48 protein-coding genes, 1 tRNA gene, 1 pseudogene and 2 riboswitches (1 of these 52 running past the window's edge) are annotated in these 57,671 nt (G+C 31.5%); of the genes and pseudogenes, 20 read left to right on the top strand and 30 right to left on the bottom strand.

Annotated features, from left to right (window positions below; genetic code table 11):
• Both KPL50_RS11535 and KPL50_RS11530 read right to left on the bottom strand, forming a co-directional pair.
• Nucleotides 1-966, bottom strand: the beginning of a protein-coding gene (locus tag KPL50_RS11535) for a heavy metal translocating P-type ATPase (protein WP_216298617.1). Its footprint begins 1,179 nt before the window's first position; only the first 966 of its 2,145 coding nucleotides appear in the window; its start codon is at nucleotides 964-966; its stop codon lies beyond the left edge, outside the window.
• Nucleotides 967-1,035: 69 nt separating this feature from the next.
• Nucleotides 1,036-1,398 carry a metalloregulator ArsR/SmtB family transcription factor gene (locus tag KPL50_RS11530; RefSeq protein ID WP_216298616.1) on the bottom strand — a complete coding sequence of 121 codons (363 nt, stop codon included), beginning with the start codon at nucleotides 1,396-1,398 and terminating at the stop codon, nucleotides 1,036-1,038.
• Between the two features lie 259 nt (nucleotides 1,399-1,657).
• Here KPL50_RS11530 and KPL50_RS11525 point away from each other — a divergent pair, with 259 nt between their 5' ends.
• Complete coding sequence (locus KPL50_RS11525) at nucleotides 1,658-2,569, top strand: transposase (RefSeq protein ID WP_216298615.1); 912 nt, start codon at nucleotides 1,658-1,660, stop codon at nucleotides 2,567-2,569.
• 233 nt (nucleotides 2,570-2,802) lie between these two features.
• Here the strand turns inward: KPL50_RS11525 and surE are convergent, their stop codons facing one another.
• From surE to gcvT, 6 genes are all read right to left on the bottom strand, one after another.
• A complete protein-coding gene (gene surE / locus KPL50_RS11520) occupies nucleotides 2,803-3,555 on the bottom strand; it encodes a 5'/3'-nucleotidase SurE (RefSeq protein ID WP_216298614.1) in 753 nt (250 codons plus the stop codon).
• Between the two features lie 338 nt (nucleotides 3,556-3,893).
• Nucleotides 3,894-5,312 carry a dihydrolipoyl dehydrogenase gene (lpdA, locus tag KPL50_RS11515; RefSeq protein WP_253200579.1) on the bottom strand — a complete coding sequence of 473 codons (1,419 nt, stop codon included), beginning with the start codon at nucleotides 5,310-5,312 and terminating at the stop codon, nucleotides 3,894-3,896.
• A 101-nt stretch (nucleotides 5,313-5,413) separates the two neighbouring features.
• On the bottom strand, nucleotides 5,414-6,874 hold the full coding sequence (gene gcvPB, locus KPL50_RS11510) for an aminomethyl-transferring glycine dehydrogenase subunit GcvPB (protein ID WP_216298613.1): 1,461 nt from the start codon (nucleotides 6,872-6,874) through the stop codon (nucleotides 5,414-5,416).
• A complete protein-coding gene (gene gcvPA / locus KPL50_RS11505) occupies nucleotides 6,871-8,214 on the bottom strand; it encodes an aminomethyl-transferring glycine dehydrogenase subunit GcvPA (protein ID WP_216298612.1) in 1,344 nt (447 codons plus the stop codon). The genes gcvPB and gcvPA overlap by 4 nt, the downstream gene beginning before the upstream one ends.
• Before the next feature lies 1 nt (nucleotide 8,215).
• Entirely contained in the window at nucleotides 8,216-8,599 is a 384-nt protein-coding gene (gene gcvH, locus KPL50_RS11500; RefSeq protein ID WP_216298611.1) for a glycine cleavage system protein GcvH, read from the bottom strand.
• Between the two features lie 10 nt (nucleotides 8,600-8,609).
• Nucleotides 8,610-9,722, bottom strand: a complete 1,113-nt coding sequence (gcvT, locus tag KPL50_RS11495; protein ID WP_216298610.1) for a glycine cleavage system aminomethyltransferase GcvT — start codon at nucleotides 9,720-9,722, stop codon at nucleotides 8,610-8,612.
• 82 nt (nucleotides 9,723-9,804) lie between these two features.
• Nucleotides 9,805-9,894: riboswitch (glycine riboswitch) on the bottom strand.
• 803 nt (nucleotides 9,895-10,697) lie between these two features.
• A riboswitch (glycine riboswitch) is annotated at nucleotides 10,698-10,795 on the top strand.
• A gap of 188 nt (nucleotides 10,796-10,983) precedes the next feature.
• Between gcvT and KPL50_RS11490 the strand changes: the two genes are divergently transcribed.
• On the top strand, nucleotides 10,984-12,294 hold the full coding sequence (locus KPL50_RS11490; RefSeq protein WP_216298680.1) for an amino acid permease: 1,311 nt from the start codon (nucleotides 10,984-10,986) through the stop codon (nucleotides 12,292-12,294).
• Between the two features lie 416 nt (nucleotides 12,295-12,710).
• On the opposite strand, the gene pepF is transcribed toward KPL50_RS11490, so the two are convergent.
• The 3 genes from pepF to KPL50_RS11475 form a co-directional block, all read right to left on the bottom strand.
• Complete coding sequence (gene pepF / locus KPL50_RS11485; protein ID WP_216298609.1) at nucleotides 12,711-14,510, bottom strand: oligoendopeptidase F; 1,800 nt, start codon at nucleotides 14,508-14,510, stop codon at nucleotides 12,711-12,713.
• Between the two features lie 198 nt (nucleotides 14,511-14,708).
• On the bottom strand, nucleotides 14,709-15,545 hold the full coding sequence (locus KPL50_RS11480) for a YjjW family glycine radical enzyme activase (protein WP_216298608.1): 837 nt from the start codon (nucleotides 15,543-15,545) through the stop codon (nucleotides 14,709-14,711).
• Entirely contained in the window at nucleotides 15,538-17,034 is a 1,497-nt protein-coding gene (locus tag KPL50_RS11475) for a YjjI family glycine radical enzyme (protein WP_216298607.1), read from the bottom strand. The genes KPL50_RS11480 and KPL50_RS11475 overlap by 8 nt, the downstream gene beginning before the upstream one ends.
• A 432-nt stretch (nucleotides 17,035-17,466) precedes the next feature.
• Between KPL50_RS11475 and KPL50_RS11470 the strand changes: the two genes are divergently transcribed.
• Nucleotides 17,467-17,961 carry a GNAT family N-acetyltransferase gene (locus KPL50_RS11470; protein WP_216298606.1) on the top strand — a complete coding sequence of 165 codons (495 nt, stop codon included), beginning with the start codon at nucleotides 17,467-17,469 and terminating at the stop codon, nucleotides 17,959-17,961.
• Nucleotides 17,962-18,118: 157 nt separating this feature from the next.
• On the opposite strand, the gene KPL50_RS11465 is transcribed toward KPL50_RS11470, so the two are convergent.
• From KPL50_RS11465 to KPL50_RS11440, 6 genes are all read right to left on the bottom strand, one after another.
• Nucleotides 18,119-19,036: a pseudouridine-5'-phosphate glycosidase gene (locus tag KPL50_RS11465; RefSeq protein ID WP_216298605.1), complete on the bottom strand. Its 918-nt coding sequence runs from the start codon at nucleotides 19,034-19,036 to the stop codon at nucleotides 18,119-18,121.
• Nucleotides 19,030-20,124: a PfkB family carbohydrate kinase gene (locus tag KPL50_RS11460; protein WP_216298604.1), complete on the bottom strand. Its 1,095-nt coding sequence runs from the start codon at nucleotides 20,122-20,124 to the stop codon at nucleotides 19,030-19,032. The genes KPL50_RS11465 and KPL50_RS11460 overlap by 7 nt, the downstream gene beginning before the upstream one ends.
• A gap of 157 nt (nucleotides 20,125-20,281) precedes the next feature.
• A complete protein-coding gene (locus tag KPL50_RS11455; RefSeq protein ID WP_216298603.1) occupies nucleotides 20,282-21,211 on the bottom strand; it encodes an alpha/beta hydrolase in 930 nt (309 codons plus the stop codon).
• The gene (locus tag KPL50_RS27910) at nucleotides 21,208-21,342 is read right to left on the bottom strand and encodes a DUF1667 domain-containing protein (protein WP_375372919.1); all 135 of its coding nucleotides are present in this window, start codon (nucleotides 21,340-21,342) and stop codon (nucleotides 21,208-21,210) included. The genes KPL50_RS11455 and KPL50_RS27910 overlap by 4 nt, the downstream gene beginning before the upstream one ends.
• Before the next feature lie 216 nt (nucleotides 21,343-21,558).
• Nucleotides 21,559-21,933 carry a hypothetical protein gene (locus KPL50_RS11445; RefSeq protein ID WP_216298601.1) on the bottom strand — a complete coding sequence of 125 codons (375 nt, stop codon included), beginning with the start codon at nucleotides 21,931-21,933 and terminating at the stop codon, nucleotides 21,559-21,561.
• 520 nt (nucleotides 21,934-22,453) lie between these two features.
• Nucleotides 22,454-24,778 carry a YcdB/YcdC domain-containing protein gene (locus KPL50_RS11440; RefSeq protein ID WP_216298600.1) on the bottom strand — a complete coding sequence of 775 codons (2,325 nt, stop codon included), beginning with the start codon at nucleotides 24,776-24,778 and terminating at the stop codon, nucleotides 22,454-22,456.
• A gap of 263 nt (nucleotides 24,779-25,041) precedes the next feature.
• On the opposite strand from KPL50_RS11440, the gene KPL50_RS11435 reads away from it, so the two are divergent.
• Nucleotides 25,042-25,659: a flavin reductase family protein gene (locus tag KPL50_RS11435; RefSeq protein WP_216298599.1), complete on the top strand. Its 618-nt coding sequence runs from the start codon at nucleotides 25,042-25,044 to the stop codon at nucleotides 25,657-25,659.
• Nucleotides 25,660-25,700: 41 nt separating this feature from the next.
• Here the strand turns inward: KPL50_RS11435 and KPL50_RS11430 are convergent, their stop codons facing one another.
• Nucleotides 25,701-26,675: an SPFH domain-containing protein gene (locus tag KPL50_RS11430; RefSeq protein ID WP_216298598.1), complete on the bottom strand. Its 975-nt coding sequence runs from the start codon at nucleotides 26,673-26,675 to the stop codon at nucleotides 25,701-25,703.
• Nucleotides 26,676-26,705: 30 nt separating this feature from the next.
• Nucleotides 26,706-27,134: an NfeD family protein gene (locus KPL50_RS11425; RefSeq protein ID WP_216298597.1), complete on the bottom strand. Its 429-nt coding sequence runs from the start codon at nucleotides 27,132-27,134 to the stop codon at nucleotides 26,706-26,708.
• Between the two features lie 590 nt (nucleotides 27,135-27,724).
• On the opposite strand from KPL50_RS11425, the gene KPL50_RS11420 reads away from it, so the two are divergent.
• Nucleotides 27,725-29,635: an NAD(+) synthase gene (locus KPL50_RS11420; RefSeq protein WP_216298596.1), complete on the top strand. Its 1,911-nt coding sequence runs from the start codon at nucleotides 27,725-27,727 to the stop codon at nucleotides 29,633-29,635.
• Between the two features lie 210 nt (nucleotides 29,636-29,845).
• Here KPL50_RS11420 and KPL50_RS11415 read toward each other — a convergent pair whose 3' ends face one another.
• Nucleotides 29,846-30,268 carry a YaaR family protein gene (locus tag KPL50_RS11415; RefSeq protein WP_216298595.1) on the bottom strand — a complete coding sequence of 141 codons (423 nt, stop codon included), beginning with the start codon at nucleotides 30,266-30,268 and terminating at the stop codon, nucleotides 29,846-29,848.
• Nucleotides 30,269-30,572: 304 nt separating this feature from the next.
• Between KPL50_RS11415 and KPL50_RS11410 the strand changes: the two genes are divergently transcribed.
• From KPL50_RS11410 to KPL50_RS11400, 3 genes are all read left to right on the top strand, one after another.
• On the top strand, nucleotides 30,573-31,109 hold the full coding sequence (locus tag KPL50_RS11410; RefSeq protein ID WP_216298594.1) for a chromate transporter: 537 nt from the start codon (nucleotides 30,573-30,575) through the stop codon (nucleotides 31,107-31,109).
• Nucleotides 31,110-31,646: a chromate transporter gene (locus tag KPL50_RS11405; protein WP_216298593.1), complete on the top strand. Its 537-nt coding sequence runs from the start codon at nucleotides 31,110-31,112 to the stop codon at nucleotides 31,644-31,646. It begins immediately after the preceding gene.
• 106 nt (nucleotides 31,647-31,752) lie between these two features.
• Nucleotides 31,753-34,416: a cation-translocating P-type ATPase gene (locus KPL50_RS11400; RefSeq protein WP_253200577.1), complete on the top strand. Its 2,664-nt coding sequence runs from the start codon at nucleotides 31,753-31,755 to the stop codon at nucleotides 34,414-34,416.
• 80 nt (nucleotides 34,417-34,496) lie between these two features.
• On the opposite strand, the gene KPL50_RS11395 is transcribed toward KPL50_RS11400, so the two are convergent.
• The 4 genes from KPL50_RS11395 to KPL50_RS11380 form a co-directional block, all read right to left on the bottom strand.
• Nucleotides 34,497-35,336, bottom strand: coding sequence for a S1 RNA-binding domain-containing protein (locus tag KPL50_RS11395; protein WP_216298592.1), 840 nt, complete (start codon nucleotides 35,334-35,336; stop codon nucleotides 34,497-34,499).
• A 153-nt stretch (nucleotides 35,337-35,489) separates the two neighbouring features.
• On the bottom strand, nucleotides 35,490-35,987 hold the full coding sequence (locus KPL50_RS11390; protein ID WP_216298591.1) for a GAF domain-containing protein: 498 nt from the start codon (nucleotides 35,985-35,987) through the stop codon (nucleotides 35,490-35,492).
• A 242-nt stretch (nucleotides 35,988-36,229) separates the two neighbouring features.
• On the bottom strand, nucleotides 36,230-38,128 hold the full coding sequence (locus KPL50_RS11385; RefSeq protein ID WP_253200582.1) for a phosphodiester glycosidase family protein: 1,899 nt from the start codon (nucleotides 38,126-38,128) through the stop codon (nucleotides 36,230-36,232).
• Nucleotides 38,129-38,250: 122 nt separating this feature from the next.
• Complete coding sequence (locus tag KPL50_RS11380) at nucleotides 38,251-38,757, bottom strand: gamma carbonic anhydrase family protein (RefSeq protein WP_216298589.1); 507 nt, start codon at nucleotides 38,755-38,757, stop codon at nucleotides 38,251-38,253.
• Between the two features lie 376 nt (nucleotides 38,758-39,133).
• On the opposite strand from KPL50_RS11380, the gene KPL50_RS11375 reads away from it, so the two are divergent.
• The 4 genes from KPL50_RS11375 to KPL50_RS11360 all read left to right on the top strand — a co-directional run bounded on the left by KPL50_RS11375 (nucleotide 39,134) and on the right by KPL50_RS11360 (nucleotide 45,993).
• The gene (locus KPL50_RS11375; protein WP_216298588.1) at nucleotides 39,134-42,160 is read left to right on the top strand and encodes a vitamin B12-dependent ribonucleotide reductase; all 3,027 of its coding nucleotides are present in this window, start codon (nucleotides 39,134-39,136) and stop codon (nucleotides 42,158-42,160) included.
• 518 nt (nucleotides 42,161-42,678) lie between these two features.
• Nucleotides 42,679-43,200 carry a GNAT family N-acetyltransferase gene (locus tag KPL50_RS11370; RefSeq protein ID WP_216298587.1) on the top strand — a complete coding sequence of 174 codons (522 nt, stop codon included), beginning with the start codon at nucleotides 42,679-42,681 and terminating at the stop codon, nucleotides 43,198-43,200.
• A 53-nt stretch (nucleotides 43,201-43,253) separates the two neighbouring features.
• Complete coding sequence (locus KPL50_RS11365) at nucleotides 43,254-44,183, top strand: homocysteine S-methyltransferase family protein (RefSeq protein WP_216298586.1); 930 nt, start codon at nucleotides 43,254-43,256, stop codon at nucleotides 44,181-44,183.
• A 211-nt stretch (nucleotides 44,184-44,394) separates the two neighbouring features.
• Nucleotides 44,395-45,993, top strand: a complete 1,599-nt coding sequence (locus KPL50_RS11360; protein WP_216298585.1) for an amidohydrolase — start codon at nucleotides 44,395-44,397, stop codon at nucleotides 45,991-45,993.
• 156 nt (nucleotides 45,994-46,149) lie between these two features.
• Here the strand turns inward: KPL50_RS11360 and KPL50_RS11355 are convergent, their stop codons facing one another.
• Nucleotides 46,150-46,527 carry a hypothetical protein gene (locus KPL50_RS11355; protein WP_216298584.1) on the bottom strand — a complete coding sequence of 126 codons (378 nt, stop codon included), beginning with the start codon at nucleotides 46,525-46,527 and terminating at the stop codon, nucleotides 46,150-46,152.
• 400 nt (nucleotides 46,528-46,927) lie between these two features.
• On the opposite strand from KPL50_RS11355, the gene KPL50_RS11350 reads away from it, so the two are divergent.
• From KPL50_RS11350 to KPL50_RS11340, 3 genes are all read left to right on the top strand, one after another.
• Nucleotides 46,928-47,224 (top strand): hypothetical protein, encoded by a 297-nt coding sequence (locus tag KPL50_RS11350; RefSeq protein ID WP_216298583.1) that lies wholly within the window; start codon nucleotides 46,928-46,930, stop codon nucleotides 47,222-47,224.
• A gap of 74 nt (nucleotides 47,225-47,298) precedes the next feature.
• Complete coding sequence (locus KPL50_RS11345) at nucleotides 47,299-47,595, top strand: hypothetical protein (protein ID WP_216298582.1); 297 nt, start codon at nucleotides 47,299-47,301, stop codon at nucleotides 47,593-47,595.
• 702 nt (nucleotides 47,596-48,297) lie between these two features.
• Nucleotides 48,298-48,519: a DUF378 domain-containing protein gene (locus KPL50_RS11340; protein ID WP_216298581.1), complete on the top strand. Its 222-nt coding sequence runs from the start codon at nucleotides 48,298-48,300 to the stop codon at nucleotides 48,517-48,519.
• A gap of 102 nt (nucleotides 48,520-48,621) precedes the next feature.
• Here KPL50_RS11340 and KPL50_RS11335 read toward each other — a convergent pair whose 3' ends face one another.
• Entirely contained in the window at nucleotides 48,622-49,062 is a 441-nt protein-coding gene (locus KPL50_RS11335) for a hypothetical protein (protein ID WP_216298580.1), read from the bottom strand.
• Between the two features lie 59 nt (nucleotides 49,063-49,121).
• Between KPL50_RS11335 and KPL50_RS11330 the strand changes: the two genes are divergently transcribed.
• Nucleotides 49,122-49,430: a hypothetical protein gene (locus tag KPL50_RS11330; RefSeq protein ID WP_216298579.1), complete on the top strand. Its 309-nt coding sequence runs from the start codon at nucleotides 49,122-49,124 to the stop codon at nucleotides 49,428-49,430.
• 158 nt (nucleotides 49,431-49,588) lie between these two features.
• Nucleotides 49,589-51,037, top strand: coding sequence for an NADP-dependent glyceraldehyde-3-phosphate dehydrogenase (locus tag KPL50_RS11325; RefSeq protein ID WP_290443228.1), 1,449 nt, complete (start codon nucleotides 49,589-49,591; stop codon nucleotides 51,035-51,037).
• A gap of 25 nt (nucleotides 51,038-51,062) precedes the next feature.
• Here the strand turns inward: KPL50_RS11325 and KPL50_RS11320 are convergent, their stop codons facing one another.
• Complete coding sequence (locus tag KPL50_RS11320) at nucleotides 51,063-51,797, bottom strand: 1-acyl-sn-glycerol-3-phosphate acyltransferase (protein ID WP_216298578.1); 735 nt, start codon at nucleotides 51,795-51,797, stop codon at nucleotides 51,063-51,065.
• A gap of 234 nt (nucleotides 51,798-52,031) precedes the next feature.
• Between KPL50_RS11320 and KPL50_RS11315 the strand changes: the two genes are divergently transcribed.
• A complete protein-coding gene (locus tag KPL50_RS11315; RefSeq protein ID WP_216298577.1) occupies nucleotides 52,032-52,904 on the top strand; it encodes a ComEC/Rec2 family competence protein in 873 nt (290 codons plus the stop codon).
• Between the two features lie 44 nt (nucleotides 52,905-52,948).
• Here the strand turns inward: KPL50_RS11315 and KPL50_RS11310 are convergent.
• A tRNA-Ile gene (locus KPL50_RS11310) sits at nucleotides 52,949-53,025 on the bottom strand.
• Nucleotides 53,026-53,185: 160 nt separating this feature from the next.
• Complete coding sequence (locus tag KPL50_RS11305; protein WP_216298576.1) at nucleotides 53,186-54,907, bottom strand: methyl-accepting chemotaxis protein; 1,722 nt, start codon at nucleotides 54,905-54,907, stop codon at nucleotides 53,186-53,188.
• A gap of 362 nt (nucleotides 54,908-55,269) precedes the next feature.
• Here KPL50_RS11305 and KPL50_RS11300 point away from each other — a divergent pair, with 362 nt between their 5' ends.
• Both KPL50_RS11300 and KPL50_RS27035 read left to right on the top strand, forming a co-directional pair.
• Nucleotides 55,270-56,790: a hypothetical protein gene (locus KPL50_RS11300; RefSeq protein WP_216298575.1), complete on the top strand. Its 1,521-nt coding sequence runs from the start codon at nucleotides 55,270-55,272 to the stop codon at nucleotides 56,788-56,790.
• Between the two features lie 84 nt (nucleotides 56,791-56,874).
• A pseudogene (locus tag KPL50_RS27035) lies at nucleotides 56,875-57,096 on the top strand (transposase); the annotation flags it as partial.
• A 502-nt stretch (nucleotides 57,097-57,598) separates the two neighbouring features.
• Here KPL50_RS27035 and KPL50_RS27905 read toward each other — a convergent pair.
• Nucleotides 57,599-57,671, bottom strand: a 73-nt coding sequence (locus KPL50_RS27905; protein ID WP_375372918.1) for an IS3 family transposase, incomplete at its 5' end; no start/stop codon positions are given.

Here is a 57,671-nt window from a genome sequence, read left to right as displayed (position 1 = left end):
GTTTTCAGTTGGCGCTTTTTTACTGCTAGCATTTTGCACTAAATCCAAAATCTTTGCTAAAGTAGACTCTCCAAATTCTTTTTTAACCTCTATAGTTAATAATCCATTTTTATTTATGCATCCAGCTAAAATTTCTTCTCCGCTTTTTATTTGCCTCGGAACCGATTCACCAGTTAAGGCAGCTGTATCTATTAAGGACCTTCCCTCTATAACAATACCATCTAAAGGTACTTTTTCTCCTGGCTTTACTATTATAATATCTCCAATGTGTACCTCATCGGGATCTACTTTCATAATTTTATCTTCAAATTTCTTATTTGCATAATCTGGCCTTATATCCATAAGTGCTGATATAGATTTTCTTGATTTATTTACAGCTACATCTTGGAAAAATTCTCCTACTCGGTAAAAAAGCATAACCCCAACGCCCTCTGGGAATTCTCCGATAGAAAACGCTCCCACTGTAGCCAGGGCCATTAAGAAGTTTTCATCAAACACCTGCCCTCTTAATATATTTTTTACGGCTATCAAAAGTACTCCTCCGCCAATTAATAAATAGCTTGTAAGGAATAATGAAAATTCAACCCAATAATCTAATTTAAATATAACTGCTATAGTGAAAAGCACTACACCTATAGAAAAAGCTATAATTTTTTTTCTACTATTACCTACTTCAACTTGGTTATGGCTATGATTATGGCCCTTTTCCTCATGTTTAAATGTATTTGCAGTCTTTGGTATAAGCACAACATCAGGCTCGATCCTCTTAACTATTTTTTTTATTTCATCTATAATAATTAATATTTTATCTTCGCTTTGAAATTGGATTACTAAGTTTTTACTAATAAAATTTATATTTGCATCAACTACGCCATCTATTCTTTTACAATTAGCCTCCATCTTACTAGCACAATTAGCACAACCTAGCCCTTCTAAAATGAATTCTCTTTTTATTATAGTCCCCATTTTCTCCCCCCTTTTCCAAAATAATTTATGTACTTATAAAGTATGTATTTTGCTATATATTATAAGATATTATTTTAATTCTTTTATGTGTATAAGCCCTTGATCAAAAATTTGTTTAACGTGCTGATCATCCAATGAATAGTACACGACCTTACCTTCGCGTCTATGTTTCACTAGTCTAGCATTTTTAAGTACACGAAGTTGATGCGAAATTGCTGATTGGGTCATATTAACAAGCGCCGCTATATCACAAACACACATTTCACTTTCGAATAACACACAAAGAATTTTAATTCGTGTACTATCCCCAAAAACTTTAAAAAGGTCTGCCAGGTCGTATAGTGTTTCCTCCTGCGGTATTGATTTTCTAACTCTTTCTACCACCTCTTCATGTATAGTAGAACAAGTACAAAACTCTATTTTTTTTACCATTCAATCTCCTCCGTTCATATGAACACATGAATCATTGTTCATATGTTCTATTATATTTCACTGATTAATACTTGTCAACATTTTTCCTTTTTTTCTTGCTCCCTTGGGTGTTGGGTGCTCGCCTTGGGGAGAAGCCTTGGGAAGCCTTGGGGACGGTTAACAAGTATTTGTATTTTAATAATTAGCTTAAGAACATGAATATTCCACTAAAATATTGGCAAAGATTTTAAGAAAAGTTTATATGGAGAGGTGATTTTTCATGTCAAGAAAAAAGAGATCAAAAGCAGCTGATGCTATATTTCATATTATGTGCAAAAGTATCAGCGAGGTAGATTTATTCAGGAATTCCGATGATAAAAAAATGTATCTATCACTAGTAAAAAAATATAAAAATCTCTATAATGTTAAAATTTATGGGTACTGCCTTATGGATAACCATTCCCATTTATTAATTGATGCTAATGGCGCGGATATATCAAAAGTCATGCATGGAATAAATTTTTCTTATGCAATGTATTATAATAAAAAATATGAAAGAACTGGCCCTCTTTTTAAAGATAGATTCAAAAGCATAATAGTTGATAATGACCAATACTTAAAGACCGTATCATTATATATACATAATAATCCTACAGATATTGGTGGATTTAAAGATTGCCCTGAAAAATATGCTTTTTCTAGTTTGGGAATATATATTGGGAAAAGACGAGACCATTTCAACATAGTTGATTATGGATTTGTTTTGGGTTTTTTTGGGGATAACCTTGACACTGCAAGGAAAAACTACTATAGCCTTGTTTTTGGATGCAACGACGAAAAATTAAAAGAAGAAATTGAATTTAAAGATGAAAAAACAGAATATAGAAGTGGAAGGAATGTACTTAATAGGAATTTTACAGTTGAAAATATAATAGAATTTATAGCCTCAAAGATGAATACATCAAAGATTCTTCTTAATGTTAAGTACAATAGAAAGCTTGTACATACAAAAGCGTTAATAATTGTTCTAGTGAAAAGTCTAGGTACTTTTAAGTCAAGTGATATATCCAGCGTGCTTGGTAATATTACACAGTCTAGAATATCCAAGTTAAGCGCTATTGGTATAGAATTAATTTCAACTGAAGAAAAATATAAAAATATTCTTGGGGATTTTATTAACTGTTATTCTTAGCAAATATTCATATGCATGTACTTAGATATTAGGGTTATTATTTAATCTAAGCATATTTATTAATCTTCATTTAAATTATATATTAAAGATAGATATTCATTAATCTCTTGTAATAAAAAAATCAAAGAATATTATAAGTATATTTTAGTTCGCTGAAATAGTACAAGCTTCTAAAAATATTTATTATTTTTAGAAGCTAAATAAAATTAGTCAAACTGAATCAATAATAAATATTAAAACCATTCACTTACATCATTCAATATTTTAAAATTAGTTAAATCATAATGAAGTGGAGTTACAGTTACATACCCCTCTTTAAAGTATAAGGTATCAGAATCCTCCTCATGAATATCTATTAATTCGCCATTAATTTCATACTGAGTTCCATTGTTTTCTCCAGCAGTTCCACTATAGCGGTTGTTATACAATCTACTTCCAATTTTACATACTTTAATCCCTTTTATCTCATTCTTTTTTAGCAATGGAACATTTACATTTAACACAATATCATTTTTAATGTTATGCTGCTTAGCCTTAAGCAGTATCTCTCCCGCATATTTTGAAGCCATTTCATAATTTTCAACATTTTTATTAATCTGCATTGAAATCGCCATAGATGGTACTTTATAAATGGATGCTTCAATAGCTGCAGAAACTGTACCAGAATATAGAACATCCGTACCTAAATTTAAACCTTTATTAATTCCTGATACTACCATATCTATTTCACCTTCAATAAGCTTATTAATTGCGATTTTCACACAGTCAGCTGGTGTTCCATCGACACTAAAAGCTTTTGATTCTAATCCTTCTAACACAATTTTTTTTACAATAAGCGGCCTTGAAAGAGTTATTGAATGTCCACAGGCGCTCCTTTCACTATCTGGTGCTACGATAATTACTTCATGATTTTTTTCCAGCTCTTTTGCTAGTGCATATATCCCTTTTGCATTTATACCATCATCATTTGTCAATAATAATCTCATTTTCATTCCTCCATTTAGTTCACTACAATATTAATTTTTACAATTTAAAACTAGTTAATACCTTTTTAAATAATATGTACTAAAATAGTTTTACTAATTCTTAATAAACCATTAATTAATAATTCTATCTTATATTATATATTTAATAACAATAGATATCTATGGCAAATAACAATTCTACTTTATATCTTTTGAGTACCTAAACTTAAATTAACATGACCCCCTATATCAATTACCTCAATTTCATTATTTCATAATTATAATCATTAGTTGTTAACCGTCCCCATCTATATATAAAAAAAATTGACAGGTACTCTGCCAATTTTTTTATATTGCTTTTATCTCTTTTTAGTTGGTACTGAATGAATACCTTCACCTTTTAACCCTAATACAGCTTCTTCAAAAGCTTCAGATAAAGTTGGATGAGCATGTATCATGCTAGTAATGTCATCTACCTTCATATTATTATTTATAGCCATGGTACCTTCATGAATTAAATCTGATGCATGGGGTCCCATTATATGAACTCCAAGGATTTTATTATCAAGTGAAGATATAACCTTTATCATTCCTTCGCCTTCACCTAGTGCCAAAGCCTTGCCATTAGCACCAAATAAAAACTTACTTGTTTTATACTCTATTGAACTTTCTTTAGCTTCATTTTCTGTAATACCGACGCAAGCTATCTCTGGAAATACAAAAATGCAACTTGGTATTATTTCACTAGAATGTGGAGTAATAAACCCCATAATTTTTTCAGCTACCTTTTTACCTTGGTGTGATGCAACATGCGCAAGCATACTTTTCCCATTAACATCGCCAATAGCATATACCTGCGGGATATTAGTTTCATAATTTTCATCTACCACAATAGCCTTTCTATTAATCAATATACCTAACTTTTCAATATTAAGGCCTTCAGTCATAGGTGTTCGACCAACAGACACAAGTACCTTGTCTGTCATAAACACAATTTCTCCACTTTTGCCTTCTGCAGTTACAATTATTCCATCATTATTCTTCTCAATTCTAATTACCTTTGTATTGGTATTTATACCCATTCCTTTTCTTTTAAGTGAAACACTAAGCCTTTTTGTTAAATCAGTATCCACTTGAGCAAGAATACTAGGCAAAAACTCTATTATAGTTACTTTTGATCCTAAGGCATTAAATATTCCTGCAAACTCCATCCCTATAACCCCACCACCTATAATGGCTAAATTATTAGGAACTTCTTTAAATTCAAGTATACTTTCACTAGTAAATACTCCTGGTAGGTTTATGCCCGGAATATTAGGCATTGATGGAACAGAGCCAGTTGCTATAATTATATTCTTAGATGTTATTTCTCTTATTTCTCCATTCTGAAATAAAATAGAAACTGTATTTCTATCTTTTAGTGAAGCTGTCCCTAAAATTATATCTATATTGTTAGCCTTTAATAATTGTTCTACCCCACTTACCAACTGGTTTACTATTTTGTCTTTTCTATTTTGAATTTCTTCTACGCTAATACTATAACTATCAACTTTTATTCCAAATTCATTAATATTCTTTAAAGTATTTAAGATTTCAGCATTTCTATACAGCACCTTTGTAGGAATACATCCTCTATTTAAACAAGTACCACCAAACTCAGCTTTTTCTATAATACAAACCCGGGCACCAAGCTGAGCTGCTCTAATAGCAGCAACATATCCCCCAGGACCTCCACCAATTATAACTATATCCCTGTCCATCACTATGTCCTTCTCCATCACTGCCCCTCCTATAAGTTGTGTTTATGTATAATATTTTAAATTCACTGTGAGATGAATTAGATAAACTTCGGGATAGTTTATCTATCCCGAAGTTTGTGTTAAATTGTTTTAGTATATTTTAAAACTGGATATCTAGCAGCGCGAACTTCATCAAGCCTTCTAACAACTGTATTATATGGCGCCTTCTTTAGTAACTCAGGATTTTCTTTTGCTTCCTTCGAAATACTTATCATAGCTTCAATAAAAGCATCCATAGTTTCAAGACTTTCTGTTTCTGTAGGTTCTATCATAATTGCATTATCCACAATTAGAGGAAAATATATTGTAGGAGGATGATATCCATAATCTAAAAGTCTCTTAGCAATATCTAAAGTAGTTACTTCGCTCAGTCCTTGTTCTAAGCCACCTAAAACAAATTCGTGTTTGCAAACTTTATCAATTGGCAAATAATAATAGTCCTTCAGTTTGCTTTTCATATAATTTGCATTAAGCACTGCCATTTCACTTGCCTTCTTTAATCCCTCAGCGCCCATTGAGAGTATATAAGTATATGCGCGAACAAGCACTCCAAAATTACCGTAAAAACTCTTTATCTTTCCAATAGATAGTGGTTTATCGTAATTAAGAGTATAGTTTTCTTCTTTCTTTTCTACTATTGGTACAGGTAGATATGGTATCAGTTCTTTTTTAACTCCTACTGGTCCGCTTCCTGGCCCACCACCACCATGAGGTGTAGAAAATGTTTTATGAAGGTTCATATGAACTACATCAAAGCCCATATCTCCTGGTCTTGCCATGCCCATAATGGCATTTAAATTTGCTCCGTCATAATATACAAGCCCTCCAGCTTCATGCACTAGTTTTGATATTTCTTTAATATTCTCATCAAAAAGTCCCAGGGTGTTTGGATTCGTAAGCATTAGCCCTGCTATTTCTTCGTTTAATACTGATTTCAAGCTATCTAAATCTACATTGCCCTTTTCATCAGATTTAATTTCAACAATATCAAAGCCTGCTACATTAGCACTAGCTGGATTAGTTCCATGAGCTGAATCTGGTACTATAATTTTATTCCTTTTAAAATCACCAGCATTTTCATGAAAAGCCTTTATAATAATAAGTCCAGTAAGTTCCCCATGAGCACCTGCCGAAGGTTGGAGCGAAACCTGATCCATGCCACAAACCTCAGCTAATTTTTCACTAAGTTCATACATTAATTGTAATGAGCCTTGTACGGTTTTCTCATTTTGATAAGGATGAATCCCCGTAAATGAAGGAATTGACGCCATATCTTCATTAATTTTCGGGTTATACTTCATAGTACAAGAGCCTAGTGGATAAAAACCAGTATCTACACCATAATTTTTATTAGACAATAAAGTAAAATGCCTTATAACATCTACTTCACTTACTTCCGGAAGTGTTATATCTTTATTGCTTAATAAATGCTGCGGAATCATTTCTCTAATATCGGTACTCTCTACATCACATGGAGGTAATTTATAGGCTTGTCTTCCCTCTTTTGAGATCTCAAATATTAATTTATTATACTCTTTCATTTTATACCCTCCATTGCAGCTGTTAGCGCGTTAATTTCCAATTTTGTTCTTTTTTCTGTTACACACAGTAGCAGAGCATTTTTATGATCCGGGTAATCTTTCTCTATATCATATCCGCCAAGTATATTACTCTCTAATAATTTGTCATTGATAACACTAGCACTTCCATGTCCTTGAATCACAAATTCCTTAAAGAAAGGTTTATCAAATACTGGCTTGTACTTTTCTAGTTTAATAATTTCATCAAAAGCATAGTGTGCCTTTTGCATACTTTGATATGCTACTTCTTTTAATCCCTGTTTTCCCATAGTTATAAGATAAATTGCAGCAGTTAATGCATTTAGCGCCTGATTTGAACATATATTTGAAGATGCTTTTTCGCGTCTTATATGTTGTTCTCTAGCTTGAAGTGTTAATACAAAAGCTCTTTTTCCATCTACATCAACGGTTTGGCCTACAATCCTTCCTGGTATTTTTCTCATAAGTTTTGTAGTTGTTGCCATGAATCCCAAATAAGGTCCGCCAAAATTCATATGGTTTCCAAGAGATTGACCTTCGCCTACCACAATGTCTGCCTTTATTTCTCCCGGAGTTTTTAATATGGCAAGGGATATAGGATCTACACTCATTATTAATAGAGCTTTGTTATCATGAGTAATCTTTTCAACCAACCCCATATCTTCAATTATTCCAAAGAAATTAGGATTTTGAACTATAACTCCTGCCACTCTACTATCTACAAGCTCCTTTAATTTTATAGTATCAGTGACTCCATCCTTTTCATCTACCTCTATTAGTTCTATATTCTTAAATTTCGTGTAGGTATAAAGAACTTTTCTTATTTCAGGATGCACGGTTTTAGATACAATTATAGTTTTTCTTTTTGTGCTTTCAACAGCCATAATAGCCCCTTCAGCACAAGCTGTAGCTCCATCATACATAGATGCATTTGCCACATCTAGTCCTGTTAAATCGCATATTAATGTTTGATATTCAAAAATAGCCTGAAGGGTACCTTGGCTTATCTCAGGTTGATAAGGCGTATATGCTGTGTAGAATTCTGATCTTGAAGTTAAATGCTTTATTATAGAAGGAATATAATGATCGTAAACTCCAGCTCCTAAAAAGCAAACTAATTCCTCCGTGCTTTTATTTTTACCCCAAAGGGTTTTCATGTGTTTTTGCACTTCTAGTTCTGACATAGATGGATTAATATTTAACTCTCTATTTAACTTTACATCATTAGGTATATCTGAGAATAACTCCTGTACCGTTTCTACACCTATGGATTTTAACATTACCTTTTCGTCTTCAAAAGTATTGGATATATATGGAAACATATTACTCCTCCTTACTGCAATATTCAATATATTGCGCTTCGTTCATAAGCCCTTTTATTTCTTCCATATTACTAATTTCTATAAGAAGCATCCAATTTTCATAGCAGTCGTCATTTACTAACACTGGATTATCTACTATATCCTCATTTATACCTATTACCTTCCCACTGAGCGGAATAATCATATCAGAAGCTGCTTTAACAGATTCAATGACCCCAAAAACGTCTCCACTAGTAAATTCTGCATCTATCTCAGGTAGTTCAACAAAAACAATATCTCCTAGTGCATGCTGTGCAAAATCAGAAATTCCTACATATGCCTTATTTCCTTGAATTTTCACCCACTCATGGTCATTGCTATAAAATAATTCTTTTAATGTTTTCATTTTAATCCCCCTAATTTTTTATTTGTGGTAATTTTTTATAGAATTTTTTACTTATTACTTCAGCTTTTAATGGTTTATCCCTAATTACAATTTCTATTTCCGTGCCCAATTCACAATATTTAGAATCAATTAGTGCTAGCCCTATATTTTTCTTTAGTGTAGGCGATAAATATCCAGTCGTTACCACCCCAATTTTTTCTCCTAACACGCGAACTTCATATCCATGTCTTGGAATTCCTCTTTCCTTCATCTCAAAACCTACTAGCTTCCTTTTAAGGCCTTCTTCTTTTTGCTTAACTAGCGCTTCTTTTCCTATAAAGCTGTGCTTTTGAAGTTTCACAAAATAACCAAAGCCCGCTTCCAGTGGCGTAATATCCTGTGATATTTCATTTCCATACAGCGGCAAACAAGCCTCAAATCTTAATGTATCCCTACATCCCAGGCCTGCAGGTAGAAGTCCATCTTCCTTGCCTATTTTTAGTAGTTTATGCCATAAACTTTCTATTTTATCGTTAGAAGTGTATATTTCAAATCCATCCTCACCTGTATATCCAGTTCTTGAAATAAGACATTTTATACCGTCTACCATGACATCTCTTTTACAATAGAAAAACTTAATTTCCTCTAAATCAATATCAGTTATTTTTTGAAGTATCATTTGAGCCTTTGGTCCTTGAATAGCAATTTCTGCCACAACATCTGAGTTATTAGTAATTTCTACATTATATAAGCCCTTATTATGGAGCATCCATTGAAAGTCTTTTTCTATATTTCCTGCATTTATAACAAGATAAAAATGTTCATCAGAAAACTTATATACTAAAAGATCATCAACTACTCCTCCATTTGTATAGCACATAAAAGTATATAGTATTTGATTATCTTTAAGCACCGCTACATCATTTGTAACTAAATTTTGCACAAATTCAAAAGCCTCTGTTCCACTAATATCTACTTCTCCCATGTGTGACACATCGAAAAGCCCAGCATTATACCTTACCGCTTCATGTTCAGAGATTATACCCTCGTATTGTACTGGCATTGCCCATCCACCAAATTCAATTATTTTTCCACCATACTGACTATAAGTATTGTATAAAGGTGTTTTTTTTAAATTTTCCAATTTGATTCCCCCTCCCATTTTTGTAAACATATAAAATAAATATAAAAAAAAGAGATATAACATCATAAGAATAACCTTATGTCATTATACCCCTGTATTTTTACCTGTGAGTTTCTACTTTAATAGTATTGCCCCTACGGTGCCAATAATTGGACTTTCCAGAGTTCCATCAAATATCGATATATTTGCCTGAAAGTTTCTGTAAAAAGCTGACAACTCTTTACATTTCTCCTTTGGCTATCTCTGAATAGATATCTCTCGATATTATCATCTGCGTAATATATAATTATATTGTATAGTACTTTAATTCAATTGTACTACATTAATTAAACGGTTTCAATAGATTGATTGAAAATATATAATTTTCTTTATATTGATTGTTATATTCTTTCACGTTTCACTGTACAGAATTTTGCGATATAATTCGATTAAATACATTAGTGCATAATGTTCAATAAACTTAATTCAAGGGGGAACTGCCTCTATCTATCATGGAATTCTAAGCTTTAATTATGAGCTATATTGTTACAGAAAATAATCCTGATTCCTTGTATGAATTTACTGATTATGATCTAGATAATATAAATAAGCTTGCCTCTGAAAAGTATTCTACTTGGGAATAGATTTTTGGTCATTCTCCAAAATATAATATAATTTGTATGTTTTAAAAAATCTATATACAAATATTACATCTTTAGACTATAAACCCAATAAAACAACTATTTTCTTCTTAAAGTATTATATGTATAATAAAACTTGTTGACTAAATTTAAATTTCCTATTAAAATAATATAGAAATATTAAAATATATATTTATGGATGATAATTATTGGAGATATCCACATTGGATAACCGTAGAAGAAAGAAATAAAACTATGCTTTAGATTTATTTTGAAACTTTCAGGTATTAGGTATATAATAATCAACAGACTAGTACAGACTAGCTATTGTTATTAAATACTTTGTACAATAATTTGACATACCCCTGGAGAGACTACTTAAATGTGGCATCAACGGAGCAACTTAGATGATTATCTAAGGAAACTTTCAGATAAAAGGACAGGGAGTAAAAAGGCATGTATTTTCGTTGCCCTTTTACTCCCTGTTTTTATATATTTTAATGACTTTTTTTGGAGAAAAGCCTATATACATACTAATTAATAATCTTCTGAAGTCTTTAATTAATACCAATTTTCTATTACTCCAAAGCTAACAAAAGAAAGGATGATTTATTCTGGAAACATCAAAAAAACTTAATTCAATCGATAATTCACCAAAAACTCTAAAAAAAGAAATCGGTTTACTCGAAGCCATTACCTTAGTTGTAGGTATGGTTATAGGTTCAGGAATATTCTTTAAACCTTCCATTGTCTTTAGAAATGCGGGGTCTCCAACCCTTGGAATACTTGCTTGGATCGCAGGTGGTATTATAACTATGGCCTCTGCTCTTACTATAGCTGAAATCGCAGCAGCTATTCCAAAAACTGGAGGTATATTTATATATCTCAAAGAGCTTTATGGAGAAAAAGCCGCATTTTTATTTGGTTGGGTACAAACTGTTGTTTATGTACCTGGAGCCGCTGCTGCCTTAGCAATAGTCCTGGCAACTCAAGCAACAAATTTTGTACCTATGAGTCCAATGCAACAAAAACTATTTGCAATTTTAATGTTGTTTGTTATTACAACTGCAAACGTTATATCAACAAAACTTGGTAGTAAAATTCAGTTCGTTGCAACTATTGCAAAACTAATCCCGATTTTTATTATCATTGCTTTAGGCCTTATAAAAGGAACTGCTCACAGTTTTTCTCTACCAGTAGGCACTACAGCAGCTGGCGCTGGGTTTGGAGCCGCTATGCTTGGAACACTTTGGGCTTATGATGGCTGGGTAGGTGTAGGTAATATAGCAGGTGAACTTAAAAATCCTAAAAAAGACATACCAAAATCCATAATTACTGGACTAGTCGTTATTATAATAGTTTACGTATTATTTAATTTAGCAATTATAAACATAATTCCTATAAAAGCTGTTATAAGTTCTAATAAGGTAGCCTCTGATGCTGCAATAATTTTATTCGGAAAATCCGGCTCATTATTTATCGCTGGAGGTATATTAATTTCAATCTTTGGAACATTAAATGGTTACCTAATGACAGGAGTTAGAATCCCTTTTGCCATGGCGCAGGACAAACTATTACCCTTTGATAAATTCATAGGAAAAGTTAATGAAAAATATCAAACTCCATTAAACGCTTTTGTTTTTGAGGTAGGACTTGCTTGTTTATATGTATTTAGTGGTTCTTTTGATACATTAACTAACCTTGTCACCTTCGTTTTATGGATTTTCTTCACAATGGCAGTAGCTGGTATCTTTATCTTAAGATCAAAACATAAAGATTTAGACAGACCTTATAAAGTACCATTATACCCAATAATTCCACTCATCGGAATTATCGGAGGTATATACATCCTAATAAGTACGCTTATGACTGATACTTCAAACGCACTTATAGGACTTGCAATAACACTAGTTGGATTGCCTGTATATTGGTATATTAAGAGAAAGAAATAAAAAAACAGAAAAGTATATATTATTACAATTGCAATTTACATAATATATACTTTTCTTAACGTTCTAATAGATTAATAAAATCAATAACGAAAGAAGCACAGAATAATCTCTGTGCCTCTTTCGTTATTATAATGTCTGTCAAATGTACGCTTAAAATATCAGCTTAATAGTAAGTATGAAATTTCTCCGAAGCGACTTGTAATAAGAAACGATAACACTATTAAATTTGATTTAGAAATTCTTCTTTTGCAAATATAAAATTCCCGTGAGCCTGCCAGGACGGCAGGCTAGCGAACCCGAAGCAGGACGCTGAGTGTGAGCGCTAGGGGATTTTATATTTGCAAAAGATTAGAATTTCTTAATCAAATTTCTAGTGTAGAGTTCTTTTACAAGGCGCGTAGGCGAACTTCTATACTCTATATCTCTTTTTCCAACATCTCTAATAACTCATCAAATCTTCTTATAGTATCCTCTAAAGGTTTTGGTGTAGACATATCCACCCCTGCTTTTTTAAGTATATTTATTGGATAGTCACTTCCACCACTTTTTAAGAATTCTTTATATCTTTCTACAGCAAGCCCGCCCTCTTCAACTATCATTTTACTAAAAGAATTAGCTGCTGCAAAACCTGTAGTATATTGATAAACATAAAAATCGTTGTAAAAATGAGGTATTCTCGACCATTCCATATCTATTCCTTCATCTACCACCATTTCTTCTCCAAAATACTTAACATTTAAATCATGATAAATTTTACATAAATCCTCAGGCGATAATGGATTTCCTCCTTCAATATTCTCATGAGTTATTTTTTCAAACTCTGCAAACATACATTGTCTAAATACTGTGGTTCTTATTCCTTCTAACTGCTGATTTATTAAAAATAATCTTTTCCTTTTGTCTGTCTCATTTTTAATCAAATAATCTATTAATAGACATTCATTAGTTATGGATGCCACTTCTGCGCAAAATAATACATACTCAGAATATATATATGGTTGGGTCTTTCTTGAATAATAAGAATGAATGGAGTGCCCCATTTCATGAGCAAGTGTAGACACATCATTCAATTGATAATTATAATTTAAAAGTACATATGGCATACTGTCATAGCAGCCCCAAGAATATGCCCCAGTTCGTTTACCCTTATTTTCAAATACGTCTACCCAGCCTTCACTAATTCCCTGTTTGAAAATATCTAAATATTCTTGCCCCAGTGGTTTAATACCCTCTAGTGCGATTTTAACAGCATCAGCATACTCAATATGATCTACTTCTACATCAACTATTGGCACATATAAATCATACATATGAATTTCATCTAGCCCTAGTAGTTTCTTTTTAAGGCTTACGTATTTATGAAGGGAGGATAAATTGTTATTTATAGTATCCACCACATTATGATAAACCTCTACCGGAATATTATTGGGCTTTAAAGAGCTTTCTAATGATGATGCATAATTTCTTGTTTTTGCATTAAATATAAAATTCTTTATTGAAGATGTTAAAGATGTTGTTAGTGTATTTTTAAATCCATTATAGGTTCCAAATAATGCATCGAAGGCATCTTTTCTTACTCTTCTATCCTTAGATTTTATAAAACTACTATAGTTCCCTTCTGTTAATTCTACCCCATTACCACTTTCATCTTTTATACTTGGAAATGTCATGTCTGCATTAGTAAGCATTCCAAATATATTTCCTGGTGCATTTAAACAATCGGAAACAGAGGCCAAAAGCTTTTCTCCCTCTGCACTTAAAATATGAGGCTTTTGATCTAAAATATCCTTCAAATAGAATTCATAGAGTTTAAGCTCTGGCAGTTTTCTAATCGCCTCGTCTACAGCTCCCTCTGGTAATGATAATAATTCAGGAACAAAAAATGCTGTGACGCTGGAAACTTCTGCGGAATATGCATCAATCTTATTTTTAAGAACTTGGAACTCAGCCTTTGCCGTATCCTCGTCCCCTCTTAAATGAGCATATACAAGCAACTTATCTAAGAGTTTTCCAATCTCTACATCGCTTTCTAAAAATGATAATAACTCTTCAGCCCTCCCTAATTTCCCTGAAAACATTTTCATTTCTGGGACCTTAGATTTTAATATTGTAAAATCTTCTTCCCAGGCCACAGCAGTGGCATACATCTTATCAACTTTCCACTTATACGTACTATTGATTTCATCTCGTGTCTTAAGCTTTTTAACTTCACTCACTAAATTTTCCTTCTTTCATTTTATAATTTTGGAATCCTCTAAACTATATTAGTAGGTAACATATTATAACTATATTATCATATAACTTACAAGAATTCTACAAGCTAAAAAACCTCACAAAATGTGAGGTTTCTAATGGTATATTGAAATAAATAGGCTAGCATACTAACTTGTTATTTGTTTGTGTCTAACTATAATCTATACTACAACTACATCTTTGCACCCATTATGGATGGCTATATCCGCCAGTTTCTTCATAAGTTTATCATCAGGTGTATAACTGTTTATCCTTTCAAGTCGAACACCAATTTGCCTATATTTTATAAGTTTGTATCTTATATGCGGATTTAAGTTCGCAATGAGATGACTAATTTTATCTACATTATTAAAATTATCTAGAACTTCTGGAACAATAACTGTTCTAATTTCATAGATTTTATTTAACTTAGCTAAATATTTTACGTTTTCTATGACAGTGGCGTTTCCCATACCTGTAAGTTTCTTATGTTCCTCATTATTATAGGATTTTATATCTACCATTGCCATATCCATAACATCCACTAGCTCCTTATGTTCCCATAGTGGCACCGAACCATTAGTATCCACGAAACATGTTAAACCCATCTTTTTAACTTCCCTAAATAGATTTGTTAAAAACTCACTTTGTAGGGTACACTCGCCACCTGAGACAGTAATTCCAGAGATGAAAAGTTTATTCTTCTCTATCTCCTCCACAACTTCTTCTACAGTCATGCTTTGTGCTTTAGGGGAACTGTTTCTTTTGCAAATCTTTAAACATTCATCACATTTACTGCAGGCTGCTTTATCCCATACTACAGCAGAACCTTTAAATTGTAATGCATTATAGTGGCAAGCACTCACACATTCACCGCAACTATTACAAACATTTATAGTCTCTGGGTTGTGACAATAAGAGCAGTTAAAATTACATCCTTGAAAAAATATAGCAGTTCTATTCCCTGGTCCATCCACGGAGCTAAAGGGAATAATTCGATTAACTAGTCCCTTAATCATTTTTTCTTATCTTTCGATCTAATACCTTTTGATTCAAAACTGCTCCAAGTCCTAATGCTACTGTATCCTGTAACACCTGCTGTCCCTTTTGTAGCTTTTCAATTTCTGATCTTTTTACAAGATATCCCGTAATTCTTATTACATCACAATCTGTAGAATATGCTGAAAAATATCTCATTTGCTTTTTGAAAGCGCCTTTGATAATATCTAGCACATACTCCGGATTACTTTTAACTGTGCTATCAAAATTAAATATATCACCAATTCCTGAAGGAAAAAACTTATGGAATTTAGCCGCCTCTACTATATGTTGTGGAAGGTCCGGTTCATCTCCAATAGGAATTCTGCACCCTGGGCTTATTCCCATATCAGAATCAATACCCACTTGAGCATGTAATAAATATTTCCCTTTAGATATACTGCAATGAGGGTCATTATATTTATTAACCTCAGTTTCTAGCTTTTCAATAATCTTATACCCTAAATCATTAGCTATTTCGCCATGTCCAAATCTATTTTCGAGCTTATTAGAGTTTATAAAGTAATTTACACATTCAGCTAGTCCAAACATACCAAACATAGCCGTAAAGTTATCTTTATGGATTAATCCTTCTTTTACAAGGAAATTAGTTTCAAAGAACCCGCTTTCCTCTACTAAAAATCTAATTCTTTCCCGCATATACCCAGCCATTTTTTCTACTGCATCCGGTAATATCACATTTATAAATTCATCTTGATCTTTTGCTTTTTTAGAAAGGCCAGCTAAATTTAATCTAGATAAGGTATAACTTCCCCCACCTATCGTTAATCCATTATAACAACTAGCTATAGCGTAGTTGTTATCAAACTCCCTTGAAAACATCTCATGATTAGCAAAGCTTGGTTTTGCAGTTATTAGTGCAGTGTTAATTGCATCAATAGCAAACTCATCTGAGGTATCTTCTGTGCTGTATTTTAAAGTTAAGTTAGGAATCGCATTTTGTAGTTCTCTTTCTGCCCTTAATATTAATCTTCCTGCTTTAGTATCTTTTGGTCCTATATTTGCATGGCAAAATGAATCTGTTATAGTTCTATCTATATGTGTTAAAAATAATTTTATAGCATGAAAAGCTTCTTCTTCATTAAGCACAAAGGGTTCCAAAAGATAATCAATATTTCCTATATATACTGGGAATGAAGAAATTGATGGTACATGATTATATAATATTAATAAACTATTTGTAGCCTCCCAAATGTCTGAAGGTGGTGTCAGTCCTAAAAACTCACTTCCATTTTTCATGAATTTCTCGTAATTAGGTACTATATACCTAGGCCTATAAGGTGCATGTCCTTCAAAAAGGTCACAGATTATTCCCTCATCACGAAGTTTCTGAGTATCTTCTTTAATATTTAAAACATCTATACTATCTTCTGCCGCTCGTGCAAGTGTTAGTACCTTTTGCTCATAAGTTAGGGTCCCATTTTTAATAATTTCTAAAATGTTGTCCATTATAACACCACTCCATTTAAATTATTTTAACCACATTTCAGAAGGATAGCCAAATCATTTAATCTAGCAGGTGAAATTACCCCTACAAAAATAATCTTAAGCCTGAGTCAAGATTTCCTTCTGGAGTGGTTAAATTTCAGCACCGTAGGTGATGATTTAACCACATTTTCAAATGGGTTTTTTAACATACAAATATGTGCATTTATTATATGCTGTTAATGATATTTTATATCGGAACCTGTATTTTTGCAAAGTTTTTCTATGTTAATCCATAAGAATTATTTTACAAGTATAATTATGCTTATATATCGTTATTTTAATGGTAGATACATTGATAATAAATAATGATATATTACAAGAATTATTGTAATATATGTTATTATTAGTATATAAACAAACTATAAAAACTAATAAGAATGGAGGAATATATCAGTGATAGAAACGACTCGTCTTTATATAATTGATGCAATAGAATCGGATATTGAAACTATTATTAATTTGGAAAATAATAAGGATAATCGCAATTTCATATGGGTTGGTACATATGAGGAGCATAAAGCTGAAATTGAGGATAAAAACCATTTACTTTTTGTATTTAGAAAAAAGGAAGATAATTTAATTGTTGGGTTTGCATTAATTAGATTAGATTTTAAATCTGAAGTTTTTGAATTACGAAGAATTGCTATTTCTAATAAAGGAATAGGATATGGCAAGGAAGTTATGTCTGCATTATTAAAATATGCATTTGAAGAAATAAATGTTAATCGTTTTTGGTTAGATGTATACCCTGATAATATCATAGGAATTAAACTTTATGAAGGACTTGGAATGCACCGTGATGGAATTCTAAGGCAGAACTATAAATCTGAAAGAGGTTACTTGGATCAAATCATATATTCTAGGCTAAAAAATGAATATTTTGAATAAGCCTACCAGGACGCTATTTAAAATAATAGTTAAGTATAGAATTTCCCCGAAGTGACTTGAAATAAGAAGCTCTAAACTTTTGAAATTCTTGATGGAATTTTCAGTTTAGAGCTCTTATTTCAGGCACATCGGGGAAATTTCTTACTTTGATGCTTTATTAGCCAAGTTTAGCGAGTTCTACAGCTATTTGCGCTCCAACTTTAGCATTATTATATACTAATTCAATATTTGAATCGAGACTTGCTCCACCAGTAATCTCTTTAACTTTTCCAAGTAAGAATGGTGTACTTTCTTTTCCTTTAATTCCTTTTTCCTTTAACTCTTTTAATGCACTAGTTATAGCATTTGTTATAGCATCATAATCCATCTCATACTGCTCTGGAATTGGATTAGCTATAATCATGCCTCCATTTAGTCCTAAATCCCATTTTGCTTTTAAAGCTGCCGCAACTATCTCCGCTGAATCTACACGGTAATCTACGCCAAAACCACTCTTCCTAGTATAGAAAGCGGGAAGTTCATCTGTACCAAAGCCAACTACTGGAACACCTTGAGTTTCTAGATATTCTAAAGTGAGTCCTATATCTAGTATGGATTTTGCTCCTGCACAAATTACAGCTACATTAGTATGTGCGAGTTCCTGAAGATCTGCTGAAATATCAAAAGTTTCTTGAGCTCCTCTATGAACTCCACCAATGCCACCTGTAGCAAAAACCTTAACCCCTGCAAGTGCAGCAATTATCATTGTAGTTGCTACCGTACTTGCTCCATTTGCCTTATTTGCTATTATAAATGGAATATCTCGTCTACTTGTTTTTATTATATTCTCACCATTTCCAAGTATTTCTATTTCTTCTCTAGTTAAACCAAGCTTTAACCTTCCATTAATAATTGCTGTAGTTGCGGGTATAGCTCCATTTTCTCTTATTATTTCTTCTACCTTGAGTGCTGTCTCAACATTTCTTGGATATGGCATACCATGAGATATAATAGTAGATTCTAAAGCCACCACTGCGCGTCCTTCCTTTAATGCCTTTGCAACCTCTGGTTTAATATCTAAATAATTCATTAACATAATTTAATCTCCTTCATCTTCTTATTTATATTTTCTACGGACATGTTAGGGTTAATAGTATTTTCATGTGATAATGCGAGTATTCCAGCGCTCATACAAAAGCGCGCACTATAGTCTATTCCAAAATCATTAAAATGACTATACGCTAGAGCTGCCAAGCAAGCATCGCCTGCCCCTGTTGCATTAATTATCTTCACCTTCGGGCTTATTATATGATTGGAACTAACGCCATCATCATAATACATACCCTCTTCTCCTAGGCTTATAAACACTCTTTTAACACCTTTTTCTAAGAAATACTTTGCTGCATTTTTTAAATCGTTTTCATTGTTTATTTTAATGCCTGACAATATTTCAGCCTCAAGCTTATTTGGTTTGATAGTGTGGAAACAACCAATGAAATCCTTTACCTTTTTTGCCTTAGTTGTAGATACTGTATCCAAGAAAAAATCTACTTCCCTATAATTAGTTAAAATATATTCAATAGTTTCCTCAGGAATGTTTGTATCAATAATGCAAAGCTTTGAATTTTCTATTGTATTCTTCTTATTTTTAATAAAATCCACACTAACCTTATCAATAATATCCATATAGGCTATAGCTACCATCATGTCACCAGTACCATCTAGTATTGATAAATAGGTGGAAGTAGCATGTTCACTTAAAACGAGGGTGTCTTCCATATTAAGGTTAATCTTTCTTGACTCTTCCAATATTTTTCTTCCATATACATCATCACCTACTGCACTAATAAGCTTAGTTTCTATGCCTAATTTCACTAGGTTTTCACCAATATTTCTTCCTACACCGCCAAATGAAATTTTTACTTCTCCAGGGTTAGAATCCTTTAATATTAAATCATTATTCGGAAAGCCCTGAATATCAACATTAGTTCCACCAACAATACTTATATATGGTTGTTCACGTAAGATGTAACCTTTACCTACTACATATCCTTTTTTTAGTAAATTGCTAATATGAACTGCCACTGAAGACCTTGTTATTCCTAAGTAATCAGCTAGTTCTTTTTGAGAAATCATAGGATTGCTTCTAATTAACTCTAAAATTTCTTGCTCTCTATTTGTCATAACCCTCTCCTTAATATTTGTTTAGTAGATAAACATTAGCTTATTTATATTCTAGCATATATGATTTTGTTTCTCAAGTAAATTCTTTTAATTTTTATAAAATAAAATAAGCAGGGACAGTTAACAATTAATTGTTAACTGTCCCTGCTTATTTTGATTATTTCAAAGACGCATTAAGCCATTTTATTACATCTATAATTACTTCTTCTTTATTAATCTCATTAAGCATCTCGTGTCTTCCATCTTTATAAAGCTTATAAGTTAAATTCATCATTCCATGTTCACTATAAGTCTTAACCAATCTTAGAACACCCTTGCCATTCTTTCCTACGGGATCTTTATCGCCTGAGAAAATATAAACAGGTAGCCCTTTAGGAATATTTCTAATTTCCTTTGGGTCAGCTATACTCTTAAGCCCACCTAGAAAGTCATAGAAAAATCCTGCTGTAAAAACAGTTCCACAAAATGGGTCATCTATATATTTATCTACTTGTTTGTTATCCCTACTTAACCAATCAAATGCTGTTCTATTTGGTTTAAAAGAATTATTATAACTTCCAAAAGATAATTTATCTAATTTATTACTTTTGCCAACTCTTCCAATTTTCTTAATCTCGCCCTTTGCTATCAGCCTTGCTATATCTATAGTAATTCCCTGCTTGCCACAAGAACCTGAAATAATTGCACCCTTTAATTCACTTCCATATAAACAAATATATCTTTGTGTTAGGAAAGATCCCATACTATGTCCAAATAAAAATATAGGTAATTTTTCATTTTCTAGTTTAATTCTTTCATTTAGTTGATGCATATTTTCAACCATTGAATTAAATCCGTCTTCACCTAAGTCTCCTAGTTTTTCCACCTGGCCTGCGGTTTTTCCATGGCCTCTATGGTCATTAGCATAAACAATAAATCCTTCATTTGTTAAAGCCTTCGCAAAACCCTCGTACCTAGCAGCTGTTTCTGCCATTCCATGGGCTATTTGAACTATCCCTTTAACTTGTATCTCCCCACCTGGTATCCATTTGTAAACGAATATCTCTAAGTTACCTTTGTCCACAATCTTAAAATTTTCCACTTTCATAACCCCAGCCCCCTATTTATATTATATATATCAATACACTCAAAAACCTTACTTTTAGGTATATCACCTTTAGTCCTAACAGGCAACCTCTCCATTATGGCGCCTTTTATTTTTACAGTGGAAGTCTTCATACTTTTTATTTTTAGCAAGGAAAAATTCAGACACAAAAAACCACACTTAATAAATCTGTAATTAAACAGTTATATTAGTGTGGCTTCATTTCTCTTAGCCATATTTCATATTTACTCTCAATAAAATTATATCACTAAACTATACATTTGCAAAGCAATATTATTTAAATTCTAAAATTAATATTACACTAAGTATATATTAAAACATGCCTTCCCTTATTTTTCCAGTATTTTGTATTCTACCTCTATATATTTATCTTCATCGTAAAATTTTTCTGTTTCCCCATAAATCCTTGTATTTGTTTGCACAGCATTTTCAGCAATATATTTTCCAGTATTTATAGTTGCAGTAATAGTAGTATCTGCTACAACCGCAGTTATTGCTGCTGTTATTTTTGCAGTTCTTCCCACCATTTTAGAGGCTAATGCACTATACTTCTTCGTGTTTACAGCTAATTTCTTCTTACCTGATCTTCCTGCTATAGCAGATATAACATTACCCGTCACCTCAATGCTATACTCCGCAGTATTTCCAACTATTTTCCCAGCACCATATATTATTTTTCCAACCATTGTCATCATCATCACCATACCTATATTAATTACTCTTATTATACCATATTATTGAAAAATTATTAGTTAATATATTGTATACACACTTATAATTAGGATGTACTATCTTAACTTTAATATGCTTAAATTACGGATGGCTAACGCCTAAAAGATTATTGTAATAATAAAGTCATAGGAAATTTCGACCCAGCAACTTTCAACAGAAAAGCAATTATCCTATTGGAATTAAATTTAGATATTTTTTCTTAGATTATGCTAACAAAAGTATATATTGAGCAGAATGCATTCGAACAAGCTTTAGTAATTCACAATTTATTTTATTTGCAGGTGCGTAAAGAAAAATGTATGTTTGAGCGATAGTGAGTTTACATTTTTTAGCATCTGCAAGTAAAATAAATTTTAGAATTACTTAGCGATGTGAGAGCCTTCCAGCAATATATACTTGACCTTATAGCATAATCTGAGAAAAAACACTTAATCAACTTTCTTGTTTAGAGCTTATTTGCAAGGCACGCAGGAGAAATTTCTGATCCCTCTTTTAGTATTGTGTATTTCTTACATTGTTAAGTGCATTATATACACCTATAGCTAATTGTTCCATTGTTGTATTGTCCTTTGGTTTAAATTCATTGTTTACTATTTGTATAAAGCCAAACGACTCTGCAATAGCAATATATCCTAAATTACCCTTACTTATTTTAGCTGCATCTTTATAATTAGTTTTAAACAATTCACTGTGCTCTGCCAGTTTGCTATAATTAGTATATTTAACTAAGGTTTTAGCCAGCTCCTCTCTAGTAACTAATTTATCTCCTATAAATTTACCCTCTAAGTTTTCCATAATTCCATAGGATACAGCCATCTGAAGGTATTTATAGTTTACATCAGATTTTGCAATATTTGAAAATTTTAAATCTGCAGTTTTTTCTGCCATATATGGTGTATACCCTCTTGCATTTACTAACATTTTAATTAAGTCAATTTGGGTGACTTTTTTATCTAATTTAAAATCGACAGTTTCTATTAATCCCTTAGATGCCAAAATGCTTAATTCTTTTTCTGCCTTACTACCTTTGATTTTCTCTTTAAACAATTCTATATTTTGATCAATATTTTCTCCATTATAATTTACAAATTTACCAGTAAGAGCATCAATACTTGAATACTCATAAATCCCACTTGCATCACTTAGTTTATAAGCGAGTTTCATTTCTAATTCTGGTTTTTCTGGGTTATTGCTTTTATTTATTTGAGTATAAACCAATACCGGTTTATATTTATTAAACATTAACTCGCTTGCATTTTCAACACTTATAGCCTTTTTTGCATCCGGGAATTTAATGTTTTTATCCCAATTACAATTCAAACTATTCATTTCGCCATTTACAGCGCTGAAACCAACGTTTATACTATTTTCATTATATTCTATTCCATTTTCTAATCTTGTAAAGTTGAAATAATAATTTCTTTCACCCATTTTATCTGAATCATTATAATTATAGTGAAGTTGCTCTGTTTTAATCTGTTTAACTTTGCCAGGGTAATACTTTGCAACTGCTTCTACTGCCTTTGCATATGCCTCTTCCCAAGATAATTTAGCAACGAATTTTTCAGTCATAGCATAATCCTCATTAGAATATTTATAACAACTTACTATTTCTCCAGTTAATGCATCTATTGATACATTTCCACTTTCGTTGTATTTTCCTGCAACTCCTTTATTAAAGGATGCATTCCAAGTTTTATTACTTGAACTGCCAATGTTTTCAGCATATTCTTGATATCCTAACCCTTGAATTACATAACCCTCACCATAAATCTTATTTATGAAACCTTTTATTATAGTTCCTGCTTCCTTTTCTTCTATTGCCTTTTCTCTATCTTTTACCACCTCTTCCCTATTATAAAATAGAACTTTTTCTTTTTCATTTAAATCTTTTATTACAGGGCTGTTTACAGTATTTAGCGGGTCAATAAATTTTCCATCTTTAGCATCTAGCATATTTCCTTTACTAAATTCTGAAACATATATCAATTTTACATCTCTTTTATTTTCATAATACCTGTAATTCTGTGTAAAACCCATATATTTCAAAGTCATTTTTGCTTCAGTTTTAAACGCTTCAATTGCAGTTTTAGAATTTACAATTCCTTTAATTTCTGGAAATTTTAAATCTGAATTCCAATTATTATAATAAGAGACTACCTTTCCAGATACTCCATCAACTTCTATATTAATATTATTGCCATCAAATTCTATGCCATTAACTTTACTTACATAGGTAAAATTATAATTAGCTAACCCATAATTTCCCGAATTATTATAATCTTTTTTGTTAAATTCATTGTATTTTTTAGGTTGAATTTTTTTAGCAAAATCATCACTAACTTTTTCTGCTTGCTTAGCTGTTATTGTTGGTACTGTATTTTCTTCATTTACAATACGTTCGTAATTATTTGCTTGAATAACTTCACCAGTTTCTGCATTTAAGGTAACACTAATGCTTATAGTTTTTGTCATATTATTCATTTGCCAATTAATATTCCAGGAGCTACTCTGCTTCCCATTGTAATTTGATGTATTAAAGTTACATGTTTGTGTGAATTTGCTCTCATCTATTACTGTATTAAAATAAGTTTTCATTACTCCCTTTGCAATTTCTTTTGCTTTTTCCTTTTTTATTTCAGCACTCTTTTCAGCTTCACTATTTGTTGTAATTGCCACCTTTGTAGTTGTGTTTGTAGTTATAATTGGTGTAACTTGCGTTGGAGCATTTGTCATGGTTTTTGCAAAAGTTGAAGTTGTACTAGTAACAGTTAATGCTGATGCTAATAGTATTGAAAACATCTTTTTCCTATTCATGATAATTCCTACCTTTCAATATATTATTTTATTGTTTCATATAAAACTTATCTTTTGTTGAAAAGGATGCTTTGTATATTTTTAATCTTATTACCATTATATATATTATAGACGATTACTAATTATATTTAGTTACATATAAATTACATTTTTTCTAATTTTTATAAAATATATTTTTCACTATGATTTGAAACTTTATAAATCTTTTAAGGTATTGTATAATGAGTAATGTTATAGAAAAAAAGGCATGGGAGTGAAAATATATGACAAAAACTATTTTTAAAGGCAGTGCAATGCTAAATCCTGTTCCTGTAGTATTAATTACCTCAAAAAATAAAGAGGGCAGCATAAATGTTTTTACAGTAGCTTGGATAGGAACAGCTTGTACTAAGCCGCCAATGATAACTGTAGCTATAAGGCCTGAAAGGCTTTCCTACGAATATATAAAAGAAAGTGGTGACTTTGTAGTAAATTTACCTAATTGTAAACTGGTTAGACAAGTGGATTTTTGTGGGGTACGTTCAGGAAGACAAATAGATAAAATTCTCGAGATGAACTTCACTACGGAAAACAGCAAGGATGTCGTAGCTCCTTTAATCTCTGAATGCCCAATATCTCTAGAGTGCAAAGTTAAAAGCATTACTCCTTTAGGTACTCACCATTTAGTTTTAGCTGAAATTGTGAATACTCATGTAGATAGTAGCTTAATAGATTTTAATGGAAAAATTCATTTTGAAAATGCAGATCTTATTACTTATTCGCATGGTGAATATTTTAGTGTCAATTCTAAACCTCTAGGCAAATTTGGTTATTCAGTTCAGAAAAAAATCAAAAGTGAACCACCTTCAAAAAACAAATTTAAAAAGAAAAAGAAAGCCTGATTTTTCGTCAGGCTTTCTTTTTCTTTTTATTTCTTTTATATTTATTTTTTTAATATTGGCATATTTTCAACGTTCTTAGTCATTTTTAACATTTCAGCAATAGCTGATATGCTACCTAAACTTGACAATGTTTCAAGTGGAAGTATAAGTTTATTTGCTGGATTCTTAGACATTTCCTTAAGAGCCTCAATTTGTTTTAATGCTATTACTGTTTCGTTTGTACCAGATTCTATAATAGCTGAATTTATTCTTCTAATAGCATCTGCTTCTGCTATTGCAATTTCTGATATTGCTTTAGCCTTACCTTCTGCTTCAAGAAGTTGAGATTCTTTCATTCCTTCTGCACGTCTAATATTTGCTTCCTTTTCAGCCTCAGCATTTAATATTTGAGCTTGTTTATGTCCTTCTGCTCTTTCAATTTGACTTTGTTTTTCACCTTCTGCTGTAAGGATAAATGCTCTCTTATCTCTCTCTGCTCTCATTTGTTTTTCCATTGCCTGTTGAATTTCAGATGGTGGAATTATATTTTTAATTTCAACAGACAATATTTTTATTCCATAAGCATCTGTGATTTCGTCAATTATTTCAAGTAGTTTCAAATTTATTCTATCTCTTCCTGATAATACCTCATCTAAAGTCATGTCTCCCACAATATTTCTCATGTTAGTTATTGTAGAATACACAATACCTGATTTATAATCCTCAATATTGTACACTGCGTCTCTTGAGTTAACAACCTTATAAAATATAACATTATCAATTGAAATATTTACATTATCCTTAGTTATAACATTCTGTGGTTGTATGTCTAATATTTGTTGCTTAGTAGAAATCCTTCTACGAACAAAATCTGCAAATACAATTGTTAAATGCCAACCTGGCTCTAGTATCCTATGAAACTGACCAAACCTTTCTACCAAACACACGGATCCAGTATTAACAATTTTAATAGATGATAAAATCGCAATAACTACTACTAATAATAAAAATATACCTATAAATGCTCCAACATTCATTACAAATTCCTCCTTAAATTTTAATACAACTTATACTTTGGCTATTAATAATTTATTTCCTTCTATTCCAATCACTTGAACAAGGTCGCCTTTCATTAAAGGTTTCCCTACATTTTTTACTGTCCAATATATCCCTTGGAATTTAATATTTGCTTTTACATCTATATCTTTTGTTATTGTAAATTCAGTTCCTATATACGCTTCTTCCATAGTTAGTGTTTTGCTTACAGTTTTCTTTATGGTTTTCTTGACTATAGGATATCCAATAATCATTGCCACTGCACTAACTGCTACAAAAACAATGGCTTGAACAACATCTGTTGCATTAAACGCTAAAGCAATTATTGCTGCAATTGCACCTAGAGCAAACCATATGAACATAAAACTACTTGTTACAATATCAATAGCTAGTGCCCCCAATGCTACAATCACCCAAAATATCATCGGCTTCCATTCCATGTTGTACCCCCCTTTCGAATATTAATTAACATGATAAATTTTTCAATATTAGGATATTTCTAGTCCTCATTTAATTATATCCCTCTTTTGTATTTAATGACACCATTTTTTTCTGATACTCCCACATCTAAAGGCATAGGCTCTTAAATACATTAACTTCTCTTCTACTGTAATAATATTACACTAAAACATTATGTGGTATAAATATTATTATATAGTATTTCTTATTCTTAATAAAGTTTTGTTTAGCATATTATCCGTTATAATATACCTTTTTATAGCCTTTGCATAGCTTTACCTCATGTTTGCTTACCTTATCTAATTAATTCAACGTTTCAATTAAATATCATAATAATTCGATAATTAACACCTAAATAGCTGGGGACGGTTAACAACTATTTGAACTATTCTACAATTTAGATGCGTAAATAGTAGGGACGGTTAACAATTATTTACGCTAAGGAGAAATAATTGTTAACCGTCCCTACTATTAAAACTAAGATAATGATATAATTTTAATGAACATTGGTTATATAAAGTCAATTTTACAAATACTATATTTGAAGAATTAAAGAAAGGTAGTGATTCACTTGGATACTTCTTTTATTAAGGTCTCTGCTGCTTGTCCAATTGTAAATGTGGCAGATATAGAATTTAACTTAATTAACATAAAAAGTTGCATTGAAGATGCTTTAAAAGAAAAATCAAAATTCATAGTTTTCCCAGAACTTTGCATAACAGCTTATACCTGTGCAGATTTATTTTTACAACAGGAGCTACTTAAAAAAGCTGAAGGTGCAATAGAATCTCTATGCGAATTTTCTAAAAACAAAGATATACTAATTGCTGTAGGATCTCCACTGCATTTTAATAATTGTCTATACAATTGTGCTTATGTAATCTTTAAGGGGAATGTTTTAGGAATAGTACCAAAAAGCTATATTCCAAATTACTCTGAGTTTTACGAAAAAAGATGGTTTACTGAGGGCCTTGGAATTATAAACAAAACTGTAGATTTTTCTTTTAAAAAAGGTATCCCCTTTGGAACAAATTTATTGTTCACCTGCAATAATATTAAGATTGGTTTTGAAATTTGTGAGGATCTCTGGGTAACTATTCCTCCAAGCAGCTATTTAGCACTTCAAGGAGCAAATATAATTGCTAATTTATCGGCATCTAATGAATTAGTTAGCAAAGCTGATTACAGAAAATCCTTAATTTCATCTCAGAGCGCACGATGTATGTGTTCTTATTTATATGCATCCTCTGGTGTTTTTGAGTCCTCCACAGATTTACTTTTCAGCGGCCATCTTTTAATTAGCGAAAATGGCTTATTATTAAAAGAAAATAATAGATTTCAAAGAGAAAATGAAATTATCACTTCCATTATTGATATAGATAAGTTAAATAGTGAAAGATTAAAAAATATCAGTTTTAGAAATAGTACTTCTATATGTCCTTTTGACGTATGCGAAATTCCTTTTCAATTTTCAAGCACAGAATATGGGATTTTTGATAGAAATATAGATAAACATCCTTTTGTTCCTTCTAATCAATACCTACGAGAAGTACGTTGCAGGGAAATATTTAATATTCAATCCTCGGCTCTTGCTAAAAGATTCTCTTATACTGGGCTTAAAAAAGCAATAGTTGGAATTTCTGGGGGCCTTGATTCAACCCTCGCACTACTCGTTATAGTTAAAACCTTTGATATGTTAAAACTGCCAAGAAAAAATATTATTACTATCACAATGCCTGGTTTTGGAACTACAGATAGAACCTATATGAATGCCATAAACCTATGTAAAGATTTAGGTACAGAGCTTAGAGAAATTAATATAGTAGATGCTTGTTTGCAACATTTCAAAGACATAAATCATCCAATAGAAAAACATGATGTAACTTATGAAAATGTTCAAGCAAGAGAAAGAACTCAAATTCTTATGGATGTTGCTAATAAAGACGGTGGGCTATTAATAGGAACAGGAGATTTATCTGAACTGGCCTTAGGTTGGTGCACATATAATGGAGACCATATGTCTATGTACTCTGTAAACTGCTCAATTCCTAAGACACTGGTTCGATATTTAGTTAAGTATGTAGCGGATAAAGAAGCCTCAAAGGAAGCTACAGATATACTTTTAGATATCCTTGACACCCCTGTAAGTCCAGAGCTTCTACCCAAAGATGCGAATGGTAAAATTACTCAAAAGACTGAAGACATAGTAGGACCCTATGAACTACATGACTTTTTCCTTTACTATTTTATGAAACAAGGAGCTTCTCCTAGTAAAATATTATTTTTAGCTAAAGAGGCTTTTAAAGCTGATTATAGCGAAGAGGAAATCATCAAATGGTTAGATAAATTTATAAAAAGATTTTTTACTCAACAATTTAAACGTTCAGCCTTGCCAGATGGCCCCAAAGTAGGAACTATAAGTGTATCTCCAAGAGGAGATCTTAGAATGCCATCTGATGCTAGTTTTAATTCCTTTCTTTAGAAATAATAAAATATATGTTGTATTGTGTAAGTGGCTTTAAGCGCTCCTTACTAGTCTTGCAAACGAATGTCTTTACACACACCAAAAAGATATATATTACGTATAATGCATTGAATTGAGCTTTAGAACTTCTTATCTTAATTAAAAATAAAATTAGTAGTTCTTAGCGACGTGACTGCATTAGTAGTAATATATACTTTTTTCTTTTTTTTATCTATAAATATCTACAATAAGTCCTGCAATTTCATCAATGGTATTAGCTATGTCAAGATTTTCTTTTTCTTGGCTGAGTAACATTTGCGTTAGTTCCTCTAGTTTGAGGTCTACAGTATCTACCGTTATAAAATATTGTGTTTGCCAAAAACTAATATCCTTTTTAACCTCGTACATATGTTTTAAAACAGAATCTAAATACTCTCTAATTAAATTTTTATAAGCTCGCACATCTGCGAAACATTTTGTAATACACAATCTATTTCCTTTCTTCTTTATGTCCTCCACCATGTCCTTTAATTGCTGCTCTGATTTTTGTTGCCTAGCAAAGCTAAAATTTTGAGAAAAATCTTTTTTACTAGATACAGTTTTCTTGTCTGAAGTAACGTTTGAATTTCTTCTAGATCTTGATATTTCCAATTTCTTCACCCCCTAGTCTATATAAATTAATTTCTCTAAATGTTTTCATATCCTTATATTCATTATATCGGGTTTTACAAAAAAAAATATACACAATAGAAAAATAATTCTCGCCATATAAGAATAACTCCATTTAAAACCAAATGTAAACTCTTTTACTTATAAATTTGCCAATATTTTTTTATATTAGTATAATAATATGGTAAATAATATACATTATAGATATAGGTTTTTGCTTTTAATGATGCTAGAACCAACATTTCTATCCATATAATAAAAAATTAGAATTTTTAGGAGTGAACAAATGAAAAGACTACTAAATATGTTTTGGACTTTCTTTAAAATAGGAGCTTTTACTTTTGGTGGAGGTTATGCCATGATACCACTCATTGAGATGGAAGTTGTAAATAAAAAAAAGTGGCTATCTAAAGAAGATTTCTTAGATATAATTGTTATTTCTCAGACCTTTCCTGGAGCCTTAGCCGTTAATAGTAGTATATTTATTGGCTATAGAATTAGCGGACTACTTGGGGCTATCATTGGACTACTAGGAGTGGTATTACCTTCATTTTTTATAATTTTATTAATTGCAGTTTTTTTTATGAAATTTAGGGATTATTATTATGTAGATCTGGTTTTCAAAGGTATTTCTGCTGCGGTACCAATGCTTATACTCATAGCCGTAGTAAGCTTATCTAAATCTTTAAAGAAAAACTATGCAAATCTTATAATAATTTTAGTTTCCATGGCAAGTATATTATTCTTAAATGTACATCCTGTTATAGTTATACTTTTATCTGGATTATACGGGGTTATATTTCTCGGAAAGAAGGTGGAGTAAATGTCTAATCTAATTCAAATTTTCTTATCCTTCTTAAAAATAGGTGCCTTTAGCTTTGGTGGAGGCTATGCAATGCTTCCACTTATCCAGAGAGAAATTGTAAATAGTCATAATTGGATTACTTATAAAGAGTTTATTGATATTATTGGTATATCACAAATGACTCCTGGCCCTATAGCAATAAATTCAGCTACTTTTGTAGGTTTTAAGGTTTCTGGTATACTAGGTAGTATTTCTGCAACCCTAGGTGTAGTTTCCTTTTCTTTTATCTTAGTTTCTATAGCTAATCACTATATTGTTAAATTTAAGGAATCCTACATAATGAAGGCTGCACTAGCAGGTATGAGACCTGCCCTAATTGGACTTATAATCTCTGTATTCCTATCTCTTGGAAAAGAATCTTATAGGGACATTAAAAGTGTAATAATTGGGATCATAATTTTGGGACTTCTGCTTACAAATAAACTTCATCCAATTTTAATAATAATTATTTCAGGGATATTAGGTATTGTGTTTTATGGTTTAATCCCCATGTAACTACTGCTAATCAATTCTCTTTATTTACTAAGTGTTTGTATAATAATTTTCTTGTTTTTAATAAATTCAGCTATAATAACAAATACTATAAGTCGAGGTGATATTAATGTTTTTCAACAAAACTATTGAGGAGGTTTTAAAAGAACTAGACACGAATCCAATAACAGGACTTTCTCAAGAGCAAAGCGAACTAAATAGAGAAAAATTCGGACTAAACCAATTAATAACTAAAAAACCTAAAACCCTTATAGCCATGTTTTTTGCCCAACTAAATGATATTTTAATTTACATTTTACTTGCAGCTGCGGTGATTTCTGCCCTCCTTGGTGAAACAAGTGACGCAATAATAATTGCTATTGTAATTATTATTAATGCTACAGTAGGGATTATTCAGGAGTCTAAAGCAGAAAAAGCTCTTGATGCACTGAAAAAATTATCTACTCCAAAGGCTGTAGTCAAAAGAGATGGGCAGTTAAAAGAAATCCCATCAGTGGAAGTTGTACCTGGAGATATTATTATTATCGATGCAGGAAGATATGTTCCCTGCGATTTAAGACTTATTGAAGCTGCAAATTTAAAAATAGAAGAATCCACACTTACAGGAGAATCTGTCCCTGTGGATAAAGATGCCTCTCTAGTCTTAACGGGCGAGGATATACCACTGGGTGATCAAAAAAACATGCTCTTTATGTCAACTCTTGCAACCTATGGTAGAGGAGTTGGCATAGCTGTATCTACTGGAATGGAAACTCAAATAGGTAAGATTGCTAAGATGCTCGATGAAAAAGTAGACGAGGAGACCCCGCTGCAAAAGAAACTAGCGCAGCTTGGTAAATATCTGGGAATAGGTGCTCTATTGATATGTGCTCTTATGTTTATTGTTGGTGTTCTTCAAAAGAGAGATCTTTTTGAAATGCTACTTGTTTCCATAAGTTTAGCTGTTGCTGCTATTCCTGAAGGTCTTCCTGCTATAGTAACTATAGTTCTTGCTATGGGAGTTCAAAAGATGATAAAGGAAAATGCTATTGTACGTAAATTACCTGCTGTTGAAACTTTAGGTTCGGTAAATATTATTTGTTCAGATAAGACAGGTACTTTAACTCAAAATAAAATGACAGTAACAAAATTCTATGCTGATGGTAACTTAGGAGCTATAGACAGTCTAAATATTAATGACAATGAGCATAAGCTCTTACTAGAAAATCTTATTTTATGCAATGATGCTACTTACTCCGAAAATTCAAAAACTGGCGACCCCACAGAAGTTGCTCTATTACAAGCTGGGGTAAACTATAGCATATTTAAAGACGAATTAGAAAAAACACATAAAAGAATTGATGAAATTCCTTTTGATTCAGATAGAAAATTAATGACTACTGTAAATAAATATGATAATGAATATTACGTAATGACAAAAGGCGCTATTGATAATCTATTAAATCTATGCACAAAGGCATATATTAAAGGAAGTATAATAGGCATCACCCCTACTATCAAAAGTGAAATATTAGCTGCCTCAAATAATATGTCTGATAATGCACTAAGGGTACTAGGTGCGGCTTATAAAATCCTTCCCACCTCTCATGTAGAGATTGATTCACTTGAAAGTGATTTAATACTTATAGGACTTGTAGGTATGATAGATCCTCCAAGGCTCGAGGTTAAAGATTCTATTTCCCTGTGCATGAAGTCGGGAATACAAACTGTAATGATAACAGGCGATCACCAAAACACAGCTTTTGCTATAGCCAAAGAATTAAATATTGCTAATGATCCTTCTGAAGTTATATCTGGCACCGAACTTGATAAAATGTCTGAAGAAGAACTAAATAATAGAATTGAGAGTATTAGAGTATTCGCAAGAGTGTCCCCGGAACATAAAGTGAAGATTGTACGCGCTCTTAAAGCAAAAGGAAACATTGTATCAATGACTGGTGACGGTGTAAACGACGCTCCCTCTCTTAAAATGGCAGACATAGGAGTAGCCATGGGTATAACCGGTACTGATGTGGCTAAAGGTGCTGCTGATATGATACTCTTGGATGATAACTTTTCAACTATCGTTGCTGCTATAAGGGAAGGACGAACCATCTTCACTAATATCAAGAAAACTATAATATTCCTTCTATCCTGTAATATCGGAGAAATTATAGCTCTGTTTCTTGCAATACTTTTAGGCTGGGCGTCTCCGCTTAGACCTATCCATATATTATGGATTAACCTAATAACAGATACGCTTCCAGCCCTAGCTTTAGGTGTAGATCCTGGCGACCCTGATGTGATGAAATATAAACCTCGGAGTCCAAAGGATAGTTTATTTAAGGGTGAATCATTAAATTTACTTCTTAACGGACTTTTAATCGGTATATTAACCCTATCGGCATTTATAATAGGTGCAAAATATTATAGTGGAGACACAAGTCTCTTCCCACTATTCCCGAGTAACCTCTCAGAAGATGCACTAAAACATGCTCAAACTATGGCCTTTGTAGTCCTTAGTGTTTCTCAACTAGTTCATTCACTAAATATGAGAAATGAAAGAAAATCCATATTCCAAATAGGTTTGTTTTCAAACAAGTATTTAATTGGAGCTATAGTTTTTGGAATACTGCTGCAAGATTTTATAATAACTGTGCCATTTCTAGCAAATGTTTTTAGTGTTCATTCCTTAAGTTTAATGGATTGGGGTTTTGTTACTATCCTATCTCTTATGCCACTACTTTTGAATGAAATTGTAAAAACATTCAGACGCAGTTCTTCCATAATATAAGGAACTATATAACAAAGTAAGAGCCTGATGATTAACTCATCAGACTCTTACTTTTTTCTAAAAATGTGATATATAATAATTTATTTTAACCTAGTACCTTCTTCGTCTTGAAGAATTAGGTCACTTTTCATAAGGCCACCTAATGCTCTTTTAAAGGCATTTTTGCTGGTTTTAAAGACTTTCTTTATATCATCTGGAGAACTCTTATCATTGTATGGCATAGACCCATTAGAGCTATTTAAATATCCTAATATTTGCTCCTCAACTGCATCTCTTTCTTCTAGTCTTGGTTTTCTTACTGTTAAGTCCATTTTGCCATCTTCATAATATTTTTTTACTCTTACTTTTAATCTATCTCCAGGCGTTATATTCATATAATTTTCATTTCTTAGAATAACCCCTCTATAAATATCATCAATAGCTATCATTACAGTACCATTAGTCTGAATTCCGTATACTGTACCTTCCACTTCATCATCAATTTTATATGAATCTGTCTCATATAAATATTTATCAACAAAAGTAGTAGCTGCAATTCTTCCAGTCTTATCTAAATATATATAAAAAAGATATTTTCTGCCTGTTTCTAATTTATAATTTTCCTCCTTAAAGGGAACTAATACATCTCTTTCTAGACCAATTTCTACAAAACTCCCAATTGTAGTCATGTCAATCACCTTAAGATAAGCTAAATCCCCTACCTTAGCAAGTGGTTTCTTTAAAGTTGAAATTAACCTATCACTTGAATCTCTGTATACAAAGGCTTCAACTTCATCATCAATATTAAGTGCTCTACCTAAAGTACTTTTCATTGGAAGTAGTACGTCATCACTAGTGTTTCCTGTACAAGCGTCTAAATAGTACCCAAATTCTGCTCGCCTAACTACTTTTAAATTATTTAAATCTCCTATGTTTATCATTTTATAATCTCCTACCTCTTATTTAATCATCTTCTGCGAAGCTGTAATATTAACGACTTCAGAAGGATATTGGTACATCCACTTAAGTTTCTCTTTATTATAGCATTTATCCACCTGCTTATAGTAATAGGAAACCTTCCTTCTGAAATGTCGTTAAACTTTTGACCAATCTATGTATTTGTTAAGTTTAGAAACAAATTGCACTAAATATTTTTCTTCAAGCTCTGTAAATCTTCCTAGCTCTGGACTGTCTAAATCTAAAACTCCATAAACTACACCGTCTTTTATTATAGGTATAACAATTTCGGAATTTGTTGCACAGTCGCAAGCAATGTGTCCTGGGAACTCATTCACATTTTCTATACGCTGAAGTTTTTTTGTAGCTACTGCTGTTCCACATACACCTTTACCTATTTCTATCCTGTTACAAGCTGGAAGGCCCTGGAACATTCCAAGCACCAATGTGTTTTCGCGTAGTATGTAAAACCCTGCCCAATTTAATCTATCCATAACTGCTTTAATAATTGCAGCAGCATTTGATAGATTTGCTAAGTCATTTTTTTCTGAGCTGAGCTGTCCTTCTAAAAGAATAAGCATATATTTATATTTCTGCTCATTTGTCATCTTTTCTATTCCATTTAATTTTATCATTCTTCTCACTCCTTAAAAAACAATAAATCCCTACTTCTAAATCCCTACTTCTATTGTAGTTAAAAACTCATGAAAATAAAAGCTATTTTTTTAAATAAGGTAAAAATAAGGGACGGTTAACAACTATTTATATAAATAGTTGTTAACCGTCCCTAGTTTCCGCCCAATTATAACCATTTACCGTAGCAGATTTAATAATCTATATTGCTTATGACGTTCAGCATTCGTCCTTATTAAATTAACTATACCTCACTAGTATTTTTTATTGTTTCATCATTGTGTTCAAGCTTATCTATTTTAACAATTGCCCTTTTGCCTCCAGCTTCCGCTATTACTTCTCCCATTCCCTCTTTACCTGTAACTTTTAATAATCCATTTTCATCAATTTGCAAATCATTACTTGTCACCGTCCATTTTACTGATTTATTATCAATTAAAACATTTTCACCTTTTTCATTACTGGATTTTACAGAAAATTGATACGTGTCCCCTTGCTTTAATAAAATTATATCTTTATCCGTTATACTTAATGAGCCTAAGGAATCTAGCACCGTAACCACTGTGCTTCCTGTAATACCATCTAAAGAAGCTTTTACTGCTCCAATTGCCGCTTTATTACCAGCCAGGAACTCACCTTTAGAAGTAACTTGTCCAACTTCTCCTTGAATAGACCAGTTAACATTTTTGTCTGAAAAATTCATAGGATGTAAATTAGTGTCAACTCCTTTTAGACTAAAATTATAAGATGAATTTTTATATACAAGCATATTTTTTTTCATAATAATATCACCCGCTGTATTTGTTATAGGTGCATTATTAGTAAATAAAACAGTATTAGTTACAGCTCTTTCTGAACCATCAGATGGCACATTAACAATGGTATTATCGTTTTCTGCATAACGACGTACATTCATCTGGGTTGAACCACTACCATCAAAATTCAACGCAGTTGTTACACCTAATTCAACCATTAAATTAGCCATTTCTGATAAAGTAGCTCCATCACTAAATGAGGCTGAAGCTTGTCCTCCTCCAACAGTTAATGCAATAACCTTATTATCCGAAGTTATTCCAATGGCAGTTCTAGGTTTTCTAGAGGTTGCAAGATATTTGTCTACACCGGCACTTATCATCACTGCCGCCGATAATGCTTCCCCATTTTTAACCAGATAATTATATCCTCCCATAGCACTAACAATATCTTTCTTGTTAAATCCTAGGTTAAACTTCACCTTATCTCCTGCTTTAAGATTTCCTTTTACCCAAGTAGCTTTTGTACCATTCGATGCAATAACTATACCATCTTTAGGAATAATTACTTCTTTGTTTCCGCCCCCTATACTTTCAATTACCCCTGTAAACTGCTTGTCTAATAAAACAGGACCATCTATTCCCCTAATTACTGTCAATACCTCACTTGGTGCATAAACTGACTGTTTTATTTTTCGATCTAGACTATAATCTGGTGTGAGTACCATTAAACTGTTTTTCACGCTGAACTTATTCACTTCAAATTCACCAAATCTATTAACACTATCTATAAGTACACTTTGTTGCTCTACATTTGCGTTAGGATCATCTAATGTAGAGTCACCCTTTATGAGCTTGCCACTAAAGCTCAGGTTTTCTATAAAGAGCTTACCATTTTTATCTATACCGAATATTGGATATCTACTTTCATCTGCCTTGCAAGTATATCCTACCAAAGGTACTCCATCTTTAATTTGCGGGCCTACACTTGCGCCTATAACCATATTGAAGAAATCACCATTGACTCCTCCTACTACACTGTTATTTTTAGATATTTCTTGCCCAATTTGTTTTGATACTGTATCCTTTGCTAGCACTACATCTTTTGCTTTAGCGAATATGAGACCCACATCACTGTTGTTCAAATCTGCCTTAATAATATTTAGCGTCTGCTTTAGCTGTATGCCACTTTTATCCGTATCATAATAATTTCTTTTTTGCTCTATGTATTGTACTCCATTGGCAATTTTTTCATCTAAAATTATAAAATCCTCTTTATGTGTTGTTGCATAAACATTTACAGCTGAAAAACTAAAAATATTACCAACCAAAGCACTTGACATCAATAAGGATATTAACCTTTTTTTCTTCTCTTCATATCTAAATCTCATAAATTTCAAAATTCATGCCCCCCTTATATCCCATAACATATCTAAATAATATTCTACAAAAAAATACAGTAACCTTCTAGTAAATAAAATTTTACAAGAAATGTTACTATATTTGATCAGATTTACTTTATTATATATTTCATTGAAAGTTCTACATAATGCTCCGCGGATTCTTTTAAGCCTTGTTTTTCTTCTATGGTTAGTTCGCGAATTATCTTTGCTGGTACTCCCATACAAAGAACACCAGAAGGTATTTTCTTCCCTTGAGTAATTAAGCTGCTAGCACCAATTATAGTATATTCTCCTATTTCAGCTCCATCAAGTATAGTGCTTCCCATGCCAATTAAAGTATTACTTGAAATTTTACAACCATGTATTATGGAATTATGCCCTATAGTTACATAATCTCCTATATGCACTGGAAAATTCTTATCAGTATGTACCGTACAATTGTCTTGAATATTTGAATATGTACCTATAGATATATTATCCATATCCCCTCTTAATACAGCCCCAAACCAAATGTTACTATGCTGTCCTATAAATACATTTCCTATAACATCTGCACTTATAGCCACAAAAGATTGCTTGTGTATAGTAGGTATTTCTCCATCAAATTGATGTATCATAAGTTTTCAATCACCTCTTCTAAAATAATAAGTACATGTCTATTATACCCGATATGATATAAATTTACCTATTATTCATCATACTATTTGTCGTATTATTGTTTAACACTTTATGTTGATTTATAAAACTTTATATAATACAATTTCATTTGTATTATATATTATTTTAATATATAATACCATATATAGTGATGAATTTCTTTGTACTCACTACATATTGTATACTATCTTCTTTTAGCATACAAGGTGATACTAATTAATTATGAAAAGCTTCTGTGTGAGTAATACCAACACGCAGCAATATATTTTAGATTTAACTTAAATTCGAGAAAACAATAGGGGGTGAACATACTAGCTTTTTAAGCTAGTATTTATTATGGCGGAGATAAAAAATTTATTTAAAAGATTTTATACAGGTGCATTAGAAAAAGATAAAACTATTACGGTTTTTGATTTGTTCAATTGGAAAAAAGTAGATGTTTTTTTAAAGGACCATAAAACAAGCAAAGTACTTTTAGATATGAAGGATTTAGAATTTCCAGAGCATTACTCACAGAATTCTTGTGATATTATTGCTTCCAAATATTTTAGAAAATCCGGTGTTCCAAGTGTACAAGGCTATGAGAATAGTATGAAAATGGTGGCTCATAGGCTTGTTAATTTTTGGTGTGAATCCTTAATTGACGAGAAAATTATTAAAACCCAGGAGGAAAAAAGCATTATCTATGATGAATTGGTATATGCATTTTTAAACCAAATGTTTGCTCCAAATTCTCCTCAATGGTTTAATACTGGACTTAACCTATCTTATGGTATAAAAGGTGGAACCTTAGATAATTTTTATTATGATGAAAATGAAAAAAAAGTTGTTAAGAGCGAAGATGCTTATACACGAACCCAAGCTTCGGCTTGTTTCATTCTCTCAATTGAAGATAAATTACTTGGCAAACACTCAATATCTGAGCAGTATGTAACAGAAACCAAATTATTTAAAGGCGGTTCAGGTACTGGAACAAACTTCTCTAGCATAAGAGGTAAAGGTGAAAAATTATCTAGCGGTGGAGTTTCTTCAGGCCTCATGAGCTTTTTAAAAGGCCTTGATAGAAATGCTGGGGCAATAAAATCTGGCGGAACTACAAGACGTGCCGCTAAAATGCTATGCCTTGATATTGACCATCCTGAAATAATGGAATTTATGACTTGGAAAGCTAAAGAAGAAGATAAAGTACGTGCTCTTACTAAAATGGGTTACGATGGTAGCTTTGAAGGAGAGTCTTATGAGACAGTTTCTGGCCAAAACGGAAACAACTCAATAAGATTCTCAGATGAGTTCATGATGAAGGTGGATGGCCTTTCAAAAAATCCTAAACAGACTATTACTCTTAAAGGAAGATCTGATAGCTCAATTAATAAAGATATAAATGTTAAAGAACTATGGGATACCTTTAATAAAGCTGCTTGGCTATGTGCAGATCCTGCTCCTCAGTTTGATGATACTTTTAATGCATGGCACACTTGCCCAGCTGGAGAAGATGGAATCGTTAATGCAAAGCACAATAGAATTAACTCAACTAATCCTTGTGGCGAATATGCATTTTTAGATGATACTTCCTGTAATTTAGCCTCTATTAATGTTTATAAATTTTATGATAATGAAACTAAAGAATTGGATATAGATGGCTATGTTCATTTAATCGGACTTACCCAATTAGTTCTTGAAGCTTCCATACATTGGGGCCAGTTTCCCACAGAAGATATAGCAAGAAAAACTCACTTGTTTAGAAGCACAGGACTTGGGATTGCAAACCTCTCTTCACTACTTATGGTAATGGGATATGCCTACGACTCAGAAGATGCTAGAAATTTAGCTTCTGCATTAACTGGAATAATGACTGCAGAGTCTTATTACGTTTCATCCTTAATAGCAAAAGAACTAGCTCCTTTTGAAAAATATGAAATTAACAAAACATATATGCAACTAGTTATAAGGAATCACGCTAGAGCAGCTGGAGCTCTAAATACCGAATTTGAAAATTTAAGTTATGAGCCTATAAAAGTTAATCACTCTCTTTTAAATGACAATTCACTAGGATATTTAGGTAAAACCTTAAAGAATTGTTGGACAAAAGCATTAAATAGTGGTGAAAAATATGGCTTTAGAAATGCTCAAGTTACAGTTATAGCTCCTACTGGTACTATTTCCTTTGCTATGGATTGTGGTGCAACCTCTATAGAACCATATTTCAGCCATTTTATTTATAAAAAGTTATCTGGTGGCGGTTATATGACTATGGTTAATCCGGTAATTAAAGCGTCCTTAAGTAATTTAGGATACTCACAAATCCAAACAAATGACATTTTAGATTATATTCTAAGAAAAGAAAAAGTTGATGAAAATGGCTTTGAATACGAAAAAATTATTGATGGTAAAATCGAGGGTGCTCCACATTTAAAAGTTGAACACTTGCCTATATTTGATACAGCAAACAAATGCGGTAGCGGAAAAAGATATATCCCATTTATGGGACATGTTCTTATGATGGCAGCAATAACCCCAATGATATCAGGTTCTATATCAAAGACTGTAAATCTACCTAAAAATGCCACTATAGAAGACTTCAAAGAAGTAATACTTAATTCTTGGAAATTAGGTGTAAAAGGTATAGCCTTATATAGAGATGGATCAAAGGCAAGTCAACCTTTAAACACTACCTTATCTCAAGATAAAGAACTTTCACTTGAGGATTTATCCTATGCGGATCTTTTAAAGAAAGCAAAGGCAGATCAAGAAATATCCAATCACTCTACAAGAGAAAAACCAATTGGAATCCGTTATGGCACTACTCATCCTGCTCAAATTGATGATGTAAAAGTCTATACTACGGTAAATAGGCGTTCAAATGGGGAAATCTCTGAAATATATATAACAACAGATAGAGAAGGTACTATTATTACTGGATTACTTAATTCCCTTTCAAAGTCAATATCAGTAATGCTCCAGTATCATGTACCTGCAGAAGATATTTCTAAAATGCTTCGCGGACAAAAATTCGAACCTTATGGTTTTGTACAAAAACATCCTTATATTAAGTCCGTTTCATCTATATCTGATTTAATCAGCAAGATAATTGATATAGAACTAGGCGACTATACAAGATGTCAAATTAAACCTGAAAGCTATGGCAACCCTAATATTCCTAAAAACCCACTAATGCCAGATGAAAATGAAATTTCAGCTAGCATAGTAGAAGCTGAAAATGTATCTTCCTTTGAAAACACAGAAAAACCTAAAGGGGAAAGATTATACTCTGAAACCTGCTCTCATTGTTCAAGTACCAAACTTGTTAAAAGCGGCACTTGCAAGGTTTGTCTGGATTGTGGTACTACCACGGGGTGCAGTTAAATCCAAACAAATGCAAAGCCCTCAGTAGCACAACTACAATTATGAGGTATACTGAAAACCCTTATAAACGTTGAAATATCGTAACCTAATAATTATACGGAACAAAAAGCCACCTGTACTGAGTGTATAGGTGGCTTTTTGTTCCGTATAATTATGAACTGTACTGAAACATTATAAATTGAATGAATATGTAATGTTACCTTATAGCATTCAACATTAAATCTTCAATTCAGTTTAGATCATTCCTGTTATAAATTAAGAAGTATTTAATACACTTTTAGAGTAATATATAGAAATTTTTTACGTTTTCATATAAATTTTGAAGGATAATTGCGGATGATTGTTGAATTGTGTTTTAGTAGAAATATTAGAAGTTCAATAAATTTAGATTACATAATGTCTATAATTGTAAATAGGCGGAAGGGAATGAGTAAAGAAAAACAAGAAATTTTCAGATATAATAGCTAATTTATTAAACCCAGGTGGAACACATTAAATGAGTGTTGGAGGAATACCTAATGAAGCATATTATTGAAAAATCTAATCTTATTACTTTAAGGTATACGCAAGTTGATGATTTGGAATTTGTAATTAATTCTGAACAAGCGACCGATAATGCTCAATTTGTAGGGCAGTGGACAAAAGAGCAACATATAAATGCTTTATCAGATAAAGATATTTTACACTTAATAGTTGAAGATTCAAATACATATAAACCTATTGGCTACCTAATTATGGGTGGAATTGAAAATCCTAATCATAGTATTGAATTTAGAAGAATTGTAATATGTGAAAAAGGAAAAGGTTTAGGTAAAGAAACTTTAATATTAATTAAGAAAGTTGTTTTTGAGCAGTTAAAAGCACATAGGTTATGGCTTGATGTTAGATATAAGAATCATAGGGCACAAAACCTTTATAAATCCGAAGGCTTTATTGAAGAAGGCAATTTAAGAGACTGTATTTTTTATAATGAAAACTATGAATCTCTAATTGTAATGTCAATTTTAGAGAACGAGTATGTACTCAATATAAATTCGTAACTTTCTTAAAGTTAGTCACACTGGTATAATATTATGCATTAAAGGAGGTAAAAATGGATTTTGAAATTTGCTATAATAATTCATCTTTTATTTTAATGGAAGGGGGAGTGGGTGAACGTTTAAAAAGGGAATATGATATTCCTTTTGACGAAGTTGTTGCTCTTGCTGGTCATATATATAATAAAAAAGCTAAGCAAGCACTTAAAGAATTATTTCATCAATATATAAAAATATCTCAACATTATAATTTGCCGATTATGCTAACAACACCAACTCGCAGGGCAAATAAAGAACGTGTTACAAAATCTAAATATAATGAGCGTATTATTTATGATAATATTTCATTCTTGCGTGAAATAAAACAGACCTTTCCTTCGAATGTGTATATTGGTGGACTTATGGGGTGCAAGGGTGATGCTTATAAGGCAACTGATGTTTTGTCTGAAAAAGAAGCATTTGAATTTCATTCATGGCAATCTACATTATTTTCGGAAGCTAAAGCTGACTTTTTATACGCAGGTATTATGCCAGCTTTGTCGGAGGCTATAGGTATGGCAAGAGCAATGGAAAACACTGGTCTACCATATATTATTAGTTTTATGATAAGAAATGATGGTAAATTAATAGATGGTACAACAATTCATGAAGCTATAAGCACAATTGATAATGCTACAAACCGCAGACCTCTTTGCTATATGACGAATTGTGTTCATCCAAAGGTGGTCGCTGAAGCGTTATCTCAAGCTTATAATAAAACAGCTATAGTAGAAAACCGATTTAAGGGGATACAAGCGAATACGTCTCCTCTATCACCAGAAGAACTCGACAGTTGTTGTGATTTAAAGACTTCAGATGCTAATAATTTGGCAAATGATATGTTAAAACTATATAAAGACTTTAACCTTAAAATTTTTGGTGGTTGCTGTGGTACAGATGACACCCACATGAATGAAATTGCCAAAAATTTAAATCAGATGATTTAATATTAAACTTTCTATTATAAACATACTGTGTAGTATTTATTAAGAACAATATTCCTATGTTGTGTCTATCTCAAAACAGTGGGGACGGTTAACAACTAATCATACTATTCCATTTCTCAAATCAACTCTCTTTTATTAGAATATACTTTTGTTATAGCACCCTCTAATAAAAAATTTTAGTTCGCAATAATTATTCAAAGGAGATGTTAAAATGCCTGCATTCATCAATGGAAACATTATAACTTTAGACGAGGACAAATTATGTGAAGCATTCTATGTAGAACATGGTATCTTCAAAGCTATCGGCACTAATGAAGAAATATTGTCCTTATCTAAGCCTTATGACACCATCGTTGATCTTAAAGGTAATACCGTTATTCCAGGCTTTAACGATGCCCATATGCATTTTTTAAACTATGCTGTTCAAAAGAATAATGTTAACTTATTAAATGTCCCCTCTATTGATAAACTCATATATTTAACGAAAGAACATATAAAAACTCGTAGTATTCCAGATGGACAATGGATAATTTCAAGAGGTTGGAATCATAACTTATTCTCTGAAAAAAGACTACCTACTAGGCATGATCTTGATAAAATAAGTACGTCGCACCCTATATATTTTGCTAGAATATGCGGACATATAGGCGTTGTCAATTCTAAAGCCTTAGAATTACTGAGCATTAACTCACACACAGAAAATCCAGAGGGTGGTATTATTGATATTGAAAATGGAATGCCAACAGGAATCCTTAGAGAAAATGCACTTAATTTAGTCTCTAACTCTCTCCCTAAAATTCCAAAGGAAGAAATTAAAACCTTATTAAAGTCTGCATTTATGGACGCTTTAAAGGTAGGTATTACCACCATTCAAACTGAAGATTTAACTCACTGCGGCTCTTTACAAAACTTACTTGCAGCTTATAGAGAATTAGAAGTAGAACAAACTCTTCCGCTTAGATTTATCCTACAATTAAATTTACCTAATGAGAAAAGTATATCAGAAGCAGTTAATTTAAAATTAAAATCCAATTTAGGAAGTAATATGTTAAAGATAGGACCAATAAAATTATTTGAAGATGGCTCCTTAGGTGGCAGAACTGCTGCTATGAAAGAAGAATACTGCGATGAAGGCACTAAAGGGGTATTAATATATAACCAAGCTTCACTAGATAACATTACGAGTCTTGCGCATGCTGCCGGCTTTCAAATAACTATCCATGCAATAGGAGATAATGCTACAGAAACTATTTTAAATTCTTATGAGAAAATAGTAACATCCTCTGAAAATAAGGATTTGCGCTTAACCATAGTCCACTGTCAATTCACTAATGATGAATTACTTAGCAGATTTAAAAAACTAAATATAGTGGCTAACGTTCAACCCTCTTTCGTTATGACTGATTACCCAATAGTTGAAAGTGCAGTTGGGAAAAAACGTGCAGATAAGAGCTATGTTTGGAAAGACATGCTAAGTTCAAGGATTCCTGTTGCCTTTAGCTCCGATGCACCAATTGAGAGTTTTAACCCAATAGAAGGCATTTATGCAGCAGTTACTAGAAAAGATTTGAAAGGCTATCCTACTGAAGGCTGGCACAGCGCACAAAACTTAACTGTTATAGAAGCTTTAAAAGCCTATACTCTAGGTTCTGCTTATATGAGTTTTGAAGAAGCTATTAAAGGTACTATATCTATAGAAAAATTAGCTGACTTTGTTGTTCTATCAGAAGATATTTTACGCACTGAAAAACATAATATAAAGAATATAACTGTTTTACAAACCTATGTAGGTGGCGTAAAAATGTTTTAGGGACAGTTAACAACTAATGTCCACTCTTCAAACAAACCCTTTTTTATTAGAGGCTGCTAACAAAATACAGATGTTCTAGGGACAGTTAACAACTAATGTGCATAAGACAGAAAAAGGAGTATAAATTTCACATAGAAATTTATACTCCTTTTAAAATTATTTTTTATTGTCAATATTGTTTTTAATCCTATTTGGCTTAACCTTAGGTCTCATTACGACGTCGGCCTTTTTATCTTTTTTAGCTCCTATACTATAGTTTGTTGTAGGAGCACTTTTCTTCTTGATAAAGCCTGATAAATCCATAAACCATAAAAATAAAAATACAAATACTCCTGGTATTACATAGTTAGCTACATATTTTGGCATAGTAGGCCATGCAAGCGTAGGCACCACAAATAATACCATAGCGAGTCCAAGTATTACCCATTTGTTAACTTTTATCTTATGTAATACATAAGTTTTTAAAACATTATATACTACAAGAACAACGATTGAAAATGCAACGATGCCGAGTATTGTTATAAAGGTACTCATTTTATCCCCTCTTTTCTATAATTTACATGAAAATAAACGTATACTATACATTATCAAACATTTCTCAATATATATCAATAGCTTATGCATTAATTTATATATTTATATTTGAATTCAGAAAATAGTTATGCTAAAGTATTTGTGGGTAGTATCTAATATGAACTTCACCGAATTGTTTAATATATTATTATTAGCGGTTTAATCCACATTGGTGGCTTTATCTACTTAAATGGCTTGGTTTGTTTTTTCTGCTCATATCTTTATGAATGAGACAGCTATACAGGAGTCTTCCACCCTCATATACCTGTGGTGTACTGTGTATTACATTGGAGGCGATATTATGGTTGTTGGCTTTATTTGATGTGGAAAGATAGGTTTTTCCCTTGGAAAATATTTTTCCTTGAAAGGAATAACGTCATCTGGATACTATAGTAAATTATATAAAGATGCTAAAGAAGCATCTGAATTTACTAACTCAAAAGCTTATGAAAACATTAATTGTGGTTCCTTAACTTCTAGCATTTTTTTAGATATAAACAATTCAGATGCATTCGCATATTCAATTCACCCTATTTTCTCATTTTTTGATAAATATAATTCCTATAAAAACATGCAAACTGCTCATTTTTCTATTGAAGCACCCAAAGATCATATACAACATATTAATGCGTTTCATAAGGAAGCAATTTATATTTAATTATGTTGTATAATTAAATACGGACACAACAGTATTTTAATACGAATTCATACATGATAGGGGAGGGGATATTAATGTATTTAGTTACAACAATGATTTTTTTATTATCCTATAGTATTTCATATGCTATATTTCATTTTATTAGTTCAAAATTAAACGTAAAAAAATGGTTTAAGCAAAATTATATGAGAAAAATTATTGCAGTTGTAATATCTTTTATAATATATATAGTTGGCACTATGCTTAGCGAAAGGTTTAATATTGTAGGTAATTACAATACTATACTAAAGGGGATTTTATATTCAATTGTTGTAAGTACTGCAGTTGGTGTAGTGTCGAAGGTATCAAAAATTAGAAAGGTGGATAAATAATATTTTTAAATGTGAATTAAGGGAAGCCATTTTTGGCTTCCCTTAAAAATTGTCATATTACCAACACTATTATTAAACATAGGTGCGACAATAAGTTGCTAATTGGTAGTGTTTCGTATGAAACTGCATTAATTACTAAGCATATCCCTACTCGAAACTGCACTCTGAGTAATTGGTTTGTAGGTTGCATGAGAGTTAAATACCTAAGGTCATTGCTTTACGTAGGAGCAATACTGGGTTAGGGGGAAAATATATGAATATGTGAGGAAACTTCGCCAACGGATTTTTCGTACCGAACAGTTGGGACAGAAAAGAAAAGCATGAAAACTTCAAAGACTAATGATTAGACGTACTAGCTTTATCCAAAGAGAAACATAGTGATAAAGACTATGGCAAACTTAAAGAATTTTTAATGATGCAGGAGCACAAGCAATAAAACTCGAGGGTGGTGCTATAGTTTGCCCACAAATTCAAGCCATAGTAAATGCTCAGATCCCTGAAGCTTTAGATTTAATATGAATCGTTGCTTAGCTTCTTTTTTTGCCACTGAATATCCACCTCGCATTCCATTAACATCTTGTTTTTGTTCTTACATGTTTTTTAATACAGGCGAAATAAAATAATTTTTTATAATGCAGTAATAATTTTTTAAAAATTGCAAACACTAATACTGTAAATTTAATTAAAAAGGAGATGTGTAAGTTGAAAGGATTAGATATTACTGCACTCGTATTAGTTATTATAGGAGCTGTAAATTGGGGACTAATTGGATTTTTCCGATTTGACCTAGTATCAAGCTTATTTGGTACTGGAACAGCATTTACTAGAATTATATTTGCTCTAGTAGGTATAGCTGGTCTATATTCCTTATCTTTCTTAGGAAGAGACAGGGATAGAGATATTGACAGAACTGAGGTTAAATAATTTCTAAATAAATGTTCTAACCATAATAAAAAAGAGGTTGAATTTTAAAATTCAGCTTCTTTTTTATTGAAATAAATTTTATACAATCTACTTTAAGAACTTTTACATAAATCTTAACTGAACCAAACCAGTTTTATCCGTAACTCTTATTACAATTAAGCTATAGGAATCTTTTTTTTCTATATCTTGTATCATAATTAAAAATTTTTCCTCCAACATCTTTAATCGAATACCTGTTTTACTTTGAATTTCATACCCCTTTGAACCTTTTACTATAAATAAATTATCCCAGGGCTGAGGAGTATATTCATTAAAATTTATCTCGAAAATTATTCCTTCTTTCTGAAGCAATCTTATGAGACTATTATATTCGTCATGTAATACATCATTTGTACACTTTAATTTCTGCACTGCAGAATTATTATTCTCTAATAAATTATTTTGCTGCATTATCTCTAATTCATATTGGGTCTTTTTAAGGTCTAGCTTCTTTATTTTGTTCTTAATTTTATCTAAATAATAGCTATTGGTGTTTTTATCCATTAACTTTCCCTTGCCTTTCCTAGTATTCTTTATGTAGAATATAATTGAGGTGATTATATATGAATGAATTTATAGATTGGATTACTTCCAGTTTAAAATATATAGGTAAAAAAAGTAAATTATTTCTAATGGAATTTTATAATAAAATAAACCTTCTAATCAATAATAATTTTACTTTAAGCAAAATATATAAACCAATTATCCATGAAAAAACGGACACAAATAATAATTTGCAAAAAACACTAAAGGTTTTAGATAATAAAAATAAGGAAATTCAAAATAATATATTAAAACTTGAAAATCAAAATGCAAAACTACAATCTAAAATTTCTATAATCCAAGACCTCATAACAAAACGGCATGACTAATTGTGAATAAAGTCTTGTAAAAATAACTGTCCAATCAATAATATATTTATCTTTGGTTAATACTATAATGAGGCACAAATAAATAAATTGCAAGCATAAATCCTTGTTATTTATATGAATATGCCTAACCTAACAATCTTAAAGCGAGGTGTTTTATATTGTTTGATAGTATGTGCCAAAATAAGACTTATAAAAATTTATTTAATGGTGATTGGGTTACATCTAGTAATACCATAGATATTCTCTCTCCTGTAGACAACAGTTTAGTAGGTAAGATACCAGCTATGAGCAAAGATGAAGCTAATATGGTTATTGCAAATTCAAAAACCTCTCAAAAAATTTGGGCCAATATGGGCATTAGCTCTCGTGCATCAATTTTGCATAAAGCGGCTGCTTTACTTGATGAAAATGTTGATTATCTGTCCCACCTCATGCAACTTGAAATTGCTAAAGACAAGCATTCCTGCATTGCTGAGATAAAAAGAACTGCGGATTTTATTAGATTTACTGCTGATGCTGGTAAACATTTAGAAGGCGAAACTATAGGAGCTGATAATTTCCCTGGTTTTAAGAAAAATAAAATATCCTTTGTCACTAAAGTACCAGTGGGCGTTGTCCTCGCGATTTCCCCTTTTAATTACCCTATTAATCTTTCTGCATCTAAGATAGCCCCAGCCCTTATAGGTGGAAATAGTGTGATTTTAAAGCCTTCCACTCAAGGTGCTATTAGTGCACTTCATTTGGCTGCAATCTTTCATGAAGCAGGACTCCCACATGGAGTTTTAAACACAATAACAGGCAGAGGCTCTGAAATAGGTGATTATTTAGTAACTCACAAGGATATTAATTTTATAAACTTTACTGGAAGTACTCAGGTAGGAAAACATATAGCTGTAATTGCTGGCATGGTGCCTATGATTATGGAGCTTGGTGGCAAGGATGCAGCTATAATCCTCTGCGATGCTGATATTGAAAGTGCTGGCAAAGATATCGTTACTGGGGCCTTTAGCTATTCTGGTCAAAGATGTACCGCAGTTAAAAGAGTTTTAGTTATAAATGATGTTGCAGATAGCCTCATAAGCGAATTAATGAAAAACATCAAATTACTGAAAGTTGGAAATCCAGAAGATGATTGTGATATAACTCCACTCATAGATAATAAAGCTGCAGACTACGTTCAAGAGCTCATAGATGATGCTATAAGTCATGGGGCTACGCTATTATGTGGAAATAAGCGAAATAATAATTTAGTTTACCCAACCTTATTCGATAAGGTAACTACGGATATGAGGCTCGCTTGGGAGGAACCTTTTGGGCCAGTTCTTCCAGTTATTAGAGTTAAAAATATTGAGGAAGCTATTGATATAGCTAACAGATCTGAATATGGTCTTCAAACTTCTGTTTATACTAAAAATATAGATGATGCCTTCAATATTGCCAGTCGCCTGGAGGTAGGCACCGTTCAAATTAATAATAAACCTGAAAGAGGTCCTGACCACTTTCCTTTCTCTGGAACAAAATCCTCTGGCATGGGTACTCAAGGCATAAGATATAGTATTGAAGCTATGACTAGATCAAAAGCTACTGTTTTACTCATAAATCCATAGTAAAATTTAAAGAAGCAGCTTTTAATTACAAGCTGCTTCTTTCATTTTCCATATCTAAATTTGTTTGGATTATATTTTTTACGGTTTCTGAAATCTCCGCTTTTTCTTCCTTTGACATCTTATCCATATATATAGGTTTACCTATTATAAGCTTTGCATTTGCCTTTTTAACTTTTCCATTATTACCTTCCATCCCCTTATGCGTATCATAAAAGGTTATAGGAACAATAGGAACTCCAGCCTTTATTGCTAGCCTCATACTACCCTTCTTAAATTCCCCCATATTATTACTTCTACTTCTAGTACCTTCTGGAAAAATAATCATAGAATATCCATTTTTTAAATTTTCAACGCCTTCTGAAATTGCTTTTAAAGCCTCTCTTGGGTTTTCTCTATCCATAAATACAGAATGAATTTGCCTAATCCAATATCTCATTACTGGTATTTTTTCCATTTCCTTTTTAGCAACTGCACCAGTAAGTGTATTCATACTAGATAATATAACTGGAATATCCAGATTACTTTGGTGATTTCCCACAAAAACACAAGGTTCATTTGGTATATTTTCTTTCCCTATGACAGTTAAATTTAAGCCCGCAATCCTAATTATAAAATTAGACCACTGCTTAACTGCTTTAAATAGATAAGCATCCACCTCTTCCGTAGTCTTATGTTTTTTTATTCCATTAAGTTGTATTTCCTTAAAGCCTTTCCCAATCAAATCAATAATAAAACGCAAATAAAAATAAACCGTTCTCATACCTCTATCCCTTTCATTTTAAGATTAAATTATAACTTTTTTAATTATACCTTTAACATATCTAAATATATCTCTATATAATTATACTAGTTAATAGGCAATTTTTCAAATTTTTCAACTGCTGAAAAGGTGAATTGTAATTTGAGCATGGTTTTTTCTTAGAATTTGATATTTTTTTATTTAAATGGATAAAATTATTTATGTACTTAAAATATTATGTAGGAGATTAATCATATGCCAAAGAAGCCCTGGTTAAAATATGCCTTAATTTGCACTTTATTAGCTTTTATAACTGTAGCTGTAGCCATAGTTTATAAATCTAATATAAAAACTAATATACCCTTGGAAAACAATATGGTCACCCATTTTATTGATGTAGGACAGGGTGATTGTATCCTTATTCAAGTAAATAATAAAAACCTATTAATTGATAGCGGTACCAGCGATTCACATAAAAAAGTAATTAGATATTTAAAAAATAATAATATTACTAAACTAGACTATGTAATTGCAACTCATCCCCATGAGGATCATATAGGGGGTATGGCTAATGTGATTAAAGCTTTTAAAATTGGTGAATTTTATGCCCCTAAAGTTACATCTGACACACAATCCTTTGAAGATATGATTGGAGCTTTAAAAAGAAAAGGTCTTAAAATAAAAATAACTAAACCTAATATAACGTTAGATCTAGGTCCTGATCTCACCTGCCTTATGCTATCACCCAACAAAACTACCTACAAAGATACTAATAATTACTCCTGTGTCCTAAAGGTGTCTTATAAAAATTCAACTTATATGTTTACGGGTGATATAGAAGAGCTAAGCGAAGATCAAATTTTAAATAGTGGTTATGATTTAAATGCTGAAGTTCTCAAAGTAGCTCATCATGGTAGTAATTCCTCAAGCACGCAAGAATTTTTAAATAGAGTTTCTCCAAAAATTGCAGTAATAAGCTGTGGGACCTATAATAGTTATGGTCATCCAAATAGGGAAACCCTAGATAAACTTAAAAAGTTAAATTGCATTATCTATAGAACTGATTTAGATAAAAATATTGTACTCATAAGCGATGGTTTAACCACAAAAAGATTGGTGGGAAACTAAAAAAAACTAGTTGCCTAGTTTTTCATTTAATCCAAAAATAACAATGGTGGGTCTAAATGGACTCGAACCATCGACCTCACGCTTATCAGGCGTGCGCTCTAACCAGCTGAGCTATAGACCCATGATAACCTTATCATACATGACTTTTAAAGTATAATACCTATTTTTTACATTGTCAATACTTTTCTTTATCTTCAGTCAATTTTATATGATTCGTTTATCTTCAGTCAACTATATAGGTGCTGTGTGGCTAAATCATACTACTGATTTTGCCTTACTGCTTATACTTTAAACTTCTGTACCATATCAGTTAGTTTTTGTGCGAGTTCAGCCTGACTTTGCGCAGATTTTGCAACATCGTTAACAGCCGATGTTATTTCATTAACACTACCTAATATTTCTTCAGAACTTGCAGCAGATTGTTCTGCTGTTGCAGATACGGTCTGTATAGCAGAACTTACTTGCTCAGCTACTTCATTCATTTGTTTTGAGGAAGTGGAAATCTGTCCTATAATCTCATTAACAAATTCTGAATCTTTTTCATATTGAACGCCTGTGCTCATAAGAAGCTCATAACTTGGCTTTACATTGTTTACCATGTATTTAAGTACATCTTGTCCGCTTTGTGAAAGCCTTTCAACTGCAACCTGTACTTGTCCAACCATACCTTGGATATCCAAAACCGCCTGTGAAGATTGTTCTGCAAGTTTTCTTACTTCATCAGCAACTACTGCAAAGCCTCTACCCTGTTCCCCAGCCCTTGCTGCTTCTATTGCTGCATTTAAAGCTAGCAAATTTGTTTGCCCTGCTATGCTTCCAATTGAGTCAGCCATAATTTTAACTTTATCTACAACTTTAGAATCTTCAATTGCCTTTAAAATATTAGACCGATTTTCCATATATATTGAATTACCCTCTTCTATATTTTTTGAGGCTTTATTTTTTATATCAATTGCACGTTTTTTTATCTCACTTACTGATAGCTCTGCATCACTTGCTCTTTTGGCAAGTTCATTTGTATTAGCATTTATTTCCTCTATTGATGCACTTACCTCTTCAGTACTAGAACTTAAATCCACAGTACCTTTAGATATTTGTTCTGTTGATTCATTTACTAATTCCATTTTAGATGAAACTTCTTCAGCAGTGGCTGATAATTCTTCACTTGTTGCGCTTATATCACTGGAACTATTCATTATTTCAGTGATTAGATTCCTTACGTTATTACCAGCTTGATTTAATGCTTTAGCAAGACTTCCTATTTCATCTTTTGTGTCAATATTTATTGATTGAGTTAAATCTCCATTTCCAAGTGCTTCAGCAAATTTCAAAACTTTATTTATATTTTTTGAAATCCAAAGTGATATTGCAATTCCTAATGCAAGGGCAAGAAGAAAACCTAAAGCAACTATTATAACTATTTTAATTAAAGATTTTTTAGACATTGAGTTATTTTCTTTATATGCGCTATCAGCTTCATTTGTATTGATTTTTATTAAATCGCTCAAACCCTTATATATACTTTCTCTTATTGGTGTTAATTTTAAAAAATTAGCATCAGCCTCAGTATACTTCTCTTCATCTACAAATTTTATAACTAATTCATATGCACTTTTATATGCTTGTAAGTCATTTTTTAACTGCGTAAATATTGGTTTTTCATTGTTATTATCAGATAACAATGATTTCTCATAATTGGATATAATAGTATTGTTTTCATTATATAATTGGCTAATTTCTTTTCTAAGTGCAACATTTTGATTATTCATATTTCTTTGATAGTCAAACTTTAATACATTATAACGTATGTCAGCTACATTCTGTCTTATGGTAGTTAAGGATTTTATGGATGCAAGGTTATAGTCATGCATTGAAGCACTACGGGAGTTAATCTCCTTCATATCTATAGCTCCAATAAATCCAACAACTGCTATAATCAATGATACTAAAATAAACGATGATATTAATTTTTGTGCCGTTTTTAAATTTTCAAACCACTTCATAATGATTCCCCCCTATAAATTACTTAGTGAATTCAGAAACCCTTAGGCTCCCATATATCTCAATCTCGGAGGAATGATTTTTATTCCTCCCTCCAGAATTTCAAACAAAATCTTTTTGAAATTTATTATATTTACTACTGTTTTTTTTGAAATGTTCTACATTATCAATTAATTTCCTAAAACTTAATATTCCATATATTTCATCTTGTTATTCTTTTAGATACTATGTTATTCTTTATTATATATTTGGTATTTTTCTTTCGTGGATATTTATAGTATATATTCAATGTTATATAAACAATAGTGATTTTATCCTATTGTCATGTCAACTGTCTTGACATGTTTTATAAAGGTGGGTTATTATGATTACAAAAATTAAATTTTCAGAATGCCTTCGATTATTACTCTCAGCGCTAGACATGAGCAATAATCGATTAGCAAAAGGAATTAACGTAGATTCCTCATTAGTAAGTCGCTGGTTGCACGAACAACGAATTCCCTCATATAATTCAAATCATTTAGAAGCCATAGCTCTATTCCTATCTAAAAGTATCCTGAATTCTTTACAAGAACAGCGTTTAAATGAGTATATTAATACAATTAATATAGATATAACCCTTAATGCAAAAGATAAAATAATGAAAGTTCTTTTAGAATCCCAGGGATATTCTATGGATTCCAAAAAAAAAGATGCTATTTTTAAAAAAAACTCTACTAAGTCAGTGGAAATCATTAATTTACCAGATAAAAATAGTCTCATTATTGGGCGTAAAAAAATATTGTCAGCCATGTTATCTTTAATTGAAAAATCCACAAAAGTAACATGCAAAAAAAATAATATAATCTATATATCATTTAACAGCAGTTCAAATGTGATAAAACCTTATGAAGATTTTATGCGCTGGAGGGATGTTGTTTTAAAGGCATTAAAACACGGTTATACTGTAAAATTTATATTCGACTTAATGGATAACCTAAAGGAGTCACTAATTTTTTTGAATTTTGCTAAACCATTATTAGAAACAGGTACTTTTTTAATTTATTACTATAAATTCTATGAAACATTTAATTTTGGTAGAGAAGTTACTATTATTCCAGGCATAGGCGCATTAAGCTGTCTTTCCACAAGTCATAATTCCGAAGTATACGGTGCATTTTATGTAAAGAGTGAAGTTGGTATTGATATTTTAGGTGATAATTTTAATGCATTTCTTTTATCTTCTTCTAAACCCTTAATGAAATACTATACTCTAGATAAAAATTTAGCCTATTGTGATTCCATAGTTAAAAGTGAAGAAAGGCCAGGAGCTCGGTTTTTATTTAAGGATAATTTTAACCTATTAACTATTCCAAACATACAGCACAATAAATTATTGGAGAAACTACAGGTTACTAATGATGAACTTGATATACAATTAGAATTACATAAATCCAGTTTAAATTCTTTTTTGTTTAATCTACAACATTATGAATATTTTGATGTATATACCTTAGGCTCAATACAAAATTTAATTAAAAGTAAACAACTTGCATTTATTTCTAATAATAAAGTTACTACAATTGATTTAGAGACTGAAGATATAATTATGTTTATACAAAATATTATTGATTTAATAAAAACATATGATAACTATAAGATTGCTCTTATTAATGAAACTCTCTATAATAATGAAAATAATATATGTTCTTCTATTATTATCAAAGAAAAATATCAAGTTTATATTGAATTATCAAAATTCAGAATATCAATTGACGAGCCTATGCTTGTTAATGCTTTTGAAGAACATTTCAAAAAAATTTGGAAACAGATTTCTCCCATAGATAAGAATAAAGAACAAATTATAAGCTGGCTTCAACGTCAAATGAATGTTTTAAAGAAGTAACTTATTTGACAAAATATTGATATAATTTAAAAATGGTCTAGTAAATATCCAGATGCAATAACGAGCTGGTAAGATAATTGGGATAATCTCATAACTTTCTTTGTATTCCCAGATTATATTCGTAGTATTATATACACCACAAATGCTATAGAAAGCCTTAATAGGCAATTTAGAAAAGTCACTAAGACAAAACTTATATTTCTGAGTAGCGAGAGTCTTATGAATATGCTGTATTTAGCTACTGAAAAGATGAGCAGAAAATGGACTCGAGTATATGCAAATTGGGATCTTGTTATTACCAACTAATCTAACATTTCCGTCCCTCACCGCATTACCACAATATCAAGTGATGGTATTAGATATTTATTAACAATCTCCATTTCGGACATGGTTTTTAAAAATTCCACTGTTAGATCTGTTACTTCTTCTTTCAATCCATATATTATAATTTCATTGAAATCTTTATTTCTACTAACTTCTTTAGTTGTATTATTGCCTTCAAAGGATGAATAACAATTTATATATTTTTTGAATTTTTATCAGTATTCCATAAAACATTAAGTGCATTAATTGTGGATATCATATCCTTTGATAGATGATTTAATATAAGGCAACGTTACTTAAAATAGTAACCATTTTTAACTTATATATTTTTTCTTATATTATGCTAACAAAAGTATATATTGCGTAGAATGCTTTGAACAAGCCTTAGTAATTCTTAACTAATTTTAGTGAGAGATACGTTAAGAAAAATGCATGTTTGAGCGTTAGTAATCTGTACCCTTTGTCAAGGACAATTTAAAAAAACTTATATTAAATTAAGGAGATGATTTCTGTATTGAACAGGAGTCATCTTTTCTAAATCCCATTGATATCTATAT

Source organism: Clostridium sp. CF012 (genome assembly GCF_018861755.1).
GTDB lineage: Bacteria > Bacillota > Clostridia > Clostridiales > Clostridiaceae > Clostridium_AD.
This window is presented reverse-complemented; position numbering and strand designations above follow the sequence as displayed.

Excerpts from the sequence above, each read along its gene's own strand:
- KPL50_RS11530 (WP_216298616.1), bottom strand. The coding sequence starts at position 1,398 with ATGGTAAAAAAAATAGAGTTTTGTACTTGTTCTACTATACATGAAGAG.
- KPL50_RS11525 (WP_216298615.1), top strand. The coding sequence starts at position 1,658 with ATGTCAAGAAAAAAGAGATCAAAAGCAGCTGATGCTATATTTCATATT.
- surE (WP_216298614.1), bottom strand. The coding sequence starts at position 3,555 with ATGAGATTATTATTGACAAATGATGATGGTATAAATGCAAAAGGGATA.
- lpdA (WP_253200579.1), bottom strand. The coding sequence starts at position 5,312 with ATGGAGAAGGACATAGTGATGGACAGGGATATAGTTATAATTGGTGGA.
- gcvPB (WP_216298613.1), bottom strand. The coding sequence starts at position 6,874 with ATGAAAGAGTATAATAAATTAATATTTGAGATCTCAAAAGAGGGAAGA.
- gcvPA (WP_216298612.1), bottom strand. The coding sequence starts at position 8,214 with ATGTTTCCATATATATCCAATACTTTTGAAGACGAAAAGGTAATGTTA.
- gcvH (WP_216298611.1), bottom strand. The coding sequence starts at position 8,599 with ATGAAAACATTAAAAGAATTATTTTATAGCAATGACCATGAGTGGGTG.
- KPL50_RS11480 (WP_216298608.1), bottom strand. The coding sequence starts at position 15,545 with ATGATTAAGGGACTAGTTAATCGAATTATTCCCTTTAGCTCCGTGGAT.
- KPL50_RS11475 (WP_216298607.1), bottom strand. The coding sequence starts at position 17,034 with ATGGACAACATTTTAGAAATTATTAAAAATGGGACCCTAACTTATGAG.
- KPL50_RS11465 (WP_216298605.1), bottom strand. The coding sequence starts at position 19,036 with ATGTTAATGAATTATTTAGATATTAAACCAGAGGTTGCAAAGGCATTA.
- KPL50_RS11460 (WP_216298604.1), bottom strand. The coding sequence starts at position 20,124 with ATGACAAATAGAGAGCAAGAAATTTTAGAGTTAATTAGAAGCAATCCT.
- KPL50_RS11455 (WP_216298603.1), bottom strand. The coding sequence starts at position 21,211 with ATGAAAGTGGAAAATTTTAAGATTGTGGACAAAGGTAACTTAGAGATA.
- KPL50_RS27910 (WP_375372919.1), bottom strand. The coding sequence starts at position 21,342 with ATGAAGACTTCCACTGTAAAAATAAAAGGCGCCATAATGGAGAGGTTG.
- KPL50_RS11445 (WP_216298601.1), bottom strand. The coding sequence starts at position 21,933 with ATGGTGATGATGATGACAATGGTTGGAAAAATAATATATGGTGCTGGG.
- KPL50_RS11440 (WP_216298600.1), bottom strand. The coding sequence starts at position 24,778 with ATGAATAGGAAAAAGATGTTTTCAATACTATTAGCATCAGCATTAACT.
- KPL50_RS11435 (WP_216298599.1), top strand. The coding sequence starts at position 25,042 with ATGACAAAAACTATTTTTAAAGGCAGTGCAATGCTAAATCCTGTTCCT.
- KPL50_RS11430 (WP_216298598.1), bottom strand. The coding sequence starts at position 26,675 with ATGAATGTTGGAGCATTTATAGGTATATTTTTATTATTAGTAGTAGTT.
- KPL50_RS11425 (WP_216298597.1), bottom strand. The coding sequence starts at position 27,134 with ATGGAATGGAAGCCGATGATATTTTGGGTGATTGTAGCATTGGGGGCA.
- KPL50_RS11410 (WP_216298594.1), top strand. The coding sequence starts at position 30,573 with ATGAAAAGACTACTAAATATGTTTTGGACTTTCTTTAAAATAGGAGCT.
- KPL50_RS11405 (WP_216298593.1), top strand. The coding sequence starts at position 31,110 with ATGTCTAATCTAATTCAAATTTTCTTATCCTTCTTAAAAATAGGTGCC.
- KPL50_RS11400 (WP_253200577.1), top strand. The coding sequence starts at position 31,753 with ATGTTTTTCAACAAAACTATTGAGGAGGTTTTAAAAGAACTAGACACG.
- KPL50_RS11395 (WP_216298592.1), bottom strand. The coding sequence starts at position 35,336 with ATGATAAACATAGGAGATTTAAATAATTTAAAAGTAGTTAGGCGAGCA.
- KPL50_RS11390 (WP_216298591.1), bottom strand. The coding sequence starts at position 35,987 with ATGATAAAATTAAATGGAATAGAAAAGATGACAAATGAGCAGAAATAT.
- KPL50_RS11385 (WP_253200582.1), bottom strand. The coding sequence starts at position 38,128 with ATGAGATTTAGATATGAAGAGAAGAAAAAAAGGTTAATATCCTTATTG.
- KPL50_RS11380 (WP_216298589.1), bottom strand. The coding sequence starts at position 38,757 with ATGATACATCAATTTGATGGAGAAATACCTACTATACACAAGCAATCT.
- KPL50_RS11375 (WP_216298588.1), top strand. The coding sequence starts at position 39,134 with ATGGCGGAGATAAAAAATTTATTTAAAAGATTTTATACAGGTGCATTA.
- KPL50_RS11370 (WP_216298587.1), top strand. The coding sequence starts at position 42,679 with ATGAAGCATATTATTGAAAAATCTAATCTTATTACTTTAAGGTATACG.
- KPL50_RS11365 (WP_216298586.1), top strand. The coding sequence starts at position 43,254 with ATGGATTTTGAAATTTGCTATAATAATTCATCTTTTATTTTAATGGAA.
- KPL50_RS11360 (WP_216298585.1), top strand. The coding sequence starts at position 44,395 with ATGCCTGCATTCATCAATGGAAACATTATAACTTTAGACGAGGACAAA.
- KPL50_RS11355 (WP_216298584.1), bottom strand. The coding sequence starts at position 46,527 with ATGAGTACCTTTATAACAATACTCGGCATCGTTGCATTTTCAATCGTT.
- KPL50_RS11345 (WP_216298582.1), top strand. The coding sequence starts at position 47,299 with ATGTATTTAGTTACAACAATGATTTTTTTATTATCCTATAGTATTTCA.
- KPL50_RS11335 (WP_216298580.1), bottom strand. The coding sequence starts at position 49,062 with ATGGATAAAAACACCAATAGCTATTATTTAGATAAAATTAAGAACAAA.
- KPL50_RS11330 (WP_216298579.1), top strand. The coding sequence starts at position 49,122 with ATGAATGAATTTATAGATTGGATTACTTCCAGTTTAAAATATATAGGT.
- KPL50_RS11320 (WP_216298578.1), bottom strand. The coding sequence starts at position 51,797 with ATGAGAACGGTTTATTTTTATTTGCGTTTTATTATTGATTTGATTGGG.
- KPL50_RS11315 (WP_216298577.1), top strand. The coding sequence starts at position 52,032 with ATGCCAAAGAAGCCCTGGTTAAAATATGCCTTAATTTGCACTTTATTA.
- KPL50_RS11305 (WP_216298576.1), bottom strand. The coding sequence starts at position 54,907 with ATGAAGTGGTTTGAAAATTTAAAAACGGCACAAAAATTAATATCATCG.
- KPL50_RS11300 (WP_216298575.1), top strand. The coding sequence starts at position 55,270 with ATGATTACAAAAATTAAATTTTCAGAATGCCTTCGATTATTACTCTCA.